Origin of the sequence: Streptomyces sp. NPDC006430 (assembly GCF_040612395.1) — a bacterium.
Lineage (GTDB): Bacteria > Actinomycetota > Actinomycetes > Streptomycetales > Streptomycetaceae > Streptomyces.
Map to the genome: position 1 here is coordinate 230,687 of NZ_JBEXQA010000003.1, position 55,969 is coordinate 286,655.

The 55,969-nt window shown below is 70.1% G+C and carries 52 protein-coding genes and 2 pseudogenes (1 of these 54 only partly in view); 14 read left to right on the forward strand and 40 right to left on the reverse strand.

Translation table 11 applies throughout. The annotated features are described in order from the left end of the window. The 15 genes from ABZZ20_RS06935 to ABZZ20_RS07005 form a co-directional block, all read right to left on the reverse strand. Nucleotides 1-258, reverse strand: the 5' end (the start) of a protein-coding gene (locus tag ABZZ20_RS06935) for a hypothetical protein (RefSeq protein ID WP_356867569.1). The gene continues 1,677 nt to the left of window position 1, outside the view; the window shows 258 of its 1,935 coding nt (coding positions 1-258); it begins with the start codon at nucleotides 256-258; its stop codon lies beyond the left edge, outside the window. 338 nt (nucleotides 259-596) lie between these two features. After that, nucleotides 597-1,748, reverse strand: a complete 1,152-nt coding sequence (locus ABZZ20_RS06940) for an ISAs1 family transposase (protein WP_356867571.1) — start codon at nucleotides 1,746-1,748, stop codon at nucleotides 597-599. 43 nt (nucleotides 1,749-1,791) lie between these two features. Beyond that, nucleotides 1,792-2,448 (reverse strand): hypothetical protein, encoded by a 657-nt coding sequence (locus ABZZ20_RS06945; protein ID WP_356867573.1) that lies wholly within the window; start codon nucleotides 2,446-2,448, stop codon nucleotides 1,792-1,794. A 1,059-nt stretch (nucleotides 2,449-3,507) separates the two neighbouring features. After that, a complete protein-coding gene (locus ABZZ20_RS06950) occupies nucleotides 3,508-3,801 on the reverse strand; it encodes a hypothetical protein (RefSeq protein ID WP_356867575.1) in 294 nt (97 codons plus the stop codon). A 53-nt stretch (nucleotides 3,802-3,854) separates the two neighbouring features. Then, on the reverse strand, nucleotides 3,855-4,640 hold the full coding sequence (locus ABZZ20_RS06955; protein WP_356867978.1) for an IS630 family transposase: 786 nt from the start codon (nucleotides 4,638-4,640) through the stop codon (nucleotides 3,855-3,857). A gap of 170 nt (nucleotides 4,641-4,810) precedes the next feature. Next, entirely contained in the window at nucleotides 4,811-5,119 is a 309-nt protein-coding gene (locus ABZZ20_RS06960) for a helix-turn-helix domain-containing protein (protein WP_356867577.1), read from the reverse strand. Beyond that, nucleotides 5,116-5,652, reverse strand: coding sequence for a hypothetical protein (locus ABZZ20_RS06965; protein ID WP_356867579.1), 537 nt, complete (start codon nucleotides 5,650-5,652; stop codon nucleotides 5,116-5,118). The genes ABZZ20_RS06960 and ABZZ20_RS06965 overlap by 4 nt, the downstream gene beginning before the upstream one ends. Nucleotides 5,653-5,857: 205 nt before the next feature. Beyond that, nucleotides 5,858-7,042, reverse strand: coding sequence for a hypothetical protein (locus ABZZ20_RS06970; protein ID WP_356867581.1), 1,185 nt, complete (start codon nucleotides 7,040-7,042; stop codon nucleotides 5,858-5,860). Between the two features lie 263 nt (nucleotides 7,043-7,305). After that, nucleotides 7,306-7,773, reverse strand: a complete 468-nt coding sequence (locus ABZZ20_RS06975) for a hypothetical protein (protein ID WP_356867583.1) — start codon at nucleotides 7,771-7,773, stop codon at nucleotides 7,306-7,308. Further along, on the reverse strand, nucleotides 7,770-9,968 hold the full coding sequence (locus tag ABZZ20_RS06980; protein WP_356867585.1) for a site-specific integrase: 2,199 nt from the start codon (nucleotides 9,966-9,968) through the stop codon (nucleotides 7,770-7,772). The genes ABZZ20_RS06975 and ABZZ20_RS06980 overlap by 4 nt, the downstream gene beginning before the upstream one ends. Beyond that, entirely contained in the window at nucleotides 9,965-11,167 is a 1,203-nt protein-coding gene (locus ABZZ20_RS06985; protein ID WP_356867587.1) for a hypothetical protein, read from the reverse strand. Before ABZZ20_RS06985 ends, ABZZ20_RS06980 begins: the two co-directional genes overlap by 4 nt. Beyond that, on the reverse strand, nucleotides 11,139-11,681 hold the full coding sequence (locus ABZZ20_RS06990) for a hypothetical protein (protein ID WP_356867588.1): 543 nt from the start codon (nucleotides 11,679-11,681) through the stop codon (nucleotides 11,139-11,141). Before ABZZ20_RS06990 ends, ABZZ20_RS06985 begins: the two co-directional genes overlap by 29 nt. Next, complete coding sequence (locus tag ABZZ20_RS06995) at nucleotides 11,681-12,784, reverse strand: site-specific integrase (protein WP_356867590.1); 1,104 nt, start codon at nucleotides 12,782-12,784, stop codon at nucleotides 11,681-11,683. The genes ABZZ20_RS06990 and ABZZ20_RS06995 overlap by 1 nt, the downstream gene beginning before the upstream one ends. Before the next feature lie 35 nt (nucleotides 12,785-12,819). Further along, on the reverse strand, nucleotides 12,820-13,146 hold the full coding sequence (locus ABZZ20_RS07000) for a hypothetical protein (RefSeq protein WP_356867592.1): 327 nt from the start codon (nucleotides 13,144-13,146) through the stop codon (nucleotides 12,820-12,822). 90 nt (nucleotides 13,147-13,236) lie between these two features. Continuing rightward, a complete protein-coding gene (locus ABZZ20_RS07005) occupies nucleotides 13,237-14,427 on the reverse strand; it encodes a site-specific integrase (protein WP_356867594.1) in 1,191 nt (396 codons plus the stop codon). Nucleotides 14,428-14,492: 65 nt separating this feature from the next. Between ABZZ20_RS07005 and ABZZ20_RS07010 the strand changes: the two are divergent. Next, nucleotides 14,493-14,909, forward strand: a pseudogene (locus tag ABZZ20_RS07010) (3'-5' exonuclease); the annotation flags it as partial. A gap of 22 nt (nucleotides 14,910-14,931) precedes the next feature. On the opposite strand, the gene ABZZ20_RS07015 reads toward ABZZ20_RS07010, so the two are convergent. Next, a complete protein-coding gene (locus ABZZ20_RS07015) occupies nucleotides 14,932-15,552 on the reverse strand; it encodes a hypothetical protein (RefSeq protein WP_356867596.1) in 621 nt (206 codons plus the stop codon). A gap of 20 nt (nucleotides 15,553-15,572) precedes the next feature. After that, nucleotides 15,573-16,427, reverse strand: a complete 855-nt coding sequence (locus tag ABZZ20_RS07020) for an aminoglycoside phosphotransferase family protein (protein ID WP_356867598.1) — start codon at nucleotides 16,425-16,427, stop codon at nucleotides 15,573-15,575. Between the two features lie 367 nt (nucleotides 16,428-16,794). Between ABZZ20_RS07020 and ABZZ20_RS07025 the strand changes: the two genes are divergently transcribed. Further along, nucleotides 16,795-17,346, forward strand: a complete 552-nt coding sequence (locus ABZZ20_RS07025; RefSeq protein ID WP_356867600.1) for a DUF1697 domain-containing protein — start codon at nucleotides 16,795-16,797, stop codon at nucleotides 17,344-17,346. A 20-nt stretch (nucleotides 17,347-17,366) separates the two neighbouring features. Here the strand turns inward: ABZZ20_RS07025 and ABZZ20_RS07030 are convergent, their stop codons facing one another. After that, nucleotides 17,367-19,241, reverse strand: a complete 1,875-nt coding sequence (locus ABZZ20_RS07030; protein WP_356867602.1) for a DNA/RNA non-specific endonuclease — start codon at nucleotides 19,239-19,241, stop codon at nucleotides 17,367-17,369. Between the two features lie 265 nt (nucleotides 19,242-19,506). Here ABZZ20_RS07030 and ABZZ20_RS07035 point away from each other — a divergent pair, with 265 nt between their 5' ends. Further along, nucleotides 19,507-20,508 (forward strand): 2-dehydropantoate 2-reductase N-terminal domain-containing protein, encoded by a 1,002-nt coding sequence (locus ABZZ20_RS07035; RefSeq protein WP_356867604.1) that lies wholly within the window; start codon nucleotides 19,507-19,509, stop codon nucleotides 20,506-20,508. Nucleotides 20,509-20,575: 67 nt separating this feature from the next. On the opposite strand, the gene ABZZ20_RS07040 is transcribed toward ABZZ20_RS07035, so the two are convergent. The 15 genes from ABZZ20_RS07040 to ABZZ20_RS07110 all read right to left on the reverse strand — a co-directional run bounded on the left by ABZZ20_RS07040 (nucleotide 20,576) and on the right by ABZZ20_RS07110 (nucleotide 34,822). After that, nucleotides 20,576-21,349 carry a sirohydrochlorin chelatase gene (locus tag ABZZ20_RS07040; RefSeq protein ID WP_356867606.1) on the reverse strand — a complete coding sequence of 258 codons (774 nt, stop codon included), beginning with the start codon at nucleotides 21,347-21,349 and terminating at the stop codon, nucleotides 20,576-20,578. A gap of 5 nt (nucleotides 21,350-21,354) precedes the next feature. Then, nucleotides 21,355-22,251: an ABC transporter permease gene (locus tag ABZZ20_RS07045; protein WP_356867608.1), complete on the reverse strand. Its 897-nt coding sequence runs from the start codon at nucleotides 22,249-22,251 to the stop codon at nucleotides 21,355-21,357. After that, the gene (locus ABZZ20_RS07050; protein WP_356867610.1) at nucleotides 22,238-23,029 is read right to left on the reverse strand and encodes an ABC transporter ATP-binding protein; all 792 of its coding nucleotides are present in this window, start codon (nucleotides 23,027-23,029) and stop codon (nucleotides 22,238-22,240) included. The genes ABZZ20_RS07045 and ABZZ20_RS07050 overlap by 14 nt, the downstream gene beginning before the upstream one ends. Before the next feature lie 33 nt (nucleotides 23,030-23,062). Then, nucleotides 23,063-24,202, reverse strand: coding sequence for an aliphatic sulfonate ABC transporter substrate-binding protein (locus tag ABZZ20_RS07055; protein ID WP_356867612.1), 1,140 nt, complete (start codon nucleotides 24,200-24,202; stop codon nucleotides 23,063-23,065). A gap of 212 nt (nucleotides 24,203-24,414) precedes the next feature. Beyond that, entirely contained in the window at nucleotides 24,415-25,764 is a 1,350-nt protein-coding gene (locus ABZZ20_RS07060; RefSeq protein WP_356867614.1) for a GTP-binding protein, read from the reverse strand. Between the two features lie 2 nt (nucleotides 25,765-25,766). Continuing rightward, on the reverse strand, nucleotides 25,767-26,705 hold the full coding sequence (gene cysD, locus ABZZ20_RS07065; protein WP_356867616.1) for a sulfate adenylyltransferase subunit CysD: 939 nt from the start codon (nucleotides 26,703-26,705) through the stop codon (nucleotides 25,767-25,769). Beyond that, nucleotides 26,702-27,247, reverse strand: coding sequence for an adenylyl-sulfate kinase (gene cysC, locus ABZZ20_RS07070; RefSeq protein ID WP_356867617.1), 546 nt, complete (start codon nucleotides 27,245-27,247; stop codon nucleotides 26,702-26,704). Before cysC ends, cysD begins: the two co-directional genes overlap by 4 nt. 26 nt (nucleotides 27,248-27,273) lie before the next feature. After that, the gene (locus ABZZ20_RS07075) at nucleotides 27,274-27,981 is read right to left on the reverse strand and encodes a phosphoadenylyl-sulfate reductase (RefSeq protein ID WP_356867618.1); all 708 of its coding nucleotides are present in this window, start codon (nucleotides 27,979-27,981) and stop codon (nucleotides 27,274-27,276) included. Continuing rightward, entirely contained in the window at nucleotides 27,978-28,157 is a 180-nt protein-coding gene (locus ABZZ20_RS07080; RefSeq protein ID WP_356867620.1) for a hypothetical protein, read from the reverse strand. Before ABZZ20_RS07080 ends, ABZZ20_RS07075 begins: the two co-directional genes overlap by 4 nt. Nucleotides 28,158-28,251: 94 nt before the next feature. Then, nucleotides 28,252-29,943: a nitrite/sulfite reductase gene (locus tag ABZZ20_RS07085; protein WP_356867622.1), complete on the reverse strand. Its 1,692-nt coding sequence runs from the start codon at nucleotides 29,941-29,943 to the stop codon at nucleotides 28,252-28,254. Nucleotides 29,944-30,160: 217 nt separating this feature from the next. After that, nucleotides 30,161-30,244, reverse strand: coding sequence for a putative leader peptide (locus ABZZ20_RS07090; protein ID WP_309550570.1), 84 nt, complete (start codon nucleotides 30,242-30,244; stop codon nucleotides 30,161-30,163). 133 nt (nucleotides 30,245-30,377) lie between these two features. Next, nucleotides 30,378-30,668, reverse strand: a complete 291-nt coding sequence (locus ABZZ20_RS07095; protein ID WP_356867624.1) for a hypothetical protein — start codon at nucleotides 30,666-30,668, stop codon at nucleotides 30,378-30,380. 310 nt (nucleotides 30,669-30,978) lie between these two features. Next, entirely contained in the window at nucleotides 30,979-31,542 is a 564-nt protein-coding gene (locus tag ABZZ20_RS07100; RefSeq protein ID WP_356867626.1) for a GNAT family N-acetyltransferase, read from the reverse strand. A gap of 13 nt (nucleotides 31,543-31,555) precedes the next feature. Then, nucleotides 31,556-32,839 (reverse strand): GAF domain-containing protein, encoded by a 1,284-nt coding sequence (locus ABZZ20_RS07105; RefSeq protein ID WP_356867980.1) that lies wholly within the window; start codon nucleotides 32,837-32,839, stop codon nucleotides 31,556-31,558. A 339-nt stretch (nucleotides 32,840-33,178) separates the two neighbouring features. Then, entirely contained in the window at nucleotides 33,179-34,822 is a 1,644-nt protein-coding gene (locus ABZZ20_RS07110; RefSeq protein WP_356867628.1) for an acyl-CoA dehydrogenase family protein, read from the reverse strand. 17 nt (nucleotides 34,823-34,839) lie between these two features. On the opposite strand from ABZZ20_RS07110, the gene ABZZ20_RS07115 reads away from it, so the two are divergent. Together ABZZ20_RS07115 and ABZZ20_RS07120 are read left to right on the forward strand one after the other, a co-directional pair. Further along, complete coding sequence (locus ABZZ20_RS07115; protein ID WP_356867630.1) at nucleotides 34,840-35,961, forward strand: YihY/virulence factor BrkB family protein; 1,122 nt, start codon at nucleotides 34,840-34,842, stop codon at nucleotides 35,959-35,961. Between the two features lie 27 nt (nucleotides 35,962-35,988). Next, a complete protein-coding gene (locus ABZZ20_RS07120; protein WP_356867632.1) occupies nucleotides 35,989-36,729 on the forward strand; it encodes a helix-turn-helix domain-containing protein in 741 nt (246 codons plus the stop codon). Here the strand turns inward: ABZZ20_RS07120 and ABZZ20_RS07125 are convergent. Continuing rightward, complete coding sequence (locus ABZZ20_RS07125; protein ID WP_356867634.1) at nucleotides 36,666-37,061, reverse strand: VOC family protein; 396 nt, start codon at nucleotides 37,059-37,061, stop codon at nucleotides 36,666-36,668. The two genes, ABZZ20_RS07120 and ABZZ20_RS07125, sit on opposite strands and share 64 nt — an antisense overlap. Nucleotides 37,062-37,411: 350 nt before the next feature. Here ABZZ20_RS07125 and rsgA point away from each other — a divergent pair, with 350 nt between their 5' ends. After that, a complete protein-coding gene (gene rsgA, locus ABZZ20_RS07130; RefSeq protein WP_356867636.1) occupies nucleotides 37,412-38,515 on the forward strand; it encodes a ribosome small subunit-dependent GTPase A in 1,104 nt (367 codons plus the stop codon). A gap of 201 nt (nucleotides 38,516-38,716) precedes the next feature. On the opposite strand, the gene ABZZ20_RS07135 is transcribed toward rsgA, so the two are convergent. Next, complete coding sequence (locus tag ABZZ20_RS07135; protein WP_356867638.1) at nucleotides 38,717-39,199, reverse strand: DUF456 domain-containing protein; 483 nt, start codon at nucleotides 39,197-39,199, stop codon at nucleotides 38,717-38,719. A gap of 24 nt (nucleotides 39,200-39,223) precedes the next feature. Further along, nucleotides 39,224-40,201, reverse strand: coding sequence for a helix-turn-helix domain-containing protein (locus ABZZ20_RS07140; protein ID WP_356867982.1), 978 nt, complete (start codon nucleotides 40,199-40,201; stop codon nucleotides 39,224-39,226). A gap of 480 nt (nucleotides 40,202-40,681) precedes the next feature. On the opposite strand from ABZZ20_RS07140, the gene ABZZ20_RS07145 reads away from it, so the two are divergent. The 3 genes from ABZZ20_RS07145 to ABZZ20_RS07155 all read left to right on the forward strand — a co-directional run bounded on the left by ABZZ20_RS07145 (nucleotide 40,682) and on the right by ABZZ20_RS07155 (nucleotide 44,656). Then, a complete protein-coding gene (locus ABZZ20_RS07145; RefSeq protein ID WP_356867640.1) occupies nucleotides 40,682-42,253 on the forward strand; it encodes a protein phosphatase 2C domain-containing protein in 1,572 nt (523 codons plus the stop codon). 77 nt (nucleotides 42,254-42,330) lie between these two features. Beyond that, nucleotides 42,331-44,073, forward strand: a complete 1,743-nt coding sequence (locus tag ABZZ20_RS07150; protein ID WP_356867642.1) for a pyruvate dehydrogenase — start codon at nucleotides 42,331-42,333, stop codon at nucleotides 44,071-44,073. A gap of 175 nt (nucleotides 44,074-44,248) precedes the next feature. Next, nucleotides 44,249-44,656 (forward strand): ATP-binding protein, encoded by a 408-nt coding sequence (locus ABZZ20_RS07155; RefSeq protein ID WP_356867644.1) that lies wholly within the window; start codon nucleotides 44,249-44,251, stop codon nucleotides 44,654-44,656. A gap of 82 nt (nucleotides 44,657-44,738) precedes the next feature. Here the strand turns inward: ABZZ20_RS07155 and ABZZ20_RS07160 are convergent, their stop codons facing one another. Further along, nucleotides 44,739-45,800 (reverse strand): DUF2637 domain-containing protein, encoded by a 1,062-nt coding sequence (locus ABZZ20_RS07160; RefSeq protein ID WP_356867646.1) that lies wholly within the window; start codon nucleotides 45,798-45,800, stop codon nucleotides 44,739-44,741. A gap of 204 nt (nucleotides 45,801-46,004) precedes the next feature. Continuing rightward, nucleotides 46,005-46,172: pseudogene (locus ABZZ20_RS07165) on the reverse strand ((2Fe-2S)-binding protein); the annotation flags it as partial. Nucleotides 46,173-46,474: 302 nt separating this feature from the next. Here ABZZ20_RS07165 and ABZZ20_RS07170 point away from each other — a divergent pair. Next, nucleotides 46,475-47,140, forward strand: a complete 666-nt coding sequence (locus ABZZ20_RS07170; RefSeq protein ID WP_356867648.1) for a GntR family transcriptional regulator — start codon at nucleotides 46,475-46,477, stop codon at nucleotides 47,138-47,140. A gap of 55 nt (nucleotides 47,141-47,195) precedes the next feature. Here the strand turns inward: ABZZ20_RS07170 and ABZZ20_RS07175 are convergent, their stop codons facing one another. Continuing rightward, the gene (locus tag ABZZ20_RS07175; protein ID WP_356867650.1) at nucleotides 47,196-47,972 is read right to left on the reverse strand and encodes a hypothetical protein; all 777 of its coding nucleotides are present in this window, start codon (nucleotides 47,970-47,972) and stop codon (nucleotides 47,196-47,198) included. Between the two features lie 155 nt (nucleotides 47,973-48,127). Then, nucleotides 48,128-49,807, reverse strand: coding sequence for a PucR family transcriptional regulator ligand-binding domain-containing protein (locus tag ABZZ20_RS07180; protein WP_356867652.1), 1,680 nt, complete (start codon nucleotides 49,805-49,807; stop codon nucleotides 48,128-48,130). Between the two features lie 254 nt (nucleotides 49,808-50,061). On the opposite strand from ABZZ20_RS07180, the gene ABZZ20_RS07185 reads away from it, so the two are divergent. The 4 genes from ABZZ20_RS07185 (at nucleotide 50,062) to ABZZ20_RS07200 (ending at nucleotide 55,827) form a co-directional block, all read left to right on the forward strand. Next, nucleotides 50,062-50,958: a xanthine dehydrogenase family protein subunit M gene (locus ABZZ20_RS07185; RefSeq protein WP_356867654.1), complete on the forward strand. Its 897-nt coding sequence runs from the start codon at nucleotides 50,062-50,064 to the stop codon at nucleotides 50,956-50,958. A 2-nt stretch (nucleotides 50,959-50,960) separates the two neighbouring features. Beyond that, nucleotides 50,961-51,602, forward strand: coding sequence for a (2Fe-2S)-binding protein (locus tag ABZZ20_RS07190; RefSeq protein WP_356867656.1), 642 nt, complete (start codon nucleotides 50,961-50,963; stop codon nucleotides 51,600-51,602). 2 nt (nucleotides 51,603-51,604) lie between these two features. Then, on the forward strand, nucleotides 51,605-54,010 hold the full coding sequence (locus ABZZ20_RS07195; protein WP_356867658.1) for a molybdopterin cofactor-binding domain-containing protein: 2,406 nt from the start codon (nucleotides 51,605-51,607) through the stop codon (nucleotides 54,008-54,010). Nucleotides 54,011-54,363: 353 nt separating this feature from the next. Further along, complete coding sequence (locus ABZZ20_RS07200) at nucleotides 54,364-55,827, forward strand: NCS2 family permease (RefSeq protein ID WP_356867660.1); 1,464 nt, start codon at nucleotides 54,364-54,366, stop codon at nucleotides 55,825-55,827. Nucleotides 55,828-55,969 lie beyond the last annotated feature (142 nt).

Sequence of the window (55,969 nt, forward strand, 5' to 3'; positions counted from 1 at the left end):
GCGAAGCCCGTCGTGTTCGGAGTCGAGGAATCGGAGGAAACATCGTAGGTTCCACCACTCAGCCGACACTGTCGAGATGGACGGAAGGGGACCGCGAACCGGGCGGGTGTTGAGTCTCCAGAACAGGAACTCGCGCGCCGCCTCGCGCCGTGTGACATCGCTGAGTGACTCGAAGTCGATGAAGAACTCGCTGGCGTAGCGGTTCCCGGCATGCCCGGCGACCGCGAGATTCCAGACGCGGTCTCCGAATCGCGGCATGAGGGATGGATCAGCGGTGAGGGGGCGTCCGGACAGTACGGCTGTCGCGTCGGAAGGACGGCTGGCGGTGACACTGCGTGGAAGAGGCTGTGCGGGCATCAGTGGCCTCCTAACAGGTTGTGGGGAAGAAAGAGCAGGCGTTCGGAAGACTCGGCGATTGCCCTGGCGTCCAGCACGTCACGCTGGCTGAACCTCGGGATGATCAATTGCAGAATCTGCTGGTGAGCGTTGCCGAACCGCGCGTCCCACTCCGCTGCGGGTGTCTTGGCCCGTTCAGTCTGGATGTGGTTGAGGAACAGGGGTGTTTCAAAGTCCTGGGGATTGCGTAGACGGCCTGTTCAGGGGATGTTCAGCAGGTCCAGCGGCCGGTTGAAGGGGTCGTAGGAGACGTGGCGGAGGCCGGCGGCGATGTTGCGGTGTCCGTGCTGCCGGAGGGTGTTGATCGCCAGGTTGCGCAGTGTCGCCATGTTTTCGGGCCCGTGGCCGGTGCGGATCTTCGAGGCGTCCTCGCCGAAGGCGGTGTCGCGGACGAAGTGAAGCCGGTTCTCAATGGTCCACTGTGACCTGGCGAGCTGGCCGAGCCGCTGGGGCGAGGCTTGATGCGAGGTCAGGTCCGTGATCGCGTAGACGGTCTGCCGGCTGCACCTGCCGGTCTTGAGATCGGTGCGGTGACGCAGGATGCGCACGGCCTGGACGGCGTGAGGGAAGTCCGGGCCGAGGCCGGTGACGGTGAGGGCCCTGGTCACGCGGGTCTCCTTGCGGCCATGGCCCACCTCACGGTCATAGCGCCGTGCGGTGACGTCTTTCCACGGCAGCGACCGCAGCCGGCGGTGCAGCCCGGGCTGGTTGGCCTTGACCACCAGCAGGTAGTGCGCCTTCTTCTCCTCCACCAGGAAACGCGCGTGACCGCGCTGGGTGTGCAGGGCGTCGGCCGTGACGGTGACCCCGGTCAGGTCGTAGGGCTCCAGCAGCGCGGCGAAGCAGGTGATTTCGTTGGTCTTGTCGGGGATCCGCAGTTGGGTGACGGTCCGGCCGTCGCCGGTCATCGCGGCCAGGAGGTGGGCGGCGGGCGTCCGGCCGTGCCGGGAGCCTCGGGCGGTCTTGCCGTCCACGGCCAGCGACCGAGCGCCCCCGGGATCGGCGCCGGTCAGGTCAGCCAGGCCGCCGGGGCAGACCCGGCCGATGACCCGTCGGATTGTGGCGGCACTCGGTGCGACCCGCACCCCCAGCGCGCCCACCACGCGGGCACCCAGCCGGGCCAGGGCGTGCTGCGGAGCGCTCGCGGCCCACTGGCCGATCGCCGCGTACGAGTGAGCGCCGGCGACCACCGCCGAGGCGGCAACCAGCAGCACCGCCACGAACGGGTGACGCACACCGCGCCGCCGACGCGGATCGGGCAGCACCCGCAACCGCTCCACCAGCGAGAGTCCCACCACACCCTCCAGAGCAGGCGACTTGACGAGACAGACGGTGGCAGACTGACGGTACATCGAAGCTCCGGTGGTTCAGGGCGACTTGGGAAGGTCACCCCGTTCAACCGGAGCTTCGTTGCGTACGTGACGGGACCGGCCGGACCGCTCTGACCTGCGGACTCACGTGATCACCAGGACTTTGAAACACCCCTGGGTTGAGGAAGGCCAGGATTGCTGGGAGTTTCCTTCGGGTGATAACGGCATTACTGCACCCCAGGCAGGCGAAGAAGGAGACTGGGCAGGGCTTGCCCTTGACGCCGAAAGGCGAGTCGAAGAAGCTGCGGCAGGACGACAACCACAGGTCGGATTCGCCGGATAGGAGTGGCGGTAGTTGCTCGGCCGGGATCCCAAGCAACTCAACTGCATCCGCCGGTTGTTGAGTGAGTCGCTCTTCCTCTTCCGGCGTCAGGATCGCGGGAGTCTGGGCGTCGGCGAGTGCGTCCTGCAGGCCGTCTGCCACGGCCTGTTCGTGGAGAGCGCGCAGTGAGGGGATGTCTGCGTAGTGCGCCGCGGCGACGTCCGGCGAATGGCCCTGCACGAACGCCGACATCCTGCCGCCGGTCACCTTGTAGACAGCGGCCTTGTGTGTCTTCCGAAGTCGCGACAGTCGCAGGTCGAAGGGTTTCCCGGCATCCGTGAGCCGGTGTGTCGAGACGAAGCTCCGAGCCGCACTCGACGCAGCTCCAGCGCTGAGTCCGGCGGACAGGATCGATCCCATCCTTCGTTCTGAACTGCCAAAGCGCCGGCGAGCCGGTGGCCTCTCTGACAGGCGCTGTGAGCCGCAAGGCCAGCCGAAGCAGCCCGCCGGGTGAGTTGGATGAACCGTCCCGGACCCTGATCGTGTTCCATTCCTGGCCGTGCCGCCGTCGCTTGAGGTATTCGACCTGCACATAGCCCCGGTTGGGATTCTTCAAGCAGTCGGCGGTCAGCTCTCTGGCCGCTTCCACCTCCATGCCGCTTTCGAGACAGAACAGCAGGAGCAGAGCGAACACGTCGCGGCTGGTCGGGTACACCAAGGGTGCAAGACGGCCGGGAGTGTGCGCATTAGCCAGTGCCGTGCCGACAAGATCGGCCAACTGTGTCCGTGTGAAGGTCCCGTGGGTCCGGGAGATTTCCCACAACACATTCGGGTCGGAGTCCCAGCCTGCGATCCGCGGGTCCTGCCCCAGTGCCAGGAGCGCCGGCCCGTCCAGCGTCAGGCGTCGGACCGCGTTATCGACATCGGAACGTGCGGCAGTGCGTAGCTGCTCGACGAGGTGCGGCGAGTAGGCGTCGCGAGGGGTATAGGAGCCGACCGGGCCAGTGGATGTGTAGGAGAGCCTCCGGAGCATCGAGGGGGATAGTCCCTGGTCCTTCTCGCCGAGTCGACGCAAGATCCACACGACGTCAGCGATACGCGCGTAGGGCGTCCGGGAGAATACTGGATGGCCCTCCCGGAGGTGGCTCTCGAATCCGTCGAGGTGGTGCGGAAGGAGGTCACTGACGCGGATGTTCATCGCTTCCGTGGAGTCGAGCCACCGCACCCACAGCAGGCACGAGCGCGCGCGATTGCGGAGCGTATGCGGTGAACCAGTTCCCTGCCCCACGTCGCACGAAGCCGCCAACTCGGCTCCTAGAGCCCCCAACAGCCGCTGCTGCGGCTCCCGGGTCCAGTCCACGACGGCCGTCCGGTTGTCCGGGAAAGCGACCTCGAACCTCAGAAGTCCGAGCGTGGCCGGAGCCGGGTCGACGAACTGGGATGAGGGTGCGTTCAATCGTGCCTTACGCCGCCCCCGGCCTACCACGGGTTCGCTCCCGGTGCCTGGGCAGAGGAGTCGTCGATCTCATGCGACACGTGATGTGCCGTGTCTACGACCTCGGACGTCCAGGCATCCACCGCGCCGTCGATCAGAGCCTGGGCCTGGTCGGTACAGCCGAGGTAGATGTACGTCGTGGTGATCGAGGAATGCCCCAACAGACGGCGAAGGTGATCGAGTGGGTCGCCGATGATGCGTCGGTACACGCCGTCGCTCATCTCGCCCTTCTCCACCGAGCCGATCTGTTCCTGGATCAACGCAGACAGCAGATGCACGGCGAAGGTGTGCCTTGTGTCCGCAGAAGCCGTGTGCAGGTGGACTCGTGTGGTCATTGAGCAGGGTCGGAATCCGCTGCTGCGTTCGCAACCATGACAGAGGGTCGTGTTGCATTGCGGAAGCGCTGACGTGATGGAGACCACACGCTCGGGCGGCCTAGTGTCTCGTGATCCTGATCGTGCCAGTTTGAGTTGTTATTGACGAGTTTCTTCACGTTGGTCTGGACGAGGCGGACCTTCGCGAGGATCTCCTCGACGGATGCGGTCCAGGTGAACGGATTGGCGTTCTCGTTCCAGGAGTTGATGTAGTCGCGGATCTGCTTGACCAGCACGCTGACGCTGGAGAACGTGCCCCGGCGAATGGACTGCCGGGTCAGGATCCCGAACCAGATTTCGATCTGGTTCAACCAGGAGGAACCGACGGGAGTGAAGTGGAAGTGGATATGGGGGTTCTTCTCCAGCCATGTCTTCACCTCCGGCGTCGTGTGGGTGGACAGGTTGTCCAGCACCACGTGGATCTCCTTGCTGGCCTGCGGTTTGGTCGCCTTCTTCAAGAAGGCGAGGAAGTTCACCCTGTTCCGGCTCGCCTTGCACTCGCCGGTCACCCTGCCAGTATGGACATTGAGGGCGGCGAACAGGTTCGTGGTGCCGTGCCGCACGTAGTCGTGGGTGCGCTTCTCGCCCGCACCGAAGGCGACCGGCAGTACCGGCTGAGTCCGGTCCAGCGCCTGTATCTGCGTCTTCTCGTCGATGGACAGCACCACCGCGCCTCCCGGCGGGGCCAGGTACAGACCGACGACATCGGCGACCTTGTCCGCGAACGCCGGGTCCTTCGAAATCTTGAAGGTGCCGTTCCGGTGCGGCTTGAGATTCTCCTCCCGTCAGACGCGGGCGACGTAATGTCAGGACACCGAGATGCCCTCGCGCCGCTTCAGATGATCGGCCAGCGTCCGCGTGGACCAGTGCGACAGCCCCGAATCCGACGGCGGGGTCATATTCGTCAACGCAATCACGCGGCCCGCGTCCGCGGCGGCACTTGATCGCGTCCGCCCCCGCGGCGCCTCTCCTCCAAACCCGCCAGCCCCTCGGCCAAATAACGAGCCTTGCACCGGTCCACCGGCGATACCCCCGCCAGCTCAGCAACGTCCTTACGCCGCCGCCCCTCGCCCAACCACAGCACGATCCGCGCACGCAACGCCACATCAGCCGTCACGTGACGAGAATTCGCCAACTCCCGCAGATCGGCCACCTGCTCAGAGGAGAGATCCATACCAGGCTCAACGAACAGGACGGCCGCAGGTTCCACCAACAGGATCACGAGACACTAGTCACTCCATCTGCCCTGGAGCGCCTCGCAGCACGTTTGAACGGGTGCTGCCCCTCGGCATGTGTTTGCGAGTTGTAAGCGATACAGCGCTCTGCGAACTCTTCAAAGGGCTCCGCGTATGGTCCGCCGTTGCGTCGAAGTCGCTCCTTTTCCACCCACGGGGCGACCCGCCGCCAACAACGTTCGGCACTGGTGGAATACAGACCGGCGAGAACCTCAAACTTGACGAGTCCCGCGCGTACCAGCTTCCCCAGATTGTCATACTCGACCACCACTTGGTCGACGACAAGGTCTTGTTCGCGCGCCAGGGAGGTCAGGTCGTCCGGCAGTTCATTGAACAGCGCATAACGGTTCTTCCGTGACTCAGCCCCGTCTATTTCATATCTGAGCGGCATAAGGATCGCGAGCTCCCGAGCCCGCCGAGCTTCTCTGAACTGGTTGAGCGCATAGTAGGAGGCTGCGATCAAAATGACCGTCTGAAAGCATGCCGCGATTGCGCTGATTGCAGACCAGATATCCACCATGCTCCTCGGCTCGTTCCGGGTTGTCTCCGCTACAGCTGGTCAGCGTGGCCAGGTGTAACGCCGGTGCGCGTGCTCTCGTAGCAGTCGACTTATCCACCCTACTGTCTCGCGATCCTGTTCATGTCCCCGCAGATCTCCCCAAACACGCTGGTCAACGTACGGTTTGAGAACCTGGTCCAGGTGACACCAACACAATCACGAGACACTAGCCCCGAAGAGTGCGAAACGCCTCTTGGTAAAACACTGCAAGGGGTCCGACATTAGGGGCGATTCGACGTTCACTGAAAAGCGCGACAGCTCCAGATCCAGTACTGAAATAGGCGGCAATCTCTCGAACCGAAGGCTCCTTTACTGCTACTGCCGCGAGTGCGGCCGAGATCACCCCGAATACTTGCTTAGTGTTGAGGTTCAGAAGGTTTGCGAAATGACGCGAGAGTAAGGCGCTTTTGATGTATCGCGGAAAATCCTTGACAGCTTCCGGATCCTCTCTCAGAAGTGCCGGCAGCCAGTCGCTGTGCAGTTTTGGCCAGAGATGCTTGCTTGCCGCATCTCGGAGTCGCAGAAGGCGAGGTAGGCTCTGTTCCCAATCCGCGAGAAGCGGAGAATCGACATCTCGATATGCAGCTCGCTCTGTGGCAACGTTAAGGATATATGGCTCGTATCCTCTTTCCCCAGCGAAATCTCCTTCTCCGGCCTGCAAGTCGCGGATGAATGGCGTTTCAACCCTCCCCTTGACCGCGTCCTGCCTGGCGAGAGCCATCGGATCCCAATCTCGTGGATGTCTCACAAGCTGAACACCGTTGCGAGACTGCGCGCTAGAGATTGGATCGCTGATCAATGAGAGGAGTTTCCGCACTTGCTCCTGGCGTCCTGCGGCATCGAGGTCAGGACTGGTCACTGCTGGCGATAGCCAGTGACGCAATCCGCTCATGGACCCAGCAACAATGCTCTGCTTCGAAGTGGCTATCGGTTGCAGGATGGCGCAATTGATTCGCTCAAGCTCCGGATCATTGGCCGTGTCTATCCAATGCCGTATCTGACGATCCGGGTTGTCCCTGCGAAAGTCTACATGGATTTGGCTGAGGAGATCACAAGGTCCTTTCCCGCACGCCTTCCAGTCCACGGGCTCCAGAATCGGTCCAGCACCGCTAATGCCTGCTGCAAGTTGCCCAAAAATCCTACTCGTAGCCCAGCCAAGTTCCTGAGCGGCAAATCTTTCATTCTCGAGCGATTCTTTGGTGCAGTAAACCTTCTCAAACATCCACAATGGAGCGGCACCGTTCCAGAAAACGGCACCAGGCAGGGCACTGTTTCGAGGCTCAAGCGGATCATCCGCAAGCATCCGATTATATTCCCAGCCGGGAAGGTAAATGCCGTTGACCGCTGTCATGCGAGCTCCAGGTCGCTCGGTCCTCTGACGCGTAAATACCAACCGGCGTGGGCAAAACCGCAGGTAGCTGACCAACTGACCTCCGCCTCCTGCGTTGCCGCCCCCGCGATGCAGTGTTGATCAAGGGCCACGGTGTGTCCGGCGCGCCCATTTACCTGCCCCACGGCGGGCGGCGAAGCCGCCCTGGGTCGCTGACCTCATTTAAGAGCCTACTCGCGATCAGGAGAGCGGGTTGCTGATTTGGGGTAGATGGAGCGGGTAGTTCAGCTGCACGACCCGATGGTGATCGTTGTCGTTCGAGCTGATGGGAGTCGGGTGATGGGGTTCGTCCCGTCGGCAGCGGCGCGAAGCTGAACAATCTCTTCATGCTGGGCGGCGAGCCGAGCGAGGGCCTGGGTGCGGAACTCGGCGAGTGCATCGATGGTGCTCTCGGAGCGGGACAGCCGTTCCTTCATCGTGGTGACCTCCGCTTTTAGCCGGGCGATCTGGGCCTCGCGCGGGTCCGGGATCTCCCCGGCCTGCTGCAGGGCCTGCAGGCGTCGGTCGAACTCGACGCGGAGGTGAGCGTAGGGGCGGGTGCCGTAGAACGCGGTGCGGTCGACGACGGCTTCGCGGGCGAGGGTCTTGATGTCGCACTTGCCGCCGGGCGGGATCTCACCGCGCAGGAGACGGTCCATGGCGGCCCGGATGCGGTTTTCGTTCTCGGTCCGCTGGGCTGCGGAGATTCTCATGAGGATTCCTCGTGCGCGGTGTTGGCGGTGTCGATCTCGGCGACGACGCGGAGGGCCCGGTCGTAGTCGGCCTGGAGCCGGGTGCGTTCGGTCTTGCGTGTGGTGCCGAGTTGACCGAGGAAGGTCTCGGTGCGTTCTGCGTGCTCGGCCCAGACGGGGCGATGGCAGGGATGATGGGTGGCCTGCGGGCAGCGGGCGGAGTCGCACATCCCGATCAGGGGACGGTCGGCTGTCGGGGTGCCGGCCAGTTTGAGGCAGAGTGCCCGGGACGGGTCGGTGAACCAGCAGTAGTTCGCGGGCCCGAGGTGAAGGACCTTGGCGCGTTTGGTCAGCAGGTTGAGGACGTCACGGTCACTGCGCTGCGTCTTGGGTGCCGTTGCTGTTGCCGGGTCGAGCTGCTCGTCGATGCTGGCGAAGAACTCGGTGAGGCTCCGGGCGCCGGGGCCAGCTGGGAGAATGCCCTGCTGGTAGTTCCGGAACTCTTCCAGGACCAGGTCCAGGTTCCGGTCGCTCTCGTGCTTGTTGACCTCGGCCAGCAACTTGGCCTGAGCCCCGCCAGGGCGGGAGGCATACCCTTCTGTAGTGGCCACTGCGATGTGCTTGAGGTGAAGTTTGGAGGCCAGCACGCCACCCGGCCGGTAGGCCATTTCCAGGGCCAGCGTGCGACGCAGCCTCCTCAGATTGACCTGTCCATCGGGGATGGGAGCGAGGCCGAGGCGGTGCCCCGCCGGGGAGTTGACCCAGTTGCGGAACCACTTGTAGCGGACGGAGAAGGCGAACCGTCCGAAGAGCAGGGCGCCGTCCTGGTGGTCGTCGTGCAGGTCTTCGGCGAGTTCGACGGCGCGATAGACGGGCTCGATGACGACCCATTCGTCGTCGGTGCCGCCCAGCGGCTGTCCCTTGACGACTTTGCTGGCGAGCCGGTAGCGCGTGAGCCCGGGGACGGGCTCTTCGAGTGGAAGCCGGCAGCCGATGCGAAGCTCCATCAGCTCGCTCGCCCGCATGCCGGAGGCCGCGGCAAGCACGATCATCGAGGCGGTGCGGACGATGCCGACCAGAGCGACGGCCTGGAGGCGGTGCAGCGGCAAGGTCCAGGGCAATGCGGACGAAGTGTCCGCCGTGGTGATCTCAGCGGCGTCCCGGGCGAAGACCTCCTTCACCCCGACCGACGCGACCGCGTCCACCAGTGGGCCGCGCAGGTGGTGCATCCACCGGGCCTCGAACTGGGTGACCCCGGCCTGCCGGGCCAGGACTCCGGTGGCCACCGCCAGGAGCGGGTCATCAGGGGACCAGCCGTTGGCAAGCCGGTCGGCGACGTGGTGGTCGGCGAGCATCGGCAAGGCTGTGCACGTATCCGTGTACTCGTTCAACAGTTCGGCGAGCTCGGTCTCCGGGGCCACGTGGACCGCGCGGAGCCCTCGCGCTTTTCGGGCGGAGAGCTTGTCCGCCTCCCGGATCTGCCAGGCGAGTTCAACAGCGTGCGGTCCCATTGAGGACATCAGGAACAGGGCGGCGGCGAGCATCGGCTGCATGACGGCATCGTCGACGGGCTGGGTCTTGTTCTCGGTCCGACCGCTGGGCATTTCGGCGATTGCCGAGGCAGTGGCCCCGCCCCAGGGCCTCAGATCAGCCGGGACACGATCAGCGGTAAACAGCTCGCGGTAGTTGACCAGGTCAACGACGACCTGCGCGGCCGTGCGTCGGGTTCCCGGACTCTGCTCGCCGACGACCGCGCCGTGCTCGTCGAGGACATAGCGCCGGTGGGCCATGTAGGCATCGCAGATATGGGTGTCGATCTGCGCCAGGCTCGACACCCCGTGCTCGGACAGCCACCGGCAGAATCGGATGAGCTCGTCCAGACGGCCCGCGCAACTGGTCAGGTGCAGGACGGTGCGATGGGCCCGGGCCAGCAGGGCGACCGCCGGGTGCTGCGGGGCGAGCATGGCCAGGACGAGTTCCTTGCCGACCAGCCGCCACCGCTCATCGGCGATCTCGGCGAAGTCGAAGCGGCGGGTGCAGAGGGCGAGCTGGACGGGCAGTCCGAGGACGTCGGTGAAGTCCCAGACGGCGTCCTCGAACACCGGACGGCCAGTTCCCTCGGGGAGCGTGAATCCGGCTTCGCGGCAGACATCGGCGCCGGCGAAGACCGCGGATCGGCCGTCGAAGGCAGCGGCAGCGGCGAGGGCGGTGGTCACGCGGTCATCTCCTCGGGCCGCAGGGGAATCTCGTCGTCCTGGTCCTCGACCCGACGGGCCGCCGCGATGAGCACGGCAGGGTCGAAGCGGTCCAGGACCTGCTGGATGCGAGTGGCATAGGGGCCGAAGACCGCCATGAAGTGAGCGGCGGGCATCTGCTGCCACTGCCGCGAGAAGAACGCTTTGAGCCGCAACAGGTTGCCCGCGTGCCGGGGAGCGAAGACAGCCAGCGGGCAGAGCAGGCAGACCCAGGGCCGGGCCGGACAGGGTTTCCCCTTTGGGCCGTGCAGCCCGGACAGCTGGTCCCCACAGGCGGCGGTGAACACATCACGCTGTCCGCCGACCAGCTCGGCGATCACGCTATCGTCCAGGTTCAGCTCCGCGACCAGTTGCGGGTAGCAGTCCGCCAGCGCGGCCGCGTCCTCGTCGGTGATCACGGTGGGCGGATGAGCCCGGCGGAGCATGTCGTGCTGGGCGTCCTCGATCACCGTCTCGACAGCGTGCTGCTGGGCTGGGGTGGTGGCGGTGAGGTAGTGATCGCCTTCGACGTCCGGGGTGTGATTCGGATCGATCGTCGCCCGCCCGCTGCCCGTCCAGCTGCTTCTGTCCCGCATGGCTTCGTGGGTGGTACGGATCCGCGAACGGTGGATTTTCAGGGGCTGTCCGTCGTTCCCGGTGACCGCATGGCGAAGGGCCCACCGCTGGACGGCGACCCGGTCGATCCCGCGGACGCGGCGGGACCCGCCGGCCCGGCTCACTCCCACCCATAGTGTGCGGATTTCCTCCGGCGTCACGAAGGTCCGCAGTAGTGCGGAGTGCGCGAGCCACTGCTCCAGCAGCCGAACCGCCCGGCGGGGCAGGTTCAGGCTCTCCGCTGCGGTGCGGCGCTTGATGTAGGAGAGGAGGACCGTCGAGTCACCAGCCCAGTCGATGTCCTCGACCACCAGTTCGGCGATGCCGTCGGGGACGATGCCGGAGTAGATGCCGAACAGCAGCCGGTAGGCGATCAGCACCTCCAGGTGCGGGAAGACGGCCCGAGTCGCGTCGTGGAAGCCGCCACGATTGCGGACCACCGCCGCCGAGACCTCCAGGTGCTGGCCGAACTCGCCGATGCTGACCGGCCCGACCCGGGCCAGCAGCCAGCGCAGATTCCCCGGCTTCCAGCCGCCTTCAAAGGGGATGCTGGCCGCCGGCGGCATCCGCGAGGGCTCGGCGGTGGGCGGCGTACGAATCGTCGACCAAAGTCCGGCAGACCTCGGTCAGCCGCTGCCATTCCTCCTCCGGATAGGGCGGCAACGACTGGCGGAAGGGCTGAATGTTGAAGTGCCGCCCGGCAGCGAGTTCCAGCACCCCCTTTCCGAGCATGCCGCCGCACTGGGCATAGCCCTCCAGCAGACTGCGGGTCATGGCCTCCAGCCTGGACGGGCTGGACATCCAGAACTCGGCCAACTGCCCTCGCCGCAGCTCAGCGGCACCACCGGTGAAGCCCTGAGCGGCGAGGGTGCGGACCATGCTCCGCAGGGACTGGACGTAGAAGTTGACAGTGCCCTCCGAGTCCGCGGTGCCGTGCGGATGGATCAGGTCCACGAGACCGATGGCCAGATCCCGGGCCAGATCCGGGTTGGGCAGTCCGTCCAGGGTGTAGTCCGCGCGGCTGCCGTCGCTGAACACGCAGGTCAGGCCGAGGGGTTCGTCGATCAGCATGGTCGGCATCAGACGCCACCGCCCCCGGTCTCGACGTCGAACTCGGCCGCGGCCTCCCGCTCGGCTGCCGCCTCCTCGGTCAGTCCGGCAGCGGCTCCGGCTCCCTCGTATGCCTCCCGGTAGATGCGCGTCGTATCCAGGCGGCGAAGATACTTTTCCGTGGTCAGGACAGTGGAGTGCCCCAGAAGATCACGAAGCACCAGCAGCGGGTCGGCCTTGCTCAAGTAGAAAGCCAAAGCGGCGTCGGCATCGGTGTCCCGCACGAGCTTCGCGGCCTGCCGGTAGTGCCCAGTGACCAGGTATTCCAAGGTCCTCATGGAGAAAGTGTGGCGACATCGGTGGGGCCAGACGTGCGGGAACCGGGGCTCGAAACGGGCCCGTATCCGGTCCGATGTGCGCTCGAAGACCGTGGCCCAGGCCATGAACGGACCACCGCCGTTCTTCACCGCCAGCAGGCACGAACCGCCCTCCGGGGCGACCAGGCGACGCCGCTCTGCCGGAGTCAGCGAGTCCCAGGGACGCCGGACCCCGTTGATCAGCCCTCCCCGGGCGTCCGGCTCGGTCACCATCAGCGGTTCACCCCATCGCCGTGGCGGCCGCCAGAGTGAGCCTTCCTTCGTGGCGGCCCGGTCCAGCTCGAGGTAGTCGTGCAGCCCGGCCAGAGCCTCGTAAGAAGTCCACGTGGTGCGGAACTTCTTGCCTTTGGTGATCCCGGCCGGCACCGGGAACGGTATGGGGACCGCAGTCGGCTCCGGCGGCAGGGCAGGGATTTCCCAGGGCAGAAGGTAGGTGAACTCCTGCAGCCGCATCCCGGTGGCCAACGCGTGATCTCCGACTGCCGCGTTGCGGGTCAGCTCCCGGCCGTGGAAACCGGTGTCCTGCGAGCCGTCCGGGGCGAGCCCGCGTAGCCCCTTGCGGAACAGCTCAGTGAAGTCCGGCTCCAGGTACTTGACCGTCACATGCGGCTTCGGAGTGCGGCGGACCGCCAGATTCACCTTCACCTTCCGGCCGGTCCCGGCGAACAGAGCCCGCGCGGCCCGGTAGGTGAACGGCTCGGCCGTCGCGTACTCCTCGTGCATCGCCCACCGGTAGAAAAGCGACAGGATGCTCATGTGCTGGCCCCACGTCGTCGCCGCGAACCGGGCCTTCAACGGGCCCGGTGCTCGGCGTACCGGCTCAACGCGGCCTTCAGCCGTACCCGCGAGTCGAACAGCCCCACCCCGTGCTCGGCCAGGAACTCCATCCATTCCTTGACCACCCGTGCGTAGTTCTCCCACGAGCTCGGCGCCGGCGCCCCGCTGGCCGGGAGCTCACGCAGCCACCGGTTCACCACCGCCGTCGGACGCGGCGCAGCCGGTCCGTCCTCAAAGTGCAGGTCGTCGTCGACGAGCACGGGCATCCCCTCGGGGATCAACGGCCGATGCTCAACGTCCCAGGACTGCCAGCCCCGGGACGAGAAGAAGTTCAGGATCATGAGCGCTGACAGTAGAAACACCACACAGCCGAGCGCAAAGCCCAAACACCCTGGTCAACTGCTCAGCCACAGTCAATCGCCACACGGAAACTAAGCAGAGACAATGTGCCTGAGGACGTGGGGTGTGGCGTCGACGTCGATCCCGCGCGTACGGCATCTCTCCGAGGCCCGCACGAAGACCGACTCCCAGGCCGACAGAGACACAGGTCGCCCTTCCTGGCCGAGCCAGACGCACGCCGGGCCGAGGGAACGGCCCTGATCGTCAACGAGGTACAGGCGGGATCGGAGTGCCGGCGGCAGACGTGACCAGGGGACCCTTCGGAGCCTGCCGTCTTTCATGGGGACCCGCACACCTCGCCGGTCGGCTTGACTCCCCACCACTGCGCCGGCCGGCAGCGGACAGCCGCGGGCACGCCAGCGGTCCAGCATTAGGGAGCGCTCGATCTCCACGTAGTCGGCCACGGCGCGCAGGACTCGATGGGGCAAGAGGACCTTGCGTCCCTTGTCCCGCTTGGCTGTCGGCGGCGCCAGGTCGAACGGCACGCTCTTCGTGTTCCTCTGGCTGTCCAGGGCCGGGAGTTCCGGCCAGCACAGCGAAGCGGCCTCCTCGATGCGCAAGCCAGTGGTGACCAGCAGCTCGGCCATGACGACGTTTCGCTCCGCATTGCGGCCTCGGAAGCTCGAATCGGCGGTGCCCGTCCGCAGCTGGCCCCGTAGGCCGATGTCGCGGAAGGCCGCGTAGCGGGGAACGGAGAGGAACTTCACGTTCCCGCGTTTGGCGGCTTTCTCTGCCGCGCGGTTGTTGCGGACGCGTACCTGCTGCCCGGAGCCAGTGCGCCGCGAGCCCTCGTAGTGCTTGAACGGTGTCCGCTCGACCAGGGCCTCGTCCACCGCCCATGTGTAGAACTTGTCCAAGGCAGCGACGCCCCGGTTCCAGGTCGAGGCCGAGACGACCTGTGTCGGGTCGGGAGAGACACGCCGGGCTCGGTGGAAGGCGGTGACGTCGTCACGGTCGGCGTGCCACAGGGTCTTGCCGCGGTGTTCCTGGAGGAACCGTCCCCAGGTCAGCAGGTCCAGAGCGTAGGCACGCCAGGAATGTGCCGACCTCACCCCGAGGGTCGGCAGGGACCACAGGAATCGGTTGAGTTGGACGTCGTAGCTGCCGTCATCGCTGAGGATGAACGGTGCACCGGCATGTAATCCGTGCCGTGCGAGCGCCTTCGTCGCGTCGCTTACCCCGGCCGCTTCCAGCGCATCCGGGTCCGTGAAGAAGATCTCCATCTGATCGCACCCCCTGGTCAATCAACGACAGGGGAGATCGTGAGACACGGTCGTGCGTGGATAAGGCGTTCGACCTGACGCTGTTGACGGCCGAGTTGGCCCGGCACGGGTTGCCCTCGCTGGCCGACCGGTTGGGCGGGCCCCAAACCGGGCCGGTGGTGGATCCGTTGACCATCGACCGTGCCGTGGACCGCTACCGGCGCGGGAAGCGGACCCTGGAGGCGGTGTGCGGGGTGTACGGGGTCACCCTCGATGCAGCGCACGATGCGGGCGCGGACGCGCTGGCCGCGGTGCAGGTGGCCCGGGCGGTAGCAGCCCGTCACCCGGAAGTGGCGGCGCTCAGCCCGGCCGCCCTGCACGCCCGCCAGGGCACGTGGCACGAGCGGTGGGCCCGCGACTTCCAGTCGTACCTGCGCAGACAGGGCACGCCGGACGCGGTGATCGATCCGGCCTGGCCGTTGCGTGCACTGGTGCCGGCGTAGCGCCGATTCGGGTCTTCGGGGGCTACGCGGCCCAGTCGGTGCTGTACTCCACGTGGACGTCCCGGGTGCGGGCGGCGCCGCGGATGCTCGCGCAGTAGTGTCCGTGGCGTGCCGGGGTGCGGGTGTGCGCGGGGCCGTGTTCGGCGACATCGCGGAAGACCTCGGCGCCCTCCCGGAACAGCTCGGTGCTGCCCGTCAGGAACAGGGTCTCCGCATGGATGTGCTGGTGGAGGACGGCGCGGTGGTGTGCGCGGCGACGCACGGGCGGCCGGTCGGTCCGCGGCTGCGGTGGCGGGGCGGGCAGGGTGACGGTGCGGGGTCTGCCCCGGTCGAGCCGCCCTCGTAGTTCCTTCCAGCCCGAGGGCGCGAACTGGAGCGAACGGTGCAGCAGGACCAGGTCGAGTCGCCTCGGTCCCGCTGCCGGTCCCGGGACCCGTAGCGGAAGGTGGACGAGCGAACGGGGCGAAGTGGCGGCCAGGGTCCACAGCCCTGCCAGGGTCCGCGCGGCCTCCGCGTCGACGAAGGCGTTGAGGTACCAGGCGTCATCGCACACCACCGCACGCTCGACCGGCCGGGCCGGACGGACGACCTGGTACCGGGCCGGGCCGAGGCGGCCTTCGTGGAGGGTGAGGTGCAGCTTCACAGGATCTTCGTACGGCACGGTCAGAACGCATGCCAGCGGATTTCCGGGTCGGCGTCGCGCAACGAGGCGACGCGGCGCCGGAATTCGGCCAGGGCCTTCGGGTTGGCCGGGGCGTGCTGGGCGACCCAGGCGCAGCTGGCCGTCTCGCGGGCGCCCCGCAGCACCGTGCAGCCCGCCCAGTCGCGCACGTCCCAGCCGTACGCCGTCACGAACGCGTCGTACGACGCGTGGGGCAGCCCGTACCGGTCGCGGGCGAGGGCCATCACCACCAGGTCGTGCTCCCGCAGATCGGTCGAGATGGTCTCCAGGTCCACCAGGACCGGCCCCTCCGGGCCCACGTGGACGTTGCGGGGGAGCGCGTCGCCGTGGATCGGGCCCGGCGGCAGGTGCGGGGTGAGCGCGGCGACCTCGCCGACGTAGGCGTCGCGCCGGGCCCGCAGGTACGCCGCGTCCGCCGGATCGACCGCCCCGCCCGCCAGCCGGAGCCAACGTTCGACGCCGCCCAGCAGGTCCCGCGCGGGCAGCGCGAACGGCGGTTCCGGAAGGGAGTGGATCTGCCGCAGCAGCACCGCCAGGTCCTCGGGCTCGGCCGGCCGGACCTCGTCCGGGAGGCGGTGCCACACCGTCACCGGGTGCCCCGCCACCAGAAGCGGCTTCGGTTCGGCGGCGCGGACCGCCGGGATACCGGTCCTACTGAGCCAGTCGGCCACGGCGAGTTCCCGCTCGGCCCGTTCCAGCAGTGCCGCCTCCCGGCCGACCTTGACCACCAGGTCGCCGACCGCGAACACGGCGTTCTCGCCCAGGGCGAGCAACGCGGCCGGGCCCGCCGTGAAGCCCGCCGCCGTCAGTACGTCCCTGGCCTGCGCCTCGTCCATGCCGTCCCTCCGGATCCGGGTCGGGGTCGTGGTGATTCGCCCGGTCTCGTCCAGTCTCGCATCCCGGGTGCGCGATGCCTTGACGCGCCATCAGGTCCGAGCGCGCCCGGTCGGGCGAGGACCGGGACAGCAGTGGTACGAGACGCCTCGTCCCGCCTCGCGGCATGACCCCACCGCGCCCGCACGCATCGCCATCCCTGTCCCGGCAGGGAATCTTGGCCTTCAGGCCGGGCGGGAACGCAAACTCGCAGTCGCCCGGCACGCCCCCCTGGAGGGGGCAGCCCGCCGAGGGCGGCACGCGGCGGGCCACCGACCTCATCGAGGCCGACCCGCCCGGGGTGTCGGTGGGCCGCCCTATCGTTCGGGAATGACCACGAAGAAGTACGCGGCCCTGCTCCGCGGCATCAATGTCGGCGGCGCCAAGAAGGTTCCGATGGCCGAGCTGCGCGAGGTCCTGGAGGGCCTCGGCCACCAGGACGTGCAGACGTACCTGCAGAGCGGCAACGCCGTCTTCAGCACATCGGAGAAGGACGTGCACGCCCTCACCCGCGAGCTGGAGCGGGCCGTCGAGGCCCGCTTCGGCTTCGCGGTGGCCTGCCTGGTGCTCGATGGGGCGTACCTGCGCGCCGTTGCCGACGGCTGCCCGTTCCCCGCCGCCGCGCTGGAGGGCAGGCAACTGCACGCCACCTTCCTGTCCGAGCAGCCCGAGCGGTCCCGGTTCGCCGCGATCGACGGGCCCTCGTACCTCCCGGAGGAGTTCCGGATCGGCGACCGGGTCCTCTACCTGTACGCCCCCAACGGACTGGGCCGCTCCAAACTGGCGGAGGCCCTCCACAAACCCGCCGTGCTCAAGGGCATCGCCGCGACCACCCGGAACTGGAACACCGTCGCCAAGCTGGTCGAGCTGACGCGGGACTGACCGCCGCTGACTCTGGGCGCTCAGCTCCAGTCGATGTCGTCCGGACTCTCCAACGGAGCCCGGTCCTCCAGCGCTTCCGGCACCACCAGGGTGTCCGCCTTCGCCATCGCGGCGGCGAAGCGGACGTGCACCCGCTTCTGGATCTCGCTCAGCTTGACCTGGAACACCCGGAACTCCGCCAGTTCCAGCGCCTCGGCCAGAACCAGGCTCTGCGTCAGCAGGAACGCCTTGCACTTGAGCGTTCCCCGCTCGGAGTAGACGAGCACCTTCCAGAACTCCCGGGGTATCCGCACACCCTTGAAGACCCGGTCGTCGTCCTGGAAGACCGGGCCGCCGAACACGCTCACCTTGAGGTCGTCGACCTGGACGTCCTCGAAGACCGCGTCCTCCAACTGACCCCAGATGCCGCCCCGCACACTCTGGTTGAAGTCGTCCATCTGCGGAGTGATGTTGGTGTAGAAGAACGAGTCCTTGTTCGCCTTCTCCGCCTCGGGCAGCGCGCCCCACAGGAGGTCGGCGCGGCGCGCGATGTGCCCCCGGTCCAGCCGGTTGGTCGGACCCTTGTACAGCTCGTTGCTGACCTGGGTGTTCGCCGGCAGGCGGGGGTCCTTCCGGAACTCGATGCCCTGCCGGTCGAGCTTCTTGAGCGTGCCCCCGTCGATGTTCCAGGCCACCCAGATCGCGAACCGCCGGGACGCGCTCAGGGCCAGCGAGAAGTGCGTGTACGGGATGACCTCCGACCCGTCGAGCTGGACGGCGTCGTCCTTGATCGACGGGTTGAGCTGCGGTGTTCCGATGGCCACGGAGAGGAAGCCGGGGTCGTACCCCGTCAGTGCTTCGAGCGAGTCGGTAGCCGGCGGCTCCAGAGTGATCTTCAGCTCCTCGAAGACCGCGTGGGGGAAGCAGGCCAGCGCCCGGTCCTCGGGGTCCCCGTCGCCCTCGCCGCCGAAGTGCAGACCGGCCAGCACGTCGGTCGGCCTTCCGGTGCGCGCCTTGAACAGCCAGGCGGAACCGGAGTCGCCGGGCAGGCTGATCTCGTCGCCGTCCGCCGGATGGTTGGGGTCGGGGCCTATCTCGAAGCACTCGATCTCCCGCACTCCGACCGGCGGCCCGTAGTTGATGCTCACCTTGACGAAGGGCCGCGTCACCACCCCGTGCGTGACGCCGGTGGTCCGGCCGCTCTTGACCACCTTGTCGTCGATCTCCGGCTCGCCCAGCTTCGTCGGCGTGACCCCGAGGTCGAGGACGTCCGTGGCGAAATCGCGTTCCGTGATGCTCGACAGGGCGCAGTCGCCGACGAGACCGAGGTGGGCGCGCCTGAGCGTGCCGAGCCGGTTCATGGCGGTGCGGCTGTCGTCGGTGGTACCGGGCTGCACCACCTCGTCGCCCAGCTCCCCCTTGCGGCCGTTCAGCACGTGCCAGTTGCTCAGCACGCAGGTGGAACCGTCGTTCTTGTCGAAGACGATGCAACCGAGCGTGCCGGCGCCCACCTTGACGTTGCCGACGCTCACCCCGGGGCGGACCGGGTTGACGCGCTTCTGCCGGTCCGGCGTCTGCGCCTCGGGCACCACCAGGAAGTGCGGCTTGTAGCTGCGCTGGACGACGTCGGTCGGCACCTTGACGCCGCCGCCTATGTCGATGACCGACGGTATCTCCACGCTGCTCACGTCGCGGACGCCCTCCGGCTGGACCTTCTTGTCCACCGTGAACTGCAGGGCCAGCTCCTTGCCCCGTTTGCCGTTCTTCTCCTTGTAGCCGATGCCGATCGAGGACACGTTGGGGTCGCTGAGGTAGCTCGACCCGCGGGTACGGATGAACTGCTTCAGCGAGGTGATCAGTTCGTCCTGCTGCCCGTTCGCCGTGGACGTGGCGGGCGTCCGCTTCTTGGTAGCCATCAGGGGGCTCCCTTCGAGAAAGGAGTTCAGGCGTGAGAAGCCCCGTCGAGAGGATGCCGTCCCCGAGATGGTTGAAATCGACGCAAGCGGACTGGGGCTCCCCGCTCCGTGCGTGCCCTTCCAGCGTACGGCCGGGCCAGGGGGCGAGCGCGTCGAGCGCCGCCCGTTCCCGGGGCGCACCGGTGTGGGTCCGGCCCCGACCGGAGCGCGGCGTTCACCCTCCCCGACGGCGACGCAGCCCGCCGGATGTGCCAGGCTCCTGGCCATGCGTTACATCATCATCGGCGCCGGCGCGATCGGCGCGACCATCGGCGGACGGCTGGCGGAAGCAGGCGCCGAGGTCGTCCTCGTCGCGCGCGGCGCACACGCAGAGGCCCTCCGGGCCGACGGGCTGCGGCTCACGACGGCGGACGGGCCCCGGGTCCACCGGCTCCCCGTGGTCACCGGCCCGGCGGAACTGGGCGAACTGCGTCCGGACGACGCCCTGCTGCTGACCGTGAAGGCCCAGGACGCGATCGCCGCACTCGACGCGTGGGGTGACGCGGAGGTCGCCGGCGGTGGTACGGCGGCGCAGCGGCTGCCCGTGCTGTGCGCGCAGAACGGGGTGGAGAGCGAGCGGCTGGCGCTGCGCCGCTTCGCCCGCGTGTACGGGATCTGCGTGTGGCTGCCCGCCACCTTCCTGGAACCGGGGGTGGTGTCCGCGCTGTGCGCGCCGCTGACCGGCATCCTGCACATCGGGCTGGCCGCCGGGGGCTCGGACGCGCGGGCCGCTCGGATCGCGGCCGACCTGGCGAAGTCCGGCTTCGAGGCGCCGGTCGTCGAGGACGTCATGCGCTGGAAGTACGCGAAACTGCTGGGCAACCTGGGCAATGCGATCCAAGCCACCACTGGGCCCGAGCCCGACCCGGCGAAGGGGGCGTTGCTGCTGCGTGCGATCCGCGAGGCCAGGGCCGCCTTCGCGGCGGCCCGGATCCCCTACGCCTCGGACGCCGAGCAGGCCGAGGCCCGCGACGGCAAGGTCGATCAGCCGCCCGGCGTGCGGGGAGGCTCCTCCTGGCAGTCGCTGCACCGTGGTACCGGCTCGATCGAGGCGGACTACCTCAACGGGGAGATCTCCCTGCTGGGCCGCCTGCACGGGATCGCGACTCCGGTGAACGACACGCTCCGCCACGCGGCGAACATCTTCGCCCGCGAGGGCCTCCCGCCGGGCGCGATGTCCATCACGGACCTCACGGCGCTGGCCGACGAGGCCGAGGCCCGCGGCTAGTGCACTGACCGGAAGGCGGGCCGGTGGGCCCGCGGCGCCCGGCCAGGGCCGGGTCCACGGAGCGCCGTCAGGCCGTCAGGGCGGGGAGGCGGACCGGGGAGGTGGTGGCCGCGTCGAAGCGGTGGAGGAGCAGGCGGGCCAGTTCGGGGGCCGCGCCGAGGACCTCGGCCACGACGTCGGCGCCGGCGGCGTCCGCCCCCGCCGCGATGCGGTCCGGGAGGCGGCCCGGCGCGATTACGTAGGGGGCCACGGCCACCCGCCGCACGCCTTCCGCGCGCAGCGCCCGCGCGGCATCCTCCGTGCGGGGAAGGGCAGCGGAGGCGAACGCAGGCCGCACGGCGCACCAACCGGTGTGCCGCCACTCCCGCGCGATTTCAGCGATCACTGCGATCGCCTCCGGGTCTGAGGAACCGGCGGACGCGAGCACCACACCGGTGCTCGCACGGTCCGCCGGGGTGAGCCCCGCCTCCCACAGGCGACGTTCGAGCGCCTGCGTCAGGAGGGGGGAGGGGCCGAGGACCTCGGCGAGCCGGATGGAGAGGCCCGGCAGCCGGATCGTGGACTCGGCGAGGACCGCCGGGACGTCCGCCTTGGCGTGGAAGGCCCGGGTGAGCAGCAGGGGCAGGGCCACCACGTCACGGACGCCTTCGGCATGGAGGGCGGACAGCACCTGGTCGACCCGAGGGGCGTTGAAGTCCAGGTACGCCGTCTCCACCCGCACCCCCGGCCGCAGCGCCCGTGCGCGTCGGGTGAGGGCCTGCACGGTCGCCGCGTGGCGCGGGTCGCGGCTGCCGTGGGCGATCACGAGCAGGACCGGGGCGGAAGCGGGGGCGCGGAACACGGGACTCAGCTCCTGACCAGCAGGCCGCGGCTGCGCAGTACCCACCGCTCGACCGGGCTGAAGATCAGCAGGTCGATGGCGATGCCGACGACGAGGATCAAGGCGATGGCGAGGAACACGCCGGGCAGGTCGATGTTGTTGCGGCCGTTCTCCAGCAGCTGGCCCAGGCCCAGGCCCAGGTCGGGGGAGCTGGCGATGATCTCGGCGGCCATCAGGGAGCGCCAGGAGAAGGCCCAGCCCTGCTTCAGGCCGGCGAGGTAGCCGGGCAGCGCGGCCGGCATGACCACGTGCCGGGCGCCGCGCAGGCCGGTGGCTCCCAGGGTGCGGCCGGCCCGCAGGAAGAGCGGCGGGATCTGGTCGATGCCGGAGACGAGGCCGTTGGCGATGGAGGGGACCGCGCCGAGCAGGATCACGGTGTACATCATGGCGTCGTTGAGACCGAACCAGAGTACGGCCGGGGGGACCCAGGCGACCGAGGGCAGGGACTGGAGCCCCTGGAGGATCGGCCCGATGGCGGCGCGGACGAACTTGACCCGGGCGACGAGCAGGCCGAGCGGGGTGCCGATGGCCAGGGCCAGCAGGAAGCCGAGCAGACCGCGCGACACGCTGGTCCAGATGACGTCGAGCAGCGTGCCCTTGAGCCACATGTCGGACAGGCTGTCCCACACCGCGGACGGGGCGGGCAACTTGGTCTCGTCGGTGACCTTCGCCGAGACGAGGATCTGCCACACCACCAGCACGAGGCCGACGGCCAGCAGCGGGGGCACGACCTTCTTGGTGAAGACCTCGCGGACGGGGGTGCGGTGCGTTTCGACCGCGTCGAGGGCGTCGAGGCCCGCCTCCAGGCCGGCCAGGTCGTCGCCCTTGGCCGTGGCCTTCGGGGTGGTGTCAGTGCTGGCCATGGCGGCGGATCTCCCCACGCAGGTGTTCAGTGATCTCAAGGGACAGCTCCGCGACGTCCGCGTCCTCGATGCGGCGCGGCTGCGGAATGCCCACGGTCCATTCCTTTGCGACCCGGCCGGGCCGGGAGGAGAGCAGGACCACCCGCTGGGCGAGGCGCACGGCCTCGCGCACGTTGTGCGTGACGAAGAGGACGGACAGGCCGGTCTCGGCCCAGATACGGGTGAGCTCGCCGTGCAGCACGTCACGCGTGATGGCGTCCAGAGCGGCGAACGGCTCGTCCATCAGCAGCAGTCGGCTGTCCTGAGCGAGCGCCCGGGCCAGGGCCACGCGCTGGCGCATGCCGCCGGACAGTTCGTGGACCCGCTTGCCGTACGCGCCGCCGAGGCGGACCAGTTCCAGCAGCCGTTCGGCCTCCGGCTTGCGCTCGGCCTTGGCCACCCCGCGCAGGCGCAGGGCGAGTTCGATGTTCTTGCCCGCGGTGAGCCACGGGAAGAGGGCGTGTTCCTGGAACATCAGGGCGGGGCGGCCCGCGGTCCCGATGGTGCCCGCGCTGGGCCGGTCGAGGCCGGCGACCAGGTTGAGCAGGGTGGACTTTCCGCACCCCGATGCCCCGAGAATGGTGACGAACTCGCCGGGAGCGACATCGAGGCTGATGTCGTCCAGGACGAGCTGCGATCCGGCCGGGCCGGAGAAGGACTTCGAGACGTGCTCGATGCGGGCGGCGTACGTCTGCTCCGCTACTGCGCCCTCGGCAGCCTTGGCAAGCATGGTGGCCATGGTCGTCACCTCCTGGGGTTCGTACGTGCGGACTTACTTGGCGCCGAGACCGGCGTCGGAGACCTCGGGCTTGCCGGCGGCCTTCAGGACCTTGTTCAGCAGCGTCAGGTCGTAGATGCCGGCCAGGTCGGGTTGATCGAGGAGCTTGGCCTTGACCGCCCAGTCGGACTCCGTCTTCAGCGTGGCCGCCAGCGGGTCGTCGGTGACGAGGATGCTCGGCCAGGCCGGATCGATGACCTTCGCGTCGAGCGGTTTGCCGCCGTCCGCCGCCAGCTTCGCGTTCGCGGAAGCCTTGGCTCGGTCCGGGTTGGCGTTGATCCACTCGTTGGTCTTCACCGTGCCCCTGAGTACGGCCTCGACCACGTCCGGGTGCGCCTTGAGGAACTTCTGCGACACGATGACGTTCGTGATCACGAACTTCTTGTCGGGCCACAGCGAGGTTTCGTCGAGGAGGACGGAACCGCCGTCGGAAACCAGCTTGGAGGCCGTGGGCTCCGGCACCCAGGCGCCGTCGATCGAGCCCTGCTTGAAGGCGTCCGGAGCGACCTTGTTGTCCGTACGGACCACGGAGACGTCACCCTTGCCGGACTCCGGGTCGACCGACCAGCCCTTCTCGGAGATCCAGTTGAGGAACGCGACGTCCTGCGTGTTCCCCTTCTGCGGGGTGGCGATCTTCTTGCCCTTGAGGTCGTCCAGAGTCTTGATCTTGTCCGGGTTCACGACGAGCTTCACACCGCCCGAGGCGGACCCGGAGATGATCCGCAGGTTGCTGCCCTTGGACTTCACGTAGCCGTTGATGGACGGCGAAGGGCCGATGAACCCGATGTCGAGAGAGCCGCCGTTGAGCGCTTCGATCTCGGACGGGCCGGCGTTGAAGGACTGCGGCTTGATCTTGGTGCCGCCCAGCTCCTTCGCGATCAGGCCCTCCTGGAGGCCGACCAGGGCGGTGGCGTGGGTCAGGTTCGGGAAGTACCCGATGCGGACCTCGGAGGCGGAGAGCTTCTCGCCGGCTCCGGCTCCGGCTCCGGCGGCGACGCTGGACTTCGTGTCCTGCGTCGTCTCGGCCTGCGAGCCGTAACCGCAGGAAGCGAGGGCGCCGATCAGGACGGGCAGGGCGGCGGCGGTGACAACGCCGCGGCGCAGGGTGGTGCGGTGATGACCGGTGGTGGGCACGGGAGGACTTCCTCTCGTCGCGTCACTTCATGACGCACGTCTTCGTCTGTGGAGCAAGGACAGGTACAGCAGCTGGGGGGTGTGGGCGCGCAGGCAGTGCGCGTACGTCATCGCGCACATCGCGCCACCCCTCCCTGACCGCTGCCGAGCTGGCCGCTGCCCACGCGACCGCCCTCCTTGGCGAAGGTGGAGTAGATGTCGAAGAGCACGGCTTAGAAGTCCCACCCTTCTTCGTCCGCCGGGACGGTGGTCTGCGCTCGGGAGGCGAAGGACTCGCCCGCCATGCCCGCGGCCAGGGTGGTCCCGTCGGCCGGGTCGATCAGCAGGAAGGACCCCGTGCGACGGGAGTCGGCGTACGCGTCGAGCGCGAGCGGCTCGGCGGTGCGCACGACCACCCGGCCGATGTCGTTGGCCACCAGCTGTCCGGGGTTCGGGTGCTGGGACAGGTCGTCCAGGGTCAGCCGCGAGGGGATCTCCTTGACGATCGCCTTGACCGTGCGCGTGGTGTGCTTGAGCAGCACCCGTGCGCCGACGGCCAGCGGCTGGTCCGCCACATGGCATACCGTCGCGACGACGTCCTGCGTGGTGGCGGGGGCACTCGCGGACGGCGCGATCAGATCGCCGCGCGAAATGTCGATGTCGTCCTTGAGGCGCAGCGTCACCGACTGCGGCGCCCAGGCGATGTCCACGCTCTCGCCGAGCGCGTCGATGCCCTCTATGACGGAGGTACGGCCCGACGGCAGGACGGTGACGGCCTCGCCGACGCGCAGCACGCCGGAGGCGATCTGACCCGCGTAGCCGCGGTAGTCCGGGTGCTCGGCGGTCTGCGGGCGGATCACGTACTGCACCGGGAAACGGGCCGGGCAGGCGGTGAGGTCGTGGCTGACCGGAACGGTCTCCAGATGCTCCAGCACCGTCGGGCCGCCGTACCAGTCCATGCGCGAGGAGGGCTCCACCACGTTGTCGCCGGCCAGGGCCGAGATCGGTATCGCGGTGATCTCCGGGACGCCCAGGTCCGAGGCGTACGCGGTGAACTCCTCGGCGATCGATGCGAAGACCGCCTCCTGGTAGCCCACCAGGTCCATCTTGTTGACGGCCAGCACCACGTGCGGGACCCGCAGCAGGGCCGCGACGGCGGCGTGCCGTCGGGTCTGCTCGATCACGCCGTTGCGCGCGTCGACCAGCACCACGGCCAGGTCGGCGGTCGAGGCGCCGGTCACCATGTTCCGGGTGTACTGCACGTGCCCCGGGGTGTCGGCGAGGATGAACCGGCGGCGCGCGGTGGCGAAGTAGCGGTAGGCGACGTCGATGGTGATGCCCTGCTCCCGCTCGGCCCGCAGGCCGTCGGTCAGCAGCGCGAGGTCGGGGGCGTCCTGGCCGCGCCGGGCGGAGACGGCCTCGACGGCTTCCAGCTGGTCGGTCAGGACCGACTTGGAGTCGTGCAGCAGCCGCCCGACCAGAGTGGACTTGCCGTCGTCGACGGAACCGGCGGTTGCGAAGCGCAGCAGCGTGGTCGCTGCAGCGTCGGCCAGGCTGGCGACCTGATCGGTGGTGGAGGTCATGTCTAGAAGTACCCTTCGCGCTTGCGGTCTTCCATCGCGGCCTCGGACATCTTGTCGTCGGCGCGGGTCGCGCCCCGCTCGGTGAGCCGGGAGGCGGCGATCTCGGTGATCACGGCGTCCAGCGTGGTGGCGTCGGAGTCGACGGCACCGGTGCAGGACATGTCACCGACGGTGCGGTAGCGGATGAGACGCGTCTCGGTGGTCTCGCCCTCCTTCGGGCCGCCCCACTCGCCGGCCGTCAGCCACATCCCGTTCCGCTTGAAGACGTCGCGCTCGTGGGCGAAGTAGATCTCCGGGAGCTCGATGCCCTCGCGGGCGATGTACTGCCACACGTCCAGCTCGGTCCAGTTGGACAGCGGGAAGACGCGGACGTGCTCGCCGGGGGCGTGGCGGCCGTTGTAGAGCTGCCACAGCTCGGGACGCTGGCGGCGCGGGTCCCACTGGGAGAACTCGTCGCGCAGGCTGAACACCCGCTCCTTGGCGCGGGCCTTCTCTTCGTCGCGTCGACCGCCACCGAAGACCGCGTCGAACTTCAGGCTCTGGATCGCCTCGGTCAGCGGGACGGTCTGCAGCGGGTTGCGGGTGCCGTCCGGGCGCTCGCGCAGCTTGCCCGCGTCGATGTACTCCTGCACGGAGGCGACGTGCAGGCGCAGGCCGTGCTCGGCGACCGTGCGGTCGCGGTACTCCAGGACCTCGGGGAAGTTGTGCCCGGTGTCCACGTGCAGCAGGGTGAAGGGGACCGGCGCCGGCGCGAACGCCTTCAGCGCCAGGTGCAGCATGACGATGGAGTCCTTGCCGCCGGAGAAAAGGATCACCGGCTTCTCGAACTCGCCCGCCACCTCGCGGAAGATGTGCACGGCCTCCGACTCGAGGGCGTCGAGGTGCGACAGCGCGTAGGGCGCGTCGGTCTCGTCGTGGACGTGTGCCACGGTCGTCGTCATGCCAGACCCCTCTCGGTGAGCAGCGCGTGCAGGGCCGAAGCCGACTCCTGCACGGTCTGCGTGTGCGACTCGATGCGCAGGTCCGGGGAGTCCGGAGCCTCGTACGGGTCGTCGACGCCGGTCAGACCGGAGATCTCGCCCGCCGCCTGCTTGGCGTACAGGCCCTTCACGTCACGCTCGGAGCAGACCTCGACCGGGGTGGCCACGTGGACCTCCAGGTACGAGGTGCCCTCGGTGGCGTGCCGCTTGCGGACGGCCTCACGGCTGTCCGCGAACGGCGCGATCACCGGTACGAGCGCCTTGACGCCGTTGCTCGCGAGCAGTTCGGCGACGAAGCCGATCCGCTGCACGTTGGTGTGGCGGTCCTCCCGGGTGAAGCCCAGGCCGGCGGAGAGGAACTCGCGGATCTCGTCGCCGTCGAGGACCTCCACGCGGTGGCCTTCGGTGCGCAGCCGCTCGGCCAGCGCGTAGGCGATGGTGGTCTTGCCCGCGCTCGGCAGCCCGGTCAGCCACACGGTGGCGCCCTGGTCGCTCACGCTCATCTGCTCTGTCTCCGTAAGTTCGCTCATCAGCCGTGCAGTCCGCACTCGGTCTTGGCCCGTCCGGCCCAACGGCCGGCCCGCGCGTCCTCGCCCTCCGCCACGCGGCGGGTGCAGGGGGCGCAGCCGACCGAGGCGTAGCCGTCCGTCAGCAGGGGGTTGGTGAGGACGCCGTGTTCCGCGACGTACGCGTCGACGTCGTCCTGGGTCCAGCGGGCGATCGGGGAGATCTTGACCTTCTGCCGCTTCTCGTCCCAGCCGACCACCGGAGTGTTCGCCCGGGTCGGGGACTCGTCGCGGCGCAGCCCCGTCGCCCACGCTTCGTACGCGGTCAGGCCCTCCTCCAGCGGCTTGACCTTGCGCAGTGCGCAGCACAGGTCGGGGTCGCGGTCGTGCAGTGCGGGACCGTACTGCGCGTCCTGCTCGGCGACCGTCCGGCGCGGGGTGAGGGTGATGACGTTGACGTCCATCACGGCCTCGACCGCGTCACGGGTGCCGATGGTCTCCTCGAAGTGGTAGCCCGTGTCGAGGAAGACCACGTCGACACCGGGGAAGGCACGGGACGCCAGGTGGGCGACCACCGCGTCCTCCATGGAGGAGGTCACGGCGAACTTCTTGCCGAAGGTCTCGGCCGCCCAGGTGAGGATCTCCAGCGCGGAGGCGTCCTCCAGGTCCCGGCCCGCCTGCTCGGCCAGCGCCTTGAGGTCGCGCGTCTCCACTATCTGATGTGCCGTCATATCTCTTCCCCTCCAGTGGTGTTGGACTGAAGACCCCGGGCCAGCAGCCCGAGGTACTTCAGCTGGAAGGCTCGGTTGCAGGCCCTGCATTCCCAGGCGCCGTGACCCGCCTCGTGGGGAAACAGGTCCTCGTCGCCGCAGTACGGGCAGTAGAAGGGGGCCGCCCGCTCGCTCACCCTGCGCTCCTCGTGTCGTTCGCTGCGCTCACACTGTGCTTGTCGCTGTCGTTCGCTGCGCTCACACTGTGCTCTTCGCTGTCGTTCGCTGCGCTCACGACAAGTCCTCGTCCTTTGCCCGGGTCACCCAGGCCGCGAAGCGCTCGCCGTCCTCGCGCTGCTCCTGGAAGCGCGTGACGACCCGCTCCACGTAGTCGGGCAGACCGGCCGAGGTGACCTTGAGGCCACGGACCTTGCGGCCGAAGCCGGCCTGGAGACCGAGTGCGCCGCCCAGGTGGACCTGGTAGCCCTCCACCTGCTGGCCGTCCTCGTCCAGGACCAGCTGGCCCTTGAGACCGATGTCCGCCACCTGGATGCGGGCGCAGGCGTTCGGGCAGCCGTTGATGTTGATGGTGAGCGGCTCCTCGAAGTCCGGCAGGCGGCGCTCCAGCTCCTCGATCAGTGCGGCGCCGCGCGCCTTGGTCTCGACGATGGCCAGCTTGCAGAACTCGATGCCCGTGCAGGCCATCGTGCCCCGCCGGAAGGGGGACGGCTTGACCCGCAGGTCCAGCGCCTCCAGGGCGGCCACGACCGAATCGACCCGGTCGGCTTCGACGTCGAGGACGATCATCTTCTGCTCGGCAGTGGTGCGCAGGCGGCCGGAGCCGTGCTGCTCCGCGATGTCCGCGATCTTGGTGAGGGTGGCACCGTCCACGCGGCCGACGCGGGGCGCGAAGCCGACGTAGAACCGGCCGTCCTGCTGCTGGTGCACGCCCACGTGGTCGCGCCACTGGCCGCTCGGCTGCTCGGGCGCCGGGCCGTCGGTCAGCTTCCGCTTCAGGTACTCGTCCTCCAGGACCTGACGGAACTTGGCGGCGCCCCAGTCGGCGACGAGGAACTTCAGGCGGGCACGGGTGCGCAGGCGGCGGTAACCGTAGTCGCGGAAGATCGAGATGACGCCCTCGTAGACGTCCGGCACCTCGTCGAGGGAGACCCAAGTGCCCAGGCGGACGCCCAGCTTGGGGTTGGTCGAGAGGCCGCCGCCGACCCAGACGTCGAAGCCGGGGCCGTGCTCGGGGTGGTTCACGCCGACGAAGGCGACGTCGTTGATCTCGTGCGCCACGTCGAGCAGCGGCGAGCCGGAGATCGCCGACTTGAACTTGCGGGGCAGGTTGGAAAAGTCCGGGTTGCCCACGATGCGGCGTTGGATCTCCTCGATGGCAGGGGTGCCGTCGACGATCTCGTCCTGGGCGATGCCGGCGACGGGCGAGCCGAGGATGACGCGGGGGGTGTCACCACAGGCCTCGGTGGTCGACAGGCCGACGGCCTCCAGGCGGCGCCAGATCTCGGGGACGTCCTCGATCCGGATCCAGTGGTACTGCACGTTCTGGCGGTCGGTGAGGTCGGCGGTGCCGCGCGCGAACTCCTCGGAGATCTCGCCGATCACGCGGAGCTGTTGGGTGGTAAGCCGGCCGCCGTCGATGCGGACGCGCAGCATGAAGTACTTGTCGTCCAGCTCCTCCGGCTCCAGGACCGCGGTCTTGCCGCCGTCGATTCCGGGCTTGCGCTGGGTGTAGAGCCCCCACCAGCGCATACGGCCGCGCAGGTCGTTGGGGTCGATCGAGTCGAAGCCCGTCTTGGAGTAGATCGTCTCAATGCGTGTCCGCACGTTGAGACCGTCGTCGTCCTTCTTGAACTGCTCGTTGCCGTTGAGGGGGGTGTGGTGTCCAACGGCCCACTGACCCTCACCGCGGTGACGGCCGGTCTTCCGGCGCGCGGCGGCGGGCGTTTCGGGGGTGGAGGCCATGGGGGTACGTCCTTCTTCGGCGGCTCAAGGCAAGGGCGGGGGAGCTGGGGTGGCGGCGCGCCCCCGTAACTGCTGCCGCTGAGCAGATGCGGCTGATCGCCGCCCGTTTCCGGTTGTGCCGGTGGTCAGGGCGGTGCTCGGCCTTCGGGGGGCTTGCAGGGGGTGGCGCCTCCGCGACGACGGTGTGCGGGGCGCTCTGCGGCGGTGGCTGGTTCGGTCAGCTCGCCGGACAGATGGCGCTGGACATGCGGCCGAGGTCGACGTGCCGCCGACTCACCAAGGCAATTCCAGCTCCATTCATGGCGGAAGCGTGTCATGTGCCGATTGGAGGAGTCCACTACTGTCCACCATGCGGACGATGCAGTCCCGCATAGTGGGACAACGTGACGGGGGTCACGTGCTGGGCCGGACTCCGGTGGCCCCCGGTCGTACGGTCAGTGAGTCCGGGTGGCGGACGGCGCGGACGGCGCGGACGGCGCGGGAGCGGCCGGGCGGAAGGGGGCCGAGGTCTCGATGCCGTCCGCGTCGGGGCCGCCCTGCCGAAGCCCGTCCTCGACGTCGGCGAGCTCGACCGGCCAGTGCTCGCGCTCGCCAGCCCGCCGGACCATCGCGCAGACGGTCGAGTCGGGGTCCAGCCCGCTGACCGTGCCCTCGAAATGGACGAATCCATCGGACGCCCGGGCGGCGGGATCGGCGTACTGCATGGTGAGGCGGGTGGTGACCACGGAGTGTTGGGGGTCTCGACGTTCTGGAGATTCGAAGGCGGTGGCGCCGGCTTCCGGGAGATGATCGCCACGATGTGGCTCTGCCGGCGGTATGAGCCGGACAGCCAGCGCGCTCGGCGCCTGGACGCCGCGGAGGGTTCCGCAGTTTTCGGGCGGTTGCCGGGCTCCCCGTCCTGCGGGGTGACCGGGTCCGGCTCGTCGGCCGGATCCGGTGGACGTGCGGCGCTCATGGACCTCGCCTGCGTTCGACGGACGTCCAGCATGCGCCGCTGGAGTCCCCGCCCGCCCGGCGCCACGCCGACCCACGGGGTCAGGCTCCCGGCCAGGGGCCCGGTGTGGGGGTGTCTTCCTTCTCTTCCGTCTCGGTCTTGAAGAGCTTGAAACCGCGCCGCAGGTAGTTGTCCATCGCCGTCGGGCCGTCCTGGCTGCAGGTGTGGAGCCACACGCGGCGGGTCGGTTCGCGCTCGGGCCAGCGGTCCGCCAGGGACCAGGCCGCGGCCACGCCCACCGACAGCAGGTGGCCACCGATGCGGCGCCCCCGGAACTCCGGGAGGAGCCCGAAGTACATGATCTCCACCGCACCGTCCGGCTGGGGGTCGAGTTCCACGTAGCCCGCCGGCGTGCCGCGCTCGTACGCGACCCACGTCTCCACGCCCGGCCGGCCCAGCTGCTCCACCCACTGCGCACGGGTCAGCGACAGCCGGTCCGTCCAGTGGATGTCGCCGCCGACCGAGGCGTAGAGGAAGCGGCTGAACTCCGGCGAGGGGACCTCCGCCCGCTGGACGTGGATCTCGGGTCCTGGGACCGCCGCCCGGACCAGGTCCTGCGCCGAGGTCATTTCCAGCGACCACGTGGTGAGTGTGATGGTGCTCATGCAGGTCAGGGAATCACATCCGCCACCCGCCGCCGGAGGGTACCCCCGGGCCCGAGCGGCCCAGCCGGGCCCCGATCACCGCCGGTGCGGTGGAGTGCGGCAGCAACGCCGCCGGGTCTTCGGGGCGGATCACCTCCACTTCCACATCGTCCGCGAAGCGGTACGGGCGGCGGGTCAGGACCCCGCCGAGATGCCGCCGTACCCGGGAGAGCTCCGCGCGGACCGTCACCGTGCGCGTCGGGTCGCCGAACAGCTCCGCGGACAGCTCCGCCGCCGAGCGTCCCCGCGGGCTCTCCGCCAGCAGGAACAGCAACTCCGCGTGGCGCGGGCTCAGCTCCTGCGACCAGCTCCCGGCGGCCCCGTACACCGTCACCGACCACGCCCGCGGACGGCTCAGGTCCAGGACGACCCTGCTCGCCGCCGTGGCCGTGCCGGGGACCTCCGCGATGCGCAGCAGCCAGCCGCCCGGCAGCGGCTCCACCACGCAGTCCCCGAGCTGCGGCACCCACACCCGACCCGGGCCGAAGCCCTTCGGCAGCGGGATCCGGTCCGTCGGGGCGAGGCCCGTGACCGCCGCCGCCCAACCGTGCGGGTCCACGGCCAGCGCCCGGCCCGGCAGCCGGGCCAGCAGCGGCGCCGCGATCGACCGCAGCCGCTCCAGGGACTCCAGGTGCCGGACCCGCAGCTCCCGCTCCGCGAGCCGGGCCACCGAGCTCACCCACGCCAGCGTGGCCGGGTGCATGGTGGCCAGCGGCCCGCTGACGTCCACCACCCCCAGCAGCTGCCCGTCCCGCGGGTCCCGCACCGGCGCCCCCGCGCACGTCCAGTCGTGATGGCTGGAGACGAAGTGCTCCGCCGAGAACACATGTACGGGCTGCCTGGTCACCAGGGCCGTGCCCACCCCGTTGGTGCCGACCACCGCCTCGCCCCAGTCGGCGCCCACCGAGAACCCGAGCCGGTCCGCCTTGCGCAGGATCGACGGGGCCCCCTCCCGCCACAGCAGCCGCCCGTCCGCATCGGCGACGACCAGGATGTGCAGTGCGGTGTCCAGGGTCGGCAGCAGCCCCTCGCGCAACACCGGCAGGACCTCCCGCAGCGGCGAGACCTGTCTGCGCTCCTCGGTTTCGGCCGCCGACAGCATCCGGGAGCGCGCGTCCCGGTCCGGGTGCACCCCGCCGGCCAGCATCCGCCGCCAGGACTCGGCGATCTCCGGGCGGGGAGCCGCAGGCAGCTCGTCCCCCGCCAGCACGGCTGCTCGTACCCCCTTGAGCAGGCGCGCCGCCTCCCGCGCGTCCATGGCCGAGATGCGTGCCACATCGACCGTGCTGCCTGCGGTGTGGGCCACCGGAAACCTCCCCGTGCGGAACAGGACGTACGAGGGAACCCGCCCGGGTCGTCCGCGCGTACTGCTTCCCCCGGCATGCGCGGCGGAGGGTTCCGACTCAGAGGGTTGCAACGGTACGCAACCCTCGCCAAGTCCCGGTCACCCGAATGAAACTGTCGGGACGTCGCCTTGCGGCGTGATGGCTCCTCCTCGGGGCTTTCGGATCAGGGGCGGTGCCGAGTCGGCGCGGCGCCACCCCTGATCTCGGTCAACGGGCTCGGATCCGGGCGCGGAGCGGTTTGGGGACCACGCCTAGTCCGCGATCCGCGCCCGTTCCACGATCGCGCCGAGCCCCAGACTGTGCGGCAGCGTGCCGAAGGCCGCGCCCCCGTCGCCGCCCAGGCGCGAGGCGCAGAACGCGTCCGCCACCTCCGGCGGGGCCCAGCGCACGAGCAGTGATCCCTGGAGCACCAGGGCGATGCGTTCCACCACGCGGCGCGCCCGCGCCTCGATGCCCTCCAGGTCCGCCAGCTCCGTCAGCAGGCCCTTGATGGCCGAATCCAGCCGGTGGTCGGCGCCGCGCGTCAGCCCGACCTCCTGGAGGAAGGCGTTCAGCGCCTGCGGCTCCCGCTGGAGCGCCCGCAGGACGTCCAGGGCCTGTACGTTGCCCGAGCCCTCCCAGATCGAGTTCAGCGGGGATTCGCGCAGCAGTCTCGGCATTCCCGACTCTTCGACGTAGCCGTTTCCCCCCAGGCACTCCAGCGCCTCTGCCACCATCGGCGTACAGCGTTTGGTCACCCAGTACTTCGCAGCGGGCACCGCGAGGCGCAGGAACGCCCGCTCCTGTTCCGTCCCCGCGTCGTAGGCGGCGGCGAGGCGCAGCGCCAGTGTGGTGGCGGCCTCCGATTCCAGGGCGAGGTCTGCCAGTACGTTGCGCATCAGCGGTTGCTCGATGAGCCGCGCTCCGAAAGCGGAGCGGTGCTCGGAGTGGTGCACGGCCTGCGTCAGTGCCTGCCGCATCAGCGAGGCCGAGCCCAGGACGCAGTCCAGCCGGGTGGCCGCGACCATCCCGATGATGGTCCGCACGCCGCGCCCCTCCTCGCCGACCCGGCGCGCCCAGGTCCCGTCGAACTCGACCTCGCTCGATGCGTTCGACCTGTTGCCGAGCTTGTCCTTCAGCCGCTGGATCGCGAACGGGTTGCGCGTGCCGTCCGGCAGCACCCGCGGCACCAGGAAGCAGCTCAGCCCGCCCGGAGCCTGCGCCAGCACCAGGAACCCGTCTGACATCGGCGCCGAGCAGAACCACTTGTGCCCCGTCAGCAGGTACTCGCCCGCCGCGTCCAGCGGCTGAGCCGCCGTCGTGTTCGCCCGTACGTCGCTGCCGCCCTGCTTCTCCGTCATCCCCATGCCGAAGAGCACCCCGGCCTTCTGCCCGGCCGGCCTGAGCCCCTCCTCGTACACGTGCGAGGTCAGCCGCGGTTCCCACTCCGCGGCCAGCTCCGGGTCCGTGCGCAGCGCCGGCACGGCCGCATGGGTCATCGAGACCGGGCAGCCGTGCCCCGACTCGGCCTGCGACCACACGAAGAACCCGGCCGCGCGCCGCAGGTGGCCGGCCGGCCGCCCCCACGCATCGGTGAGCCCGGCACTCACGGCGTGCCCGAGCAGCCGGTGCCACGCCGGGTGGAACTCCACCTCGTCGATCCGGTTGCCGTACCGGTCGTGCGTGCGCAATTTCGGAGGGTTCTCGTTCGCCAGCGCTCCCCACCGCTGTGCCTGCGCCGATCCGGTGGCCCGTCCGAGTTCCGAGAGCTCCTCCCGTACCTCGCCGAGGAGTTCGGGCGTCGCGGCCGACAGGTGCCGCTCCACGCCCTCGCGAAGGGCCCGGTCGCCGTTGTAGACGTCGTGGCCGACCAGGGGAGGAGCCTGGTTGGTGACTGTGTGGGTGGTGGCTGACATGCGGATACCGTAAGGACGTGCAGCCAGCAAAAGAAACACCCGAGCGGATCCCAGGGCGGCTCCACCGGGCCCGCGCCCTCTACCGCAACGTCTCCAAGCGCAAGATGGCGTGGCTGCTGCTGAAGGACACCGTCAATTCGTGCATCGAGTACCGCATCCTCGGTCTGGCGGCCGAGGCGGCGTTCTTCACGCTCCTGTCGCTGCCGCCGCTGTTCCTCGGCCTGCTGGGCCTGCTCGGGTACGTGGACGGCTGGACCGGTGGCACGTTCGTGGCCTCCATCGAAGAGAACATCCTGCGGGCGGTCGGCACGGTGCTCTCCGACCGCGGCGTCAACGAGATCGCGAAACCGATGCTCGACGACGTGACCCGGGGCGGTCGCCCCGACCTGGTCTCCCTGGGTTTCGCCTTCGCCCTGTGGTCGGGGTCCCGGGCCGTCAACGTCTTCATCGACACCATCACCGTGATGTACGGGCTCGACGGCCAGCGCGGCATCGTCAAGACCCGGCTGCTGTCCTTCCTGCTGTACGTGATCGCGCTCGTGATCGGTGCGATCGTGCTTCCGCTGATGGTGGCCGGGCCGGACGCGGTCGTCCGCTGGCTGCCCTGGAGCACGGAAGTGATCGCGGTGCTCTACTGGCCGACCGTCACCCTGCTGTCCATCGCCTTCCTGACCACGCTGTACCACGTGTCCGTACCCGTGCGCTCGCCGTGGATCGAGGACGTGCTGGGGGCGCTGGTGGCGCTGGCCATGTGGGTGCTGGGCTCGTTCCTGCTGCGGATCTACCTCACGAACACGGTCGAGGGCCCGACCATCTACGGATCGCTGGCCGCCCCGGTCGCGGTGCTGCTGTGGATCGGCGTCTCGGCCTTCGCGGTCCTGGTCGGCGCGGCCGTGAACGCCGCCATCGACCGGGTCTGGCCGTCCTTGGCGACCGCGGCGGCCCGCGAGGCGAACGAGCGGGCCCGGGAGGCGGAGGCCGCGCAACTGGTCGCGCGGGCCGCCGCCTGGCGGGCGCTGGCCGAGGGCGAGTCGGAGGACGACGAGGACGGCGACGGCGAGATGCCGTCGGAGTTCCCGGAGCGCTGGTCGAATTTCCTGCCGCCGGAGGACTACACCTCCCGTCTGCGCAAGCACTGACCGCGGCACCCGCCGTAGCCTGGCGCTGTGTACGAGGAGCGGCCGTCCCGATGGGTGCCCGGCGCGATCGTGTGGCGTGCCGGGGCGCCCGGCGGGCCGGTGCTGCCCGACGGCTGCATGGACCTGCTGTGGATCGACGGACGGCTGCTGGTGGCAGGCCCCGACACCGGGCCGCACCCCGCCGGTGAGGTACCGGGCGGCGCCTTTGCCGGGTTGAGGTTCGCCCCGGGCACGGCCCCCGCGCTGCTCGGCGTGCCGGCGCACGAGCTGCGTGACCGCCGGGTCGAGCTGGCCGACCTCTGGCCGGGCCCGCAGGTGCGCCGCCTCGCCGAGCAGGTGAGTGCGTACGCGTGTCCGTGCGAGGGGCTGGAGTGGCTGGCCCGCGGTCGCGCGGCCCGGAGCGCGCCACCGGACCCCCTCGCCGCACGCGTCGCGGCAGGGCTCCGCGCGGGGGAGTCGGTGGCCGCCGTCGCCGCGGCGGTCGGCCTCGGGGCGCGCCAGCTGCATCGGCGCTCGCTCGACGCGTTCGGCTACGGACCCCGCACGCTGGGACGGGTGCTGCGGCTGCAGCGGGCGCTGGCTCTGACCCGCCAGGGGCTGGCGCAGGCCGAGGTGGCGTACCGGGCCGGATACGCGGACCAGGCACACCTCGCCCGTGAGGTGAGGGCCCTGGCCGGCACCACCCCGGGGGCCTACGCGGCCTCCTACGCCTCGGCGGGGGCGAACAGGGAGACCCCGCAGCCGTCGGGGTCGAGCACGACGGCGTAGCGCTGCCCCCAGACGGCGTCCCAGGGCTTCAGGTGGCCCGCGTACCCGGCGTCCGTCAGTTCCGCGTACAGCGCGTCCACCGCGGCGGGGAAGTCGCACAGGAACGCCAGTTCCCGTCGGCCGCCCCCGGTCGGCGGGGTCCACGACGGGTCGAAGGAGCGGATCACGTCCTCGGTGTCCCAGGCGATCCGGAGCCCGCCGGGGAGGACGGCCTCCACGTGCGGCTGTTCGTCGGCCCCGGCCGGAACGTCCAGACCCAGGCGACGGTAGAAGGCGAGCGAGGCGGCCATGTCGGAGACGACCAGGCCGATCATGTCGAGTCGGGGAGTCATGCGGCCAGGCTAGGAGACGCCGGCTCGGCGGTCTTGAACGAATCGGACACGCGGCGGTGGACGCGAGCGCGTCGCGGAGATGGCCGGAAAGTGGAAGCGGAGGCGGCCGGAAAAGAATTGGCGTGCGCGGAAGGCCACTTGGTACGGTGAACGTGTTCCCGCCGATCGGCAGGGAAACATTCAGCATGTGTAAGACCCGGAGGTGAGTTCATTGATGACTGTCGTCATGCAGGGCACCGTTCGCGCCCAGAAGACCATCAATGTCACTTCCGTGGTCTCCGGCTGATCCCACACTTCTTCGCGCGCCACCGAGCACGCGCTGCCGGGGCCACCCTGTGAAGGGTTTCCTCTTGTCTTTCTCTTCTCCTTCCTCTTCGTCCTCGCACGCCCTCGCCCCCTTCGGCTGGGACGACGCGTGGGAGGCCGAATTCGCCCCGTACGCCGCACAGGGCCTGGTCCCCGGGCGCGTCGTACGGGTCGACCGCGGCCAGTGCGACGTCATGACCGCGGACGGCATCGTCCGCGCCGACACCGCCTTCGTCACCCCGCACGACCCGCTCCGCGTCATCTGCACCGGTGACTGGGCCGCGGTCGAAGCGGCGGGCAACCCCCGCTACGTGAAGGCGTACCTGCCGCGCCGGGCCGCCTTCGTGCGGTCCACCTCCTCCCAGCGGTCCGAGGGACAGATCCTCGCCGCCAACGCCGACCACGCGATCATCGCGGTCTCCCTGGCCGTCGAGCTCGACCTGGGCCGCATCGAGCGCTTCCTCGCGCTCGCCTGGGAGTCGGGCGCGCAGCCGCTGGTCGTCCTGACCAAGGCGGACCTGGTACCGGACCCGGTGACCCTCTCGCACCTCGTCCAGGACGTGCAGACCGCGGCGCCGGGCGTCGACGTCCTCACCGTCTCCTCCCTCACCGGGGAGGGCACGGACGTACTGGCGGCCGTCGTCGCGAGCGGTACGAGCGTGCTGCTCGGCACCTCGGGCGCCGGCAAGTCCACGCTGGCCAACGCACTGCTCGGCGCGGACGTCATGGCGGTCCAGGCCACCCGTGACGTGGACGGCAAGGGCCGCCACACCACGACCACGCGCAACCTGCTGGCACTGCCCGGCGGAGGCGTCCTGATCGACACGCCGGGGCTGCGGGGCGTCGGCCTGTGGGACGCCGAGGCCGGGGTCGGCCAGGTCTTCTCGGAAATCGAGGAGTACGCGGCCGAGTGCCGGTTCCCCGACTGCGCGCACGAGGCCGAACCGGGCTGCGCGGTGCTCGAAGCGGTGGAGAGCGGCGCACTGCCGCAGCGGCGGCTGGAGAGCTACCGCAAGCTGCTGCGGGAGAACCAGCGGATCGTCGCCAAGACGGACGCGCGGCTGCGGGCGGACATCCGCCGGGACTGGCGCATGAAGTCCGCCGAGGGCCGGGCCAACTACGCGGCCAAGCACAACGGCCGCTTCTGACCCCGCCCTGCTCGCCGCGCCCCGCGCCCCGCGCCCTGTTCCTGAGCACGCCCGGGAACGGGGGCGGGGCCGGGGCGGGGCCGCGGCGAGGCCGCCCGCGTCGAAGGCCTCAGTCGTCCAGGCCCCAGCTGAACACCCGCCGGGGTCCCCCGAAGGGGTGGGATCGGCGTACGCGTCCCCGCGCACGATCCCCGACGGAGGTCAGCCGGCCAGTACCGCACCCACCCAGGCCCCCACCACCATCAGGCACGCGAACAGCTCCACCAACACGCTCGTTCCCAGCGCCCGCATCACCGCCCGTACCGAGGCCCGGGCCTGCCCGTGCGTGCCGAGCCGCAGCCGCTCGCACAGGTAGATGCCCCCCACGAACCCCGGCACCGCCCCCAGCACGGGCACCAGCACGAAGCCGAGGAGCGCGCCGGTCCCGGCGTACACCGCCATCCGGGGGGTGGCGCCCACGCCCCGCAGCTGTCGGGGCGGCAGCAGCCACTTGATCACCTGCACCACCAGGAGCAGCGCCGTCGTCGAGACCAGCAGGGACCACGCCAGCACCGACCGCAGGTGGAGCGCCCACCACAGCACTCCCGCCCAGACCAGCCAGGTCCCCGGAACGCCCGGAATCATCACCCCGACCACCCCGAGCAGCAGCACCAGCCCCACCAGGAACAGCTGAGGCAGATCCATCTGCTCAGCCTGCCTGACCTGGGGCTATCGGGCCACCCAGCCCCGTTCGTACGCGTGCCAGCCCAGCTGGAGCCGCGTCGTGACCCCGGACAGCTCCATCAGGCCCTTGACCCGCCGCTGCACCGTCCGCAGCCCCAACTCCAGGTGCTTCGCCACGCTCGCGTCCGTCATCCCCGCCAGCAGGAGCGTGAGGATCTCCAGATCGGTGGTGTCCGGCCCACCCGCCGACTCCTCCGCCGCCCCCGTCGACCCCAGCCGCAGCGGCAGCGCCTCCCGCCACACCGCCTCGAAGAGGCCCATCAGGGACTCCAGCAGCCCCGACGCGTGCACCACCAGGGCCGCCGGCTCCGCCCCGCGCGCCGTCAGCGGGACCATCGCCAGGGACCGGTCAGCGATCACCAGCTTCGTCGGGACCTCTCCCGTCACCCGAACGCGTTCGCCCCGTGCGAGCGCCGCCGACGCCTCCCTGATTCCGGTCGGCAGGGCCAGTGCCTCCCGCTCGATCACCACCCGGTACTCGACACCCCGTACGGAGGCCCGTTCCTCCGGCTCGTTCTCCGTCCCCAGGACCACCTGCGGCCGGCCGCTGACCAGCGCGCACACCTCCTCCACCGCGCCCAGCCGGAGCTGGTGGAAGCGGTGCGCCAAGGCGCTCGCGCCCGTCACCACCTCCACCAGGTCGTGGACCGCGGGCTCGGATGCCTCCGCCCGGTACTCCTCGGCCAGCAGCGCCGCCGCCAACTCCGCCCGTTCCAGCTCGTGCCGCTGCTGCGTCAGCAGCGCCTCCAACGCCACCCCCGGCGGAGCCGCCACCCAGCGCCCCGGCCGGGTCGAGGACTGCGCCGCCAGACCGTGCCGCTCCAGATGACGCAACGCCCGTTCGGTGTGTGGCACCGGCAGCGTCAGCCGGTGCGCGAGGTCCGGCACCTCCGCCGCACCCAGCGCCACCAGCGCGCGGTACGCCGACTCCTGGCCCTCGTCCAGGCCTATCGCACCCAGCAACCCGTCCACCCCACGTCTCAACCCTTCCGCGCCGTCCCACGTTGGCGGGAAGCGGCCACGGCGCAAACCCGCCTCCAACATCATCGCCGTACCCCCGCATCTCTGCCAGGGTGTCACCACCGCATCACCAACATCCGCTGGTCAGAGGTCACTTGCGCGGCGGCTTTGCCGTGCAATGCAGCATTTGGGCGGTAGTTGGTGGGTATTCACCTGGGGAGTGCGATGCGTCCGATCTCGCGCCCGGCACGGGTGCCCGCCGTGGCCGTCCCGGCCGTCACCGGACACGCGGGGTACGCGCCGGGGGCGTTGACGAACTGACCGACACGAACGGCGCTGACGTCACCCGGACGGTGGTGCGTGCGTGCGACATCCGTGAGGTCGTACGAGGGATGCGGATCGGGTCCACCGGGCGGCGGCCCTGTGGACCCCATTTCGTGTATTCGGCGTTTTTCGCCGCTCCGGGGGGCCGAGAATGGGCCCATGAGTCAGCAGGGCGCGGACGACTGGTGGCAGAAGCTGTACGAGGACCCGGACGGGGGCACGGACCCGGACCCGGGGGACACGCTGGAGAGCCGGTTCCACTCGGCGTCGGTCCTGACGACCCCGCCGGCGGCCCCACCCGGAGCCCCCGATGCGCTGCCCCCGGTGCCGCCACCGCACGCCGTACTGCCGGGGCCGCGCCGGGAGGCCGCCCCGGAGCCGCCGCCCCGGGACCCCAGGGAGCCGGGTACGACCGGGTACGGCCTCGGGAGCGTGACCGTGCCCCCCGCGCTCCCGGAGGAACCGCCGGTCGGGCGCCGCGTCCCCCAGGAGGAGCCCCCGTACCCCGCTGCCGCCTGGGACGCGTCCCCCGCGGTCGCGGACCCCTGGCGCACCGCCGGATGGCAGCTCGGGGCGGGGCCCGTGCCCCGAGCGGGCACCGAGGGCGTTTCCCCAGCGGGAGCGGGAGCGGGAGCGGGAGCCGGGTCCCCCATGACGGCCGGGCCCGCAGCCGGGCCCGGACCTGGGCTGGAGTCCGGATTCGATCCGGGGCCACGGACTGCACCCGGTGCCGGTCCCGGGTTCGGGCCCGCGCCCGACGCCGGAGCCGGGCAGACCACGGTGGACGGTCCCGGGGGTCCCCGGCCGTGGCCCGGACCCGTGACGGCCGGGGGCGGCGCCGTCGGAACCGGGCCGTGGTCCGAGCCGGGCGGCGGCCAGCGGCCCGAGGTGCGCCACCTCGGGGATCGGGCGCCGACCTACGCCGCCGACCCCGGTGCGCTGCCCGTGGCCGATCCGGGCGCGTTGGACGCGTTGGTGCCCGATACCGTCCTCGAAGGGGCCCGGCACGGGACGTACACGCTGCGCGCCGCCTCGGTGCGCGGGGACTCCGCCCGCTTCCGCGGCGAGGCCCGTCGCGATTTCCTGCTCACCGCCCGCTTCGGGACCGGCGACGACGCCCTCGTGCTGGCGGCCGTCGCGGGCGGGGACCGGGCCGCTCCCGGGGCCGCCGAGGCCGCCGCGGAGGTGTGCCGCTGGATCGCGGCGGCCGTCGGCCGGAGCCGGGAGCGGCTGGCCGACGACATCCGTGCCGGCCGCCGCGAAGACCTGCGCTCGGGCCTCCAGCGGCTCACCGACCGTGGCTACGGCCGGCTGCGGGCACGTGCCATCGAGCTCGGGCTCCCGGAGGACGCGTACACCGCCGGCCTGCGCGTCCTGCTGCTCCCCATCGATCCGGAGTGCAGGACCCGGGTCTGCTTCGGCGCGGGTGCAGGCGGGCTGTTCCGGCTGCGGGCGGGCCAGTGGCAGGACCTGGAGCCGGCAGGGCCGGGGGAGGAAGCGGCCGAGAGCTTCCGGTTCCGGGCGGCGGTGGCCCGGCCCGGGGACACGCTGCTGCTCTGCTCCGGGGGGCTCGCCGACCCCCTGCGGGAGGAGGGCCTCCTTTCGGCCGAACTCGCGGCCCGCTGGGCGGGTGCGGAGCCACCGGGCCTCGCGGCCTTCCTCGCGGACACCCAACTCCGCCTCAAGGGGTACGCCGACGACCGGACGGCCGCCGCGGTCTGGGAGGCGTAACCGCACGGAACGTGCATGGATGGAAGGCGTACACGGCAAGGGCAGCGGCAGAGCCGAACCGGAAGGGCGCCTTCTCCATGGCCAAGCAGAGCGTGTCGGATCAGTTCGTCGACATCCTGGTGCGCGCCGGCGTGCGCAGGATGTACGGGGTCGTCGGCGACAGCCTGAACCCGATCGTGGACGCCATCCGCCGTACGGACGGCATCGAGTGGATCCAGGTCCGGCACGAGGAGACGGCCGCCTTCGCGGCCGGAGCGGAGGCCCAGATCACCGGCCGGCTCGCCGCCTGCGCCGGCTCCTGCGGTCCCGGCAACCTGCACCTGATCAACGGCCTCTACGACGCCCACCGGTCGATGGCCCCGGTGCTCGCCCTCGCCTCCCACATTCCGTCCGGCGAGATCGGCCTCGGCTACTTCCAGGAGACCCACCCCGACCGGCTGTTCACCGAGTGCAGCCACTACAGCGAGCTGATCTCGAACCCGAAGCAGATGCCCCGGGTGCTCCAGACCGCCATCCAGCACGCCGTCGGCCGCAGCGGAGTCGGCGTGATCTCGCTGCCCGGCGACATCGCCTCCCTGCCCGCCCCGGACAAGAGCGTCGAGCACGCGCTGGTGACCGCCCGGCCGACCGTGCGTCCCGGCGACGGGGAGATCGAGAAGCTGGTCCGGCTGATCGACGAGGCCGACCGGGTCACGCTGTTCTGCGGCAGCGGCACGGCCGGGGCGCACGCCGAGGTGATGGAGTTCGCCGGCCGGGTCAAGGCGCCGGTCGGGCACGCCCTGCGGGGCAAGGAGTGGATCCAGTACGACAATCCGTACGACGTCGGCATGAGCGGGTTGCTGGGTTACGGCGCGGCCTACGAGGCCACGCACGAGTGCGACCTGCTGATCCTGCTGGGTACCGACTTCCCGTACAACGCCTTCCTGCCCGACGACGTGAAGATCGTCCAGGTGGACATCCGCCCGGAACACCTGGGCCGGCGTTCCCAACTGGAACTCGGCGTCTGGGGAGACGTACGGGAGACCCTGCGCGCCCTGAACAGCCGGGTGCGGCCCAAGACGGACCGACGCTTCCTGGACCGGATGCTGAAGAAGCACGCGGACGCCCTGGAGGGGGTGGTGAAGGCCTACACGCGGAAGGTGGAGAAGCGCACCCCGATCCACCCCGAGTACGTGGCCTCGGTGCTCGACGAACTCGCCGACGAGAAAGCCGTGTTCACCGTTGACACGGGCATGTGCAACGTATGGGCGGCGCGCTATCTTTCCCCGAACGGCAAGCGGCGCATCATCGGCTCCTTCAGCCACGGCTCGATGGCCAACGCCCTCCCGCAGGCCATCGGCGCACAGTTCGCCGACCGCAGTCGTCAAGTGGTGTCGATGTCGGGCGACGGCGGTTTCTCCATGCTGATGGGAGATTTCCTCACCCTGGTGCAGTACGACCTGCCCGTCAAAGTGGTCCTCTTCAACAACTCATCACTCGGAATGGTCGAGTTGGAGATGTTGGTTTCCGGACTTCCCTCGTACGGAACGACGAACCGGAAGACGGATTTCGCGGCGATCGCCCGCGCCGCGGGTGCATTCGGGATCAGGGTGGAGAAGCCCAAGCAGCTCAGCAGTGCTTTGAGGGATGCGTTCCGGCACAAGGGCCCCGCTCTGGTGGACGTGGTGACTGACCCCAACGCCCTGTCCATTCCGCCGAAGATCAGTGCCGAGATGGTGACCGGTTTTGCACTTTCCGCCAGCAGGATCGTGCTGGACGGAGGGGTGGGCCGGATGATCCAGATGGCTCGATCCAACCTGCGCAACGTGCCTCGCCCGTAAGCCCGCAGGAGTGCCGGGGGCACCGGCGGGCATGCATCCCGTAGACCAGTTCGAGAGCCATGGGACACGGGGGAGGGGCATCGCCGTGCGGGTGGGGGCGAAGACCGGAAAGCAGTGGAGAAGAGGGTGGCCCGTACCGCGTGAACCGTCCGTCGAGGACGGGGGAGCGGTGGACGTGCTGGAGATCACCCGTAGCGTCCGTCGGGCGGATCTCAAAGCGGTGGGCGAAGTCCGCAGGGCGTTACGGGAGTTGATGCGCCACCGATGTCGGGCCGACATCGCGGAGGTGGCCGAACTGTTGATCACCGAGCTCGTCACGAACGCCCTCGTCCACACCGACCAGGGTGCGGAGGTGTCCGCCATGCTCGCGGCCGACCGGTTGCGGGTGGAGGTCCGGGACCACGCCGCGCGCCGGCCCCGACCGTACGTACCGACCGTCGACGACGGTACGCACGGCCGGGGACTGATGCTGGTGCAGGCCCTCGCCGCCGCGTGGGGCGTGGATGCTGCCGCGCAGGCCGGCGGCAAGGTGGTCTGGTTCGAACTGGACGGTGCGTTCGGCGGGGCGTACGAAGGAGCGTGAGGCGCCCGAAGCGATGGAGGTCCCCGCCCGGCCGGGCGGGGACCTCCATCGCTTCGGGTAGGGCGCTCCGGGTCAGGGCCGGTCAGCCGAACTGCTGCTCAAGGTCCTTGAGTTTGCGCTCCAGCGAGTCGAGTCGGGGAATCGTCTGGGTGTCGTCCTCGGCGGTGAGGTCCACCGTCCGGGGGCCGGTCACCTCAGCGATCTCGGTTCCGGTCACGGCCTGGAGAGAGGGCCGGCGGCGCGGTGCGGGCAGTTGTCCCGTTTCCGCTATGGCCGGCTCCGCGCCGACCGGCGCGGAGCCCGACCCGGGGGCCAACCCCGGCACGTCGACCTGGCGGGCGCGGGCGCGCCCGAATGCTCGGTTCTGCCGGCCCAGGGCCTTGATGCGGGCCCGGTCCAGCCTGTTCTGGTCCCGCCGGCGGTGGCGGTCCTGCTCCCGCTCCCGCTTGTCCTCGCGCACCTCTTCCACGGCCTCGTCGAGGGTACGGACTCCCTCCAGCAGCATGAGCGACCAGGCGCCGAAGGTCTCCCGGGGCGCCCGGAGCCAGCGGACCATCCGGATCTGCGGCAACGGCCGCGGGATCAGGCCCTGTTCGCGCAGGGCCGCCCGGCGGGTCTGCTTGAGGGCGCGGTCGAAGAGGACGGCCGCCGACAGCGACATCCCGGCGAAGAACTGGGGGGCGCCGTCGTGGCCCATGCCGCGCGGTGCGTGCACCCAGTTGAACCAGGCGGCCGCGCCGGCGAACAGCCAGACCAGCATGCGGGAGCCGAGGGCCGCGTCACCGTGGCTCGCCTCGCGGACGGCGAGCACCGAGCAGAACATGGCGGCGCCGTCGAGGCCGAAGGGGACCAGGTACTCCCAGCCTCCGGTGAGGTTCAGGTTCTGCCGGCCGAAGCCGACCAGTCCGTGGAAGGAGAGCGCGGCGGCCACCGCGGCACAGCAGAAGAGAAGGACGTAGGAGGCGGTTCCGTAGACGGCTTCCTTGCGCCGCCGCCGTTCCTCGCTGCGCTCCCAGGTGTCCTCGGCCGCGGCCTTGTCGCCTTCCCTCTTGCTCCGGGCCAGTACCGCAACTGCCGCAAGTACGCCCAGGATCAGCAGGCTGCCGGGCAGCAGCCAGTCCAGCGATATGTCGGTCAGTCTCATGCGGATGTCCCTTGCCTCTGCCTCGCGTATGCGGCCTTCCGGGTGCCATGGTTACGCAGGAGATCGCCTCGGCATGCAGGTTTCGGGGCAAGTGGACGCCATCGAGGGGCGTGGCCCGCCGGATAGGGCGTTGTGGCTCGAACTGCCGTACGTGCGGACCTAGTTGTGTTCGATTACGGTCAGCCGTACGAGTGGGTTGAGAGGTCAGGCGGCAGCCGTGAGGCGGGCGATGCGGTCCGCGTCGCAGGTTCGGGGCCAGGTGGCGCAGGTGTCCTCGGGGCGGACCGTGTGGAAGAGGCAACAGCTGGCCCGGTTCCGGGTGAGCAGCGGCTCGCCACCCGGCCCGCGGAGCGTCCGGAACCCGGCCCCTCCCGGAGGCCCCGACCAGTGACGGCCGGCGGAGTGCGGGGCCGCCCCGCGGGGCAGCAGCGACTCCGGTTCGGTCGTGGCTCGGCGCGCCCCGGGCGGGCGTGCGTACGCGTCCGCCACCGGGGAGCAGGCCGGGGCGGGGCGTTGATGGAGTCGTCGGGCATGGTGGAACCACCGATTCGCGCAGCCACGAGCAATGAAGGTAAGCCTTACCTTGCTCGACCTTGAATGTGCCGTGCCCCCACCTGCCGGACCGATTCGCCTATCCTCGGGACCGGCCAGGTCGAGACCCACAGGAGGACCGAGTGCACGGAGCGGCCCACGTCAGGGTGTCGGCGCTGATCCCGACGCAGAAGGTGCTGCGCCATTCGGTGCGCGGGCAGGTCCTCGACGCGCTGCGCGCCGCGCTCGTCGACGGGGACCTGGTACCCGGCCAGATCTACTCCGGCCCGGCGCTGGGAGAGCGCTTCGGTGTCTCCGCGACGCCGGTGCGCGAGGCGATGCAGCAGCTGGCGCTGGAAGGCGCGGTGGAATGCCTCCCGAACCGGGGCTTCCGGGTGCTGTCGCGTACGCCGCGGGCCCAGGCGGAGCTGGCGGAGGTCCGCGCGCTGCTGGAGGTCCCGGTCATGTTGCGGCTGGCCCGCACGGTCCCGGCGGAGGCCTGGTCGGCGCTGCGCCCGGCGGCGGCAGCCACGGCCGAGGCCGCCGCGGCCGGTGACCTCCCGGGCTATGCGGACGCGGACCGGGCCTTCCACCGAGAAGTCCTCGCCCTGGGCGGCAACGACCAACTGGTCCAGGTGGCGGAGGACCTCCATCGCAGGGCCCAGTGGCCGCTCCCCGGAGCCCCGCGGATCCGCCGCGCTGATCTCGTCGCGGATGCGGCGGAACACTCGGCCCTGCTGGAGGCCCTCATCGCGGGTGACCTTGCGGTGGTCGAATCCCTGGTGCGCGAACACTTCGCCGGCGCCTGACCGCGCCGCGGCGGCGTGCCGCGGCGGCGGGCGCAAGCACGGTCGGCCGGCCGCTTCAGGTGGCCGGAGCCGGGTGGAGCTGGTCCGCGAGCCAGGTGGGGATGCCGCCCAGGAGCTGGAACAGGCGGCGGGCCTCCGCCCGGAGGCGGGCGGCCTCCGGTTCCGGCTCGGCCTCGGCCAGGGCGGCCAGCGCCGGCGCCGTACCGATCAGGAAGCCGAGCTCCTCCCGGATGCGCAGGGATTCGGCGAAGCCGTGCCGGGCCTCCGCCACCTCGCCGTCCCGCAGGGCCAGCGCAGCGAGGTGGCGCCAGGTGAAGGACAGCAGCAACGTGTCCCCGTGGGCCACCGCGCCCGCATGGGCCCGCCGGTACGCCGGGCGGGCGGACTGCGGCGCGTCGGCCAGGTGCTCGGCGATCAAGCCCCGGCGGAAGTCCAGCAGCGGACGGGTGCGCGACCCCGGCGACAGCAGCGCCGCCGCCCGGCCGAGCGCCGAACGGGCCTCGTCCGCACGGTCGCGGACCCCGAGCAAGGTCGCCGCGTACGCCAGTTGCCCCCGCTCGCAGGCCGCCGCGCCCCGTTCGTCGTCGTCCCGGGCCACCGCCTCCGCGATCCGTAGCGCGTCCTCCGCCTCCGCCCAGCCCTGGCCGGTGAAAAGGCACCGTTCGACCAGCAGCGCGGTCCGCTGCACGGCCGCACCGGCGTCGTGCACGTGCGGCGTCAGCAGCGCCGCCGCATCGGTCCAACAGCCGCGCGAGCGCAGCCGCCATATCGCCCGCTGGAGGGGGTCGTCTCCCCCGGTAGATCCGGCACCGGACATGGCGGTGTCCGCCACATTGCCCTCCCCAAAGCAACCAAGCAGCACGTCTTCGAGCCCTGGGGCGAAATGAGAGCACGGATCGACGGCTCCGGCCAAGGGGTCGGGTGAACTCTTTCACAAAGTCCGGACGTCGTGTCAGGCTTTCGCCACAGCCCCCTGGCCGAATCCGCTCAGCTCATCCGCAGTGCCAGGAAGAAGTCGAGCTTGTCCTCCAGCCGGGAGAGGTCACGCGACGTCAACTGCTCGATTCGCCCGACCCGGTAGCGCAACGTGTTGACGTGCAGGTGCAGCCGCGACGCACAGCGCGTCCAGGAGCCGTCGCAGTCCAGGAACGCTTCGAGGGTCGGGATGAGCTCCGCGCGATGGCGGCGGTCGTAGTCGCGCAGCGGGTCCAGCAGCCGGGCCGTGAAGGCGCGGCGCACGTCGTCCGGGACGAACGGCAGCAGCAGCACGTGCGAGGCCAGCTCGTGGTGGCCCGCCGCGCAGACCCGGCCGGGGCGTGCCGCGGCGACCCGGCGGGCGTGCCGGGCCTCCTCCAGCGCCCCGCGCAGTCCCTCGGCGGAGTGCACGGCCGCGCTGACGCCGAGCGTGAGCCGGCCGTCGTCGGCCAGGCCCGCCTGCAGGGGGTCCCGTACGGTGGCGAGCAGCTCGTCGGCGTGCAGGGCGCCCTCCGGGCCCTTGTCCTCCCCGGACTCCCCGGCGAGGGCCGGCAGCGGCACCAGCGCGATGGCCTCGTCACCCACGTGGGCCACCGCGATCCGGTCGGAGGGCTCGGGCCCCGAGACCGACGGGTCGACCAGGATCTCCTCCAGCAGCGACTGGGCCACCGGGCCGCCGGGCACGTCCCCGCCCTCCCAGTCCACCCGCGCCACGACGACCTGCCAGTGCGGGGCCGTGGCCAGCCCGGGCAGCAGTACCGGGGCGGCCACGCGCAGGCGGGCGGCGATCTCGGCGGGTGCGGCGCCCGTCTGGACCAGCTCCAGCACCTCCTGGGCGAGCCGCCGGCGCACCGTACGGGCCGCGTCGCGCCGTTCCCGTTCGACCGCGATCAGCTGGGTCACGCCCTGGAGCAGGTCGAGCCGCTCCGCGGGCCAGTCGCCCGCGTCCGCCTCGACGGCCAGCAGCCAGTCCGAGAGCACGCTCTCGCGCACGTCACGGGCGCCCTGACCGCTCGGGCCCCGGCCCGCTCCCCTGATCGGGAACAGGGAGTAGGTAATACCCTGGACGGAGATCCGGTGCGGGCCCCTGCGCCCGGTGCGGACCGCCGCCAGGTGCTCGCCGGCCAGCGCCGCACAGACGCCCGGAGCCAGGGGTTCTCCTGCCCCGGCGATCTGCCGGCCCGTGGGAGACAGCACCCAGGCGTGCAGATCGAGGTCGGTGGTGAGCAGATCGAGCACCACATCGGGTCCACCCCCCGCGGGACCCGAGGTCATCAGGCGGCGGTGGCGGTCCACGACGGCCGCCAGATCGCCCGCACGCTCCCCGGAGACCTGTCGCACCACGTACTCGGTGATCGTGGCGAATGCAACGTCTTCGTTCACGGCGAACAGGGGCAGTCGGTTGCGCCGACAGGCTGAAACGAGATCGTCGGGGATGTTTCCCAGCTCCGCCTCGCCGGCCGCCAGGCCCGCGACGCCCGCGCTCGCCAGGATTCGTACGAACGGCTCGGAGTCGGCCGAATTTCTTCGCCACGCCAGGCCGGTGAGGACGAGTTCGCCCCCGGTGAGGTATCGGCTGGGATCCCTCAGGTCGGTCGTCATGACGCCGCGGACCGTCCGGTCGAGTTCGTCCTCGCCGCCCAGCAGCCGCAGCCCCAGCGCCTCGGTTTCCAGCAGTGCGCGCAGCCGCATGGTGTCGCCGCCGATCTGTCTCGAATGTTGCCGTTGGAAATCGGGCAGGTCGTTGCATCCTGCCTTTCATACGAATCTACAAGACGAGGGAGGCCGCCAGCCAACTCCTTCATGGTTTCGGTGACTGCACCACGGGGACGCGCTGCTTGTGTACTGACCCCACACCGCATTAACACCACGTGAACGACCAGTCGAGGGCCTTTAGGCCTCCTGGCTTGAAGCGAACGACCCAATGAAGAAGAAGAGAGCCGCTCATGGACTTCCTTCGCCCCGCCAGCTGGGAGGAGGCGCTCGCCGCTAAGGCAGAGCACCCCACAGCTGTGCCGATCGCGGGTGGCACCGATGTGATGGTCGAGATCAACTTCGACCACCGTCGGCCGGAGTACCTCCTGGACCTGAACCGCATCGGCCTGCTGCGGGAGTGGGAGGTCGGCGAGGACGTGGTCCGGCTGGGCGCCTCCGTCCCGTACACGCAGATCATGGAGAACCTCCGCACGGAGCTTCCCGGTCTCGCGCTCGCCTCGCACACGGTCGCGTCCCCCCAGATCCGCAACCGCGGCGGCGTCGGAGGGAACCTCGGTTGCGCCTCGCCGGCCGGCGACTCCCACCCCGCGCTGCTCGCGGCGGGCGCCGAGGTCGAGGTGGAGTCCGTACGCGGCTCCCGCCTGATCCCGATCGACGCGTTCTACACCGGCGTCAAGCGCAACGCGCTCGCCGCCGACGAGCTCATCAAGAACGTCCACATCAAGAAGGCGGACGGCCCCCAGCAGTACTCCAAGGTCGGCTCCCGCAACGCGATGGTCATCGCCGTGTGCGCGTTCGGTCTGGCACTGCACCCCGAGACCCGCACGGTCCGCACGGGCATCGGTTCGGCAGCGCCGACCCCGATCCGCGCGAAGGCCGCCGAGGAGTTCTTGAACGCCGCCCTCGAAGAGGGCGGCTTCTGGGAGTCCGGAAAGGTCATCACCCCGTCGATCGCCAAGCAGTTCGGTGACCTCGCGTCCGGCGCGGCCAACCCGATCGACGACGTCCGCGGCACGGCGAAGTACCGCCGCCACGCGGTCGGCATCATGGCTCGCCGCCAGCTCGTCTGGACCTGGGAGCAGTACCGCGGTACCGGCAACGGCCGCTCGCTTGAAGGGGCTGCGTAACCATGCGCGTCAATTTCACCGTCAACGGCCGTCAGCAGGAAGCGGATGACGTCTGGGAGGGCGAGTCCCTCCTCTACGTCCTGCGCGAGCGGCTGGGCCTGCCGGGTTCGAAGAACGCCTGCGAGCAGGGCGAGTGCGGTTCCTGCACCGTCCGTCTCGACGGCGTGCCGGTCTGTTCCTGCCTCGTCGCCGCCGGCCAGGTCGAGGGCCGCGACGTCGTGACCGTCGAGGGCCTTGCGGACTTCGCCAAGCAGCGCGAGGAGCACGGCCACGGCGGTGCCTGCGGCACCGGCACCGGCAGTGGCTGCGGCGGCAGGGCCGGCGTCTCCCTGGACGAGGCCAAGCAGTGGCAGGCGCACGGGTCCGCCGGCGGGCCCGGCCCGCGGGCCGGCGACTCGCAGACCGGCGAGGGCGCCCCGCTCTCCACCGTCCAGCAGGCGTTCATCGACGCCGGCGCCGTGCAGTGCGGCTTCTGCACCCCGGGTCTGCTCGTGCAGGCCGATGCGCTGCTGGAGACCAACAGCTCCCCGTCCGACCAGGACATCCGCGAGGCCCTGTCCGGCAACCTCTGCCGCTGCACGGGCTACGAGAAGATCCTCGACGCGGTCCGCCTGGCGGCCGCCCGTCAGGGAGAGGCGGTCTGACCATGGCTCAGAACACCCGCACGGTTCCGGCCGGTACGCCGACGAACGTCACCCAGAAGCACAACAAGGGCGGCATCGGAGAGTCGACGCTCCGCCCGGACGGCACCCTCAAGGTCACCGGTGAGTTCGCGTACTCCTCGGACATGTGGCACGAGGACATGCTGTGGGGCCAGACCCTGCGCAGCACCGTCGCCCACGCCGAGATCGCCTCGATCGACATCTCCGAGGCCCTCGCGATGCCGGGCGTCTACTCCGTCCTCACGTACGCGGACCTGCCGGCCGAGATGAAGAACTACGGCCTGGAGATCCAGGACACCCCGGTCCTCGCCCACGGTCGGGTGCGCCACCACGGAGAGCCGGTCGCCCTCGTGGCCGCCGACCACCCGGAGACGGCCCGTCGTGCAGCCGCCAAGATCAAGATCGACTACCGTGAGCTGCCGCTCGTCACGGACGAGGCCTCCGCCCTGGCCGCCGGCGCGCCGCTGATCCACGAGGGCCGCGACGACCACCACGCCCGTCACGTCCCGCACCCGAACATCGTGCACCGCCAGCCGATCGTCCGCGGCAACGTGGCGGAGGCCCGCAAGCGCGCCGACGTGATCGTCGAGGGCGAGTACACCTTCGGCATGCAGGACCAGGCCTTCCTCGGCCCGGAGTCCGGCCTGGCCGTACCCGCCGAGGACGGCGGTGTCGACCTCTACGTCGCCACCCAGTGGCTGCACTCGGACCTCCGGCAGATCGCCCCGGTCCTCGGTCTCCCCGAGGAGAAGGTCCGCATGACGCTCTCGGGCGTCGGCGGTGCCTTCGGCGGCCGCGAGGACATCTCCATGCAGATCCACGCCTGCCTGCTGGCCCTGGCCACGAACAAGCCGGTCAAGATGGTCTACAACCGGTTCGAGTCCTTCTTCGGCCACGTGCACCGTCACCCGGCGAAGCTCTTCTACGAACACGGCGCCACCAAGGACGGCAAGATCACGCACATGAAGTGCAGGATCGTGCTCGACGGCGGTGCCTACGCCTCGGCCTCCCCGGCCGTCGTCGGCAACGCCTCCTCCCTCAGCGTCGGCCCGTACGTCATCGACGACGTCGACATCGAGGCGATCGCGCTCTACACGAACAACCCGCCCTGTGGCGCGATGCGCGGCTTCGGAGCCGTCCAGGCCTGCTTCGCGTACGAGGCCCAGATGGACAAGCTCGCGGCGAAGCTGGGCATGGACCCGGTCGAGTTCCGCCAGCTCAACGCCATGGAGATGGGCACGATCATGCCCACCGGCCAGGTCGTGGACTCTCCGGCGCCCGTCGCGGAGCTGCTGCGCCGGGTCAAGGCCCGCCCGCTGCCGCCGGAGCGCCAGTGGGAGACGGCCGGCGAGGGCGCGGACATCCGCGCGCTGCCCGGCGGCCTCTCCAACACCACCCACGGCGAGGGCGTCGTCCGTGGCGTCGGCTATGCGGTCGGCATCAAGAACGTCGGCTTCTCCGAGGGCTTCGACGACTACTCCACCGCCCGGGTGCGCCTGGAGGTCATCAACGGCGAGCCCGTCGCGATGGTCCACACGGCGATGGCGGAGGTCGGCCAGGGCGGCGTCACCGTCCACGCGCAGATCGCCCGTACCGAGCTGGGCGTCACGCAGGTGACCATCCACCCGGCCGACACGCAGGTCGGTTCCGCCGGTTCCACGTCCGCCTCGCGGCAGACGTACGTGACCGGTGGCGCCGTGAAGAACACCTGTGAGGCCGTGCGCGAGGCCGTCCTGGAGATCGGCCGCCGCAAGAACGGCTCGTACCACCCGGCGTGGGCGACCGCGGAGCTGCTCCTCGAAGGCGGCAAGGTCGTCACCGACGGCGGCGAGGTCCTCGCGGACATCGCGGACGTCCTGGAGGGCGAGGACGCGATCGACCTCGAACTCGAATTCCGCCACCGCCCGACCGTCCCCTTCGACCTGAAGACCGGCCAGGGCAACGGCCACGTTCAGTACACCTTCGCCGCGCACCGCGCGGTGGTCGAGGTGGACACCGAGCTCGGCCTCGTCAAGGTCGTCGAGCTCGCGACCGCCCAGGACGTCGGCAAGGCCCTGAACATGCTTTCCGTCGTCGGCCAGATCCAGGGCGGCACCACCCAGGGCCTCGGCGTGGCGATCATGGAAGAGATCATCGTGGACCCGAAGACCGCGAAGGTGCGCAACCCCTCCTTCACGGACTACCTGATCCCGACCATCCTCGACACCCCGACCATTCCGGTCGACGTCCTGGAGCTCGCCGACCCGAACGCGCCGTACGGCCTGCGCGGTATGGGCGAGGCCCCCACCCTGTCGTCCACCCCTGCCGTCCTCGCGGCGATCCGGCAGGCGACCGGTCTGGAGCTCAACAAGACGCCGATCCGTCCGGAAGCCCTCACCGGCACCCTCTAGGACTGCGCCCTCCGGGGGCCGCAGGGCCCCCGGACCCCAGACTCTCCGGGCGGTGCGACACGGGAACGTCACCCTTCCCGTCGCACCGCCCGGAGCAAGAAGTCCGGCGTACGGGAATCCGCACCGCTCGCGGTCCGTTCCGCCGGCCGTACCCCCCAGGAAGACCCGGTGGCCCCGGCACCCCGGAGCCGCCATCCGTACCGCAGAACCCCCGCAGTACCCGCAGTACACGCAGTGCACCTTCGCGTCGCCTCGGGCCGTCACCCCGGGTCGTGCAGCCGAACGGCATTTCCCAAATCCCGCGTCTCCAGTCTTCATGCGGGTGCCCCTTTGAACCTTGGGAGTTAGGCACCATGACCCAGTCGTCTGTGGAGCCCAGGACCACCGCGGAAGAGGCCGGCGACGGCTCTCGCAACCCCGCCGGGCGTTCTTGGCTCGACCGGTACTTTCACATCACCCATAGAGGGTCGAGCGTCGGCAATGAAATTCGTGGCGGGGTCACGACCTTCATGGCCATGGCGTACATCCTCCTGCTCAACCCGCTGATCCTCTCCGGCAAGGACGTCGCCGGAGACACCATGAGCCAGACGGCCCTGATCACGGCCACCGCCTTCGCCGCGGCCCTGACCACGCTCCTCATGGGCTTCGTGGGCAAGGTCCCGCTCGCCCTGGCCGCCGGACTCTCCGTCTCCGGCGTGCTCTCCTCGCAGGTCGCCCCGCAGATGACCTGGCCGCAGGCCATGGGCATGTGCGTGATGTACGGCGTCGTGATCTGTCTCCTGGTCGTCACCGGCCTCCGCGAGATGATCATGAATGCGATCCCGCTCGCGCTCAAGCACGCGATCACCATGGGCATCGGCATGTTCGTCGCCCTGATCGGTCTCGTGAAGGCCGGCTTCGTCGGCAAGGGCTCCGAGTTCGGTCCCCCGGTCCAGCTCGGTTCGGTCGGCGAGCTCGCCGGCTGGCCCGTCCTGATCTTCTGCGTCACCCTGCTCGCCATCTTCGTGCTGCAGGCCCGCAAGGTTCCCGGCGCGATCCTGATCGGCATCGTCGGCGGCACCGTCCTCGCGGCGATACTCAACGCCGTGGCCGACATCGACCCGAAGGCCTGGAAGAACGGTGCGCCGGAGCTCGCCGGCCCCGCGGTCTCGATGCCCGACTTCTCGCTCTTCGGCAAGGTCGAGTTCGGGGGCTGGGGCGACGTCGGCGTCATGACGGTCGGCATGATCGTCTTCACCCTCGTCCTCGCCGGCTTCTTCGACGCGATGGCCACCATCATCGGTGTCGGCACCGAGGCCAAGCTCGCCGACGACAAGGGCCGCATGCCGGGCCTGTCCACGGCCCTGTTCATCGACGGTGCCGGTGGCGCCATCGGTGGCCTGACGGGCGGCTCCGGCCAGACCGTGTTCGTCGAGTCCGCCACCGGCGTCGGTGAGGGAGCCCGTACCGGCCTCGCCTCCGTCGTGACCGGCCTCTTCTTCGCGCTGTGCCTCTTCTTCACCCCGATCACGCAGATCGTCCCGGGTGAGGTCGCCTCCGCGGCCCTGGTGGTCATCGGCGCGATGATGATGCAGAACGCCCGCCACGTGGACTGGTCCGACAGCGCGACCGCCATCCCGGTCTTCCTGACCGTGGCGATCATGCCCTTCACGTACTCGATCACGCCGGGCGTCGCCGCCGGTGTCGTCTCCTACGTGGCCATCAAGGTCGCGCAGGGCAAGGCCCGCGAGATCGGCGCCTTCATGTGGGTCCTGACCGGTGTCTTCCTGGTCTTCTTCGCCCTCCACCCGATCGAGGCGTGGCTCGGCGTGAAGTAGGCGGCCGGCAGGTGACCGTACCTGACCCACGACGCCTGACGCACGGCGCCTGACGCACGGCGCCTGACGCACGGCGCCTGACGCACGGCGCCTGACGCACGGCGCCTGACGCACGGCGCCTGACGCACGGCGCCTGACGCAC

Coding starts and splice junctions, on each gene's coding strand:
- ABZZ20_RS06940 (WP_356867571.1), bottom strand. CDS start 1,748: ATGTACCGTCAGTCTGCCACCGTCTGTCTCGTCAAGTCGCCTGCTCTG.
- ABZZ20_RS06945 (WP_356867573.1), bottom strand. CDS start 2,448: ATGGGATCGATCCTGTCCGCCGGACTCAGCGCTGGAGCTGCGTCGAGT.
- ABZZ20_RS06965 (WP_356867579.1), bottom strand. CDS start 5,652: ATGGTGGATATCTGGTCTGCAATCAGCGCAATCGCGGCATGCTTTCAG.
- ABZZ20_RS06970 (WP_356867581.1), bottom strand. CDS start 7,042: ATGACAGCGGTCAACGGCATTTACCTTCCCGGCTGGGAATATAATCGG.
- ABZZ20_RS06975 (WP_356867583.1), bottom strand. CDS start 7,773: ATGAGAATCTCCGCAGCCCAGCGGACCGAGAACGAAAACCGCATCCGG.
- ABZZ20_RS06985 (WP_356867587.1), bottom strand. CDS start 11,167: ATGCCGCCGGCGGCCAGCATCCCCTTTGAAGGCGGCTGGAAGCCGGGG.
- ABZZ20_RS06990 (WP_356867588.1), bottom strand. CDS start 11,681: ATGCCGACCATGCTGATCGACGAACCCCTCGGCCTGACCTGCGTGTTC.
- ABZZ20_RS06995 (WP_356867590.1), bottom strand. CDS start 12,784: ATGAGCATCCTGTCGCTTTTCTACCGGTGGGCGATGCACGAGGAGTAC.
- ABZZ20_RS07000 (WP_356867592.1), bottom strand. CDS start 13,146: ATGATCCTGAACTTCTTCTCGTCCCGGGGCTGGCAGTCCTGGGACGTT.
- ABZZ20_RS07005 (WP_356867594.1), bottom strand. CDS start 14,427: ATGGAGATCTTCTTCACGGACCCGGATGCGCTGGAAGCGGCCGGGGTA.
- ABZZ20_RS07020 (WP_356867598.1), bottom strand. CDS start 16,427: ATGGACGAGGCGCAGGCCAGGGACGTACTGACGGCGGCGGGCTTCACG.
- ABZZ20_RS07025 (WP_356867600.1), top strand. CDS start 16,795: ATGACCACGAAGAAGTACGCGGCCCTGCTCCGCGGCATCAATGTCGGC.
- ABZZ20_RS07030 (WP_356867602.1), bottom strand. CDS start 19,241: ATGGCTACCAAGAAGCGGACGCCCGCCACGTCCACGGCGAACGGGCAG.
- ABZZ20_RS07035 (WP_356867604.1), top strand. CDS start 19,507: ATGCGTTACATCATCATCGGCGCCGGCGCGATCGGCGCGACCATCGGC.
- ABZZ20_RS07045 (WP_356867608.1), bottom strand. CDS start 22,251: ATGGCCAGCACTGACACCACCCCGAAGGCCACGGCCAAGGGCGACGAC.
- ABZZ20_RS07050 (WP_356867610.1), bottom strand. CDS start 23,029: ATGGCCACCATGCTTGCCAAGGCTGCCGAGGGCGCAGTAGCGGAGCAG.
- ABZZ20_RS07060 (WP_356867614.1), bottom strand. CDS start 25,764: ATGACCTCCACCACCGATCAGGTCGCCAGCCTGGCCGACGCTGCAGCG.
- cysD (WP_356867616.1), bottom strand. CDS start 26,705: ATGACGACGACCGTGGCACACGTCCACGACGAGACCGACGCGCCCTAC.
- cysC (WP_356867617.1), bottom strand. CDS start 27,247: ATGAGCGTGAGCGACCAGGGCGCCACCGTGTGGCTGACCGGGCTGCCG.
- ABZZ20_RS07075 (WP_356867618.1), bottom strand. CDS start 27,981: ATGACGGCACATCAGATAGTGGAGACGCGCGACCTCAAGGCGCTGGCC.
- ABZZ20_RS07085 (WP_356867622.1), bottom strand. CDS start 29,943: ATGGCCTCCACCCCCGAAACGCCCGCCGCCGCGCGCCGGAAGACCGGC.
- ABZZ20_RS07090 (WP_309550570.1), bottom strand. CDS start 30,244: ATGAATGGAGCTGGAATTGCCTTGGTGAGTCGGCGGCACGTCGACCTC.
- ABZZ20_RS07100 (WP_356867626.1), bottom strand. CDS start 31,542: ATGAGCACCATCACACTCACCACGTGGTCGCTGGAAATGACCTCGGCG.
- ABZZ20_RS07105 (WP_356867980.1), bottom strand. CDS start 32,839: ATGGACGCGCGGGAGGCGGCGCGCCTGCTCAAGGGGGTACGAGCAGCC.
- ABZZ20_RS07110 (WP_356867628.1), bottom strand. CDS start 34,822: ATGTCAGCCACCACCCACACAGTCACCAACCAGGCTCCTCCCCTGGTC.
- ABZZ20_RS07125 (WP_356867634.1), bottom strand. CDS start 37,061: ATGACTCCCCGACTCGACATGATCGGCCTGGTCGTCTCCGACATGGCC.
- ABZZ20_RS07135 (WP_356867638.1), bottom strand. CDS start 39,199: ATGGATCTGCCTCAGCTGTTCCTGGTGGGGCTGGTGCTGCTGCTCGGG.
- ABZZ20_RS07145 (WP_356867640.1), top strand. CDS start 40,682: ATGAGTCAGCAGGGCGCGGACGACTGGTGGCAGAAGCTGTACGAGGAC.
- ABZZ20_RS07150 (WP_356867642.1), top strand. CDS start 42,331: ATGGCCAAGCAGAGCGTGTCGGATCAGTTCGTCGACATCCTGGTGCGC.
- ABZZ20_RS07160 (WP_356867646.1), bottom strand. CDS start 45,800: ATGAGACTGACCGACATATCGCTGGACTGGCTGCTGCCCGGCAGCCTG.
- ABZZ20_RS07180 (WP_356867652.1), bottom strand. CDS start 49,807: ATGCGGCTGCGCGCACTGCTGGAAACCGAGGCGCTGGGGCTGCGGCTG.
- ABZZ20_RS07185 (WP_356867654.1), top strand. CDS start 50,062: ATGGACTTCCTTCGCCCCGCCAGCTGGGAGGAGGCGCTCGCCGCTAAG.
- ABZZ20_RS07190 (WP_356867656.1), top strand. CDS start 50,961: ATGCGCGTCAATTTCACCGTCAACGGCCGTCAGCAGGAAGCGGATGAC.
- ABZZ20_RS07195 (WP_356867658.1), top strand. CDS start 51,605: ATGGCTCAGAACACCCGCACGGTTCCGGCCGGTACGCCGACGAACGTC.
- ABZZ20_RS07200 (WP_356867660.1), top strand. CDS start 54,364: ATGACCCAGTCGTCTGTGGAGCCCAGGACCACCGCGGAAGAGGCCGGC.